The organism is Shimia sp. R9_1, from assembly GCF_017743775.1.
Lineage (GTDB): Bacteria > Pseudomonadota > Alphaproteobacteria > Rhodobacterales > Rhodobacteraceae > Shimia.
In genome coordinates this window covers 1,135,803-1,190,090 of the sequence record NZ_JAGHRN010000001.1, presented here as the reverse complement: position 1 = coordinate 1,190,090, position 54,288 = coordinate 1,135,803, and the positions used below count along the sequence as shown (strand labels likewise).

Genomic DNA, 54,288 nt, shown 5'->3' with positions numbered 1-54,288 from the left:
ATGTCAGGCGTAAGCCGGTCTTCGATCCGTGCGATGATGTCTTTCAGGCGCAGTTTTTGCTTCTTAAAGCGCTGAATGGTCAGTTGGTCGCCGGTACCACGGTCGACAAGTGCGTTGATCGCATCATCAAGATCGCGGTGTTCCTGTTTGAAAACTTCCAATTCGACTCGCAAAACATCGTCTGTCTTCATGGACAAATCGGTCGTGGCATTCATTTGGCTGTCCTCAATCTTGGCGAGAGTCATAGAATACTCTCTTTGTGCGCTGCTGAAAAGCGCAGCAACCACGCGGAATTTATGACAGTTGAGATAGTTGGTGACTTGCGGGATGCCAGAGCCTCCCCCATATTTGTTAGGCAGCCGGTTGCCAGAAAGGGATCGGCGCGCAGACGGTCGCTTTGAAAAGGACGTGTCAATGACCAAACTTACTTTGGGGTCCTATCCCCATCTTCTGGGCTTTGAGCAGCTCGAGCGCCTCTTGGAGAGGACGGCAAAGTCCGGTGGCGAAGGTTATCCTCCGTTCAATATTGAGCAGACCTCGGATTACTCCTATCGCATCACACTCGCGGTTGCAGGCTTCCGGGAACAGGATCTGAGCATCACCGTTGAAGACCGTCAGCTCGTGGTTCGCGGGCGGCAGGCAGAAGACAGCGGCGAGCGTGTTTTTCTGCATCGGGGCATCGCAGCGCGGCAGTTTCAGCGCAGCTTCGTACTCGCGGATGGAGTGGAGGTAGGTGAAGCCATTATGGAGAACGGTCTGCTGCATGTAGACCTGACCCAGGCGCGTCCTGAGACGATTGTTCAAACCATCCAGATCAAGAAAGGATAAGATTATGCAGGCAGAATTTGACACCCAGTCACTGGATGATCGCGTTGTCTATGTTCGGGAGGTTTTGGTTGCGGAGTTGCCCGAAGAGGTTCAGGAGCAAGCTGAAGGTGCGGAAACACTCTTTGCTGTGCACACCACCGACGGCGAACGCCTCGCGCTTGTGAAAGAGCGTAATCTCGCGTTTATCTTGGCGCGGCAGCACAATTACTCACCGGTAACCGTGCACTGACAAAAACCATTCGCGATGAAATCGGCGCGCCTTCGGGCGCGCTTTTGTTTTATGGCAACTCGTAAGCTGTGGTCTGCCCCGCCCAGCCACCGACATTGTCCCTGGCGCGCAGGTAGACAGTGGTTGTTCCTTCAGGTATGGCCACAGAGTTAAGGCTGCGGGTAAAAGGCTGCTCATTCACATGGGGATGGAGCAATTCACGGGTCCCTAAAATAGAGCCGTCAGAAAGCTCTACGCGCCAGCCATCTGCATAATCGTCCCAGCCGGTGTCAGGATGTAGGATGGTGACATCAAAGCGCCAGCCGTTTGTGCTTGAGTTTGCTTTGATGCCTGTAATCTGCGGTGAATCAGCAAGTGCGCTGCTCGCCAAAAAAAAGCTCAGGAATAAAATCAAATGTCTCATGGGGACAAAGTACCATGAGCGCTCTGAACTGTCTTGCAAATGAAAAGCCCGGGCGGCTGCCCGGGCTTCACGATTTCGTTTGTAGTGGCTTTGCTTAGCCTTTGGAGAAGTCCGGATAGGCTTCCATGCCCAGTTCAGACATGTCCAGACCGTTGATCTCGTCTTCCTCAGAGACCCGGATGCCCATCACGGCTTTCAGGATGACCCAGAGGATCAGGGAAGCTACGAAGGTGAACACACCGTAGGCAACGATACCGGTCAGCTGTGCGCCGATGGTTGCGGAGCCGGAGAAGGCCACTGCGATGGTGCCCCAGATGCCTGCGAAGAGGTGAACCGGGATCGCACCAACAACGTCGTCGATCTTCAGCTTGTCCAGCAGCGGAACCGTGATTACCACGATCACGCCACCCACTGCGCCGATCACCAAAGAGCCTGCGAGAGAAGGTGCGAGAGGTTCTGCAGTGATGGAAACGAGGCCTGCCAGTGCGCCGTTCAGGATCATGGTCAGGTCAGGTTTCTTGTAGAGGATCTGCGTCAGGATCAGTGCGGCAACTGCGCCAGCTGCTGCGGCCATATTGGTGTTGGCAAAGATGCGCGATACGTCGGTGACATCACCCACAGTGCCCATCGCCAGCTGAGAGCCGCCGTTGAAGCCGAACCAGCCGAGCCACAGGATGAATGTGCCCAGAGTTGCCAGAGCAAGGTTGGAGCCCGGCATAGGAACGGTGCGGCCGTCTTTGTATTTGCCGATACGTGGGCCAAGTACGATGGCACCGGCGAGAGCAGCCCAGCCGCCCACGGAGTGCACAATGGTGGAGCCTGCGAAGTCGGAGAAGCCGAGTTCAGACAACCAGCCGCCGCCCCACTGCCAGGAGCCGGAGATCGGGTACAGGATGCCGGTCAGGACAACCACGAATGCGAGGAACGGCCACAGTTTGATACGTTCTGCCAGCGCACCGGAAACGATGGATGCGGTTGCAGCAACGAACATCAACTGGAAGAAGAAGTCAGAGCCAACGGACGCGTAGTCCAGCGCTGCATCGGCGGCGTCGAGGCCAACTGGTTCCAGAGACGTTGGAACAAAGTTGAACGCGAAGTAGCCGTTGAAGTCGCCAGGGTACATCAGGTTGAAGCCAACCAGCCAGTACATGATGGCGGCGATCGAAAAGAGCGCCATGTTTTTGGTCAACTGCATGGTCACGTTCTTGGAGCGAACGAGGCCTGCCTCAAGCATCGCAAAACCGGCTGCCATCCAGAAAACAAGGAAACCACCCACCAAGAACAGCAGGGTGGTCATGATGTATGGGCCAATTTCGTCAAAGCCCGGAGCCGCAGCGGCTTCCTGAGCAAAGCTCAGAGTCGGAAGCGCTGTCAGCGCACCGGTCAGAGCAATTTTCGTCAGAGTTTTCATGCGTGTATTCCTTCCTTGCGACGCCTTAGATGGCGTCTGCATCCGTTTCGCCGGTGCGCACGCGGATTGCTTGCTGCACGTCCAATACAAAGATTTTGCCGTCGCCAATTTTGCCGGTCTGGGCGGTCTTAGTGATGGTTTCGACAACTTGGTCTGCCATGTTGGCTGCGACCACGAGCTCGAGTTTGACTTTCGGCACAAAGTTCACAGCGTATTCAGCGCCGCGATAAATTTCAGTGTGTCCGGATTGGGAGCCGAAGCCCTTGATTTCAGTGACCATCATGCCGCGCACGCCGATGTCGGTCAGCGCCTCGCGGACCTCCTCAAGCTTGAACGGTTTGATCGTTGCGATAATCAGTTTCACCTTGTTCCCCTTTTGGCGATGCGGGGGGCGCCCCGCGAATTTTGCGTCTGCAGAAAACCGCAGCAGAGCGCCGAAAACGAAGTCTGAAGCCGCGTCAATTGGCTAATTTCGAAGGCACATGCTCAAAAAAAGTGCTAACAATAGCTGATGCACAAAAAATGAGCTTAATGATAACTGAATCCGACTGTACTTCGGCCTTACAAGCAGTCAGCAACGGGGTAAAATAGGCGAAAAGCGAACTGAGCAGCTGGGTATCCATGAGTGATTCAAGACGAAAAAAGCCTCCGTTGGTGGCAGAGAAGCGCTACGGTCGCACAGCGCCAAAGTCCGCTCGCAAGTCTGCGAAACCCAAAGCAAAGCCAGCAGCGGCAAAAAAGAAACGCGCCACGGCTCGCAAGCCAGCGCGCAAGCAGAATCCGATTGTCGCGTTTTTCCGCCGGATCTTTGGATGGGTGCTGCGCCTTGTCTGGTCGCTGGTTTGGCGCACAAGCTTTGTGGTCGCTCTGATCGTCTCATTCGCTGTCGGCTATGTGTACCTGACTCTGCCCGATGTTGATGAGCTGCTGGATGGACGGGCGCGAGGGTCTGTCACGCTTCTTGACCGTGACGACAGAGTCTTTGCGTGGCGTGGAGACCAATTTGGTGGTGTTGTGACCGCCGATACGGTTTCCAAGCATCTCAAAAATGCGGTGGTGGCGACGGAGGACAAAAGATTCTACCGCCATTTCGGGATCAGCCCGCGTGGTGTGGCGAGTGCCGTTCGGATCAACCTGCGGGAAGGGCGTGGCCCGCTCTCAGGTCACGGTGGCTCCACACTCACTCAACAGACTGCAAAGCTTCTGTGTCTCGGCGTGGCCTACGATCCCGATGACTGGGAAAGTGAAGCTGCCTACGTGCGGGATTGTCGGCGAGGATCGCTGGGGCGGAAAGCCAAGGAAGCAATCTATGCTATGGCGATGGAGGTCAAATATACCAAAGACGAAATCCTGTCGGTCTATTTGAACCGCGCCTACATGGGGGGCGGTGCTTACGGTGCCGAGGCTGCGGCTCAACGTTATTTCGGCAAGCCCGCCGCGAATTTGACGCCAGCAGAGGGGGCCATGCTTGCGGGTCTGCTGACTGCGCCGTCCTCTTTGGCACCAACTGCCAATCTGCAGCGTTCTCAAGATCGCGCGGCGACTGTCCTGCGGCTCATGAGCGAGCAGGATTATCTGTCGGAAAAAGATACGGCCTTTTATCAAGCGAACCCGGCGACATTGTCAGAGGCTGCCAAGGCGAATGCGGGTGGGTATTTCGCGGATTGGGTCATGGCGTCCGGGCCTGAATTCTTTACTCGTAACACCACGGAAGATGTGATCCTAAAAACCACGTTGGATCCGGTTATTCAGGCTGCTGCTGAAGAAGGGCTTCGCTGGGTTTTTGAGAACAAGGTTCGCGAAGGCTCAAAAGCGCAAGCCGCCATTGTTGTTATGTCGGCTGATGGGGCGGTACGCGCTATGGTAGGTGGTCGCGAGACTCAGGTGTCAGGTGCCTTTAACCGTGCGACGCAAGCGAAGCGTCAAACTGGCAGTGCCTTCAAGCCATTTGTCTATGCCACCGCATTGGAGCGCGGCGCTCATTATGACGACAAGGTTCTGGATGAGCCTTATTGCCAGAATATCCACGGATCAGGTCAGTGGTGTCCAAAGAACTACACCGGCAAATATTATGGAGATGTCTCACTGACCTTTGCTCTGCAGAACTCGTTGAACATTCCGGCGGTGAAAGTGTCAGAGCAGGCGGGGCGCGAAAATGTGCGTACCGTGGCAAGTATGTTTGGCATCGAAAGCGATCTGGCGGCGGGTCCCGCGCTCGCGCTCGGAGCGTCTGAAAGCAGCTTGCTAGAAATGACCGGGGCGTATGCCGGTATCCTCAATGGTGGCTCGTCTGTTACGCCTTACGGGCTGGTCGAGCTGCGGCTGCTTGGGGATGAAAGTTCTTTGATGGGCTCAGGTGGCGGCATTGGCGAGCGTGTGATCTCGGATGCTGCGGCGCGCGAACTTATCTGGATGATGGAGAAGGTGGTGAGCGAGGGCACGGGCGCGCGGGCGCAAATGCCACGCTGGCAGGTGGCAGGTAAAACCGGCACCACGCAAGCCGCACGGGATGCGTGGTTCATTGGCTTTACCAGCGAGTACGTTGCTGGGGTGTGGATGGGCTATGATGACAACACACCTTTGACTGGTGTGACGGGCGGTGGCTTACCAGCTGAAATTTGGCGCGAAGCCATGGTTCGCATTCACGAGGGCGTTGAGCCAAAACCCCTGCCTGCCTTTGTGCCCAAGCCGCAGCCCAAAAAGGTTTGGACACCCGACCGACCTAAGCGTTCCGGCATCGAAGATGTGGTGAATGGCATCCTGAGAGACATTTTCGGCGGCAATTGATATCGCCGCCGTCAAAATTGTCTACATGCTAGAAAGCGGAGATCAGCCAGCTTTGTTCAGGTCGCGAATAAGGCCGTCGATGTTGCCATTGTTGCGGTCCAGCAATGCACCGATTTCCGACTTTTCCGACAGACGCAGGCTGATGCCTTCGATGATCATGTCAAAGAAGCGGTTTTGGCCTGATTTGTCAGACACCAGGAAGTTCACCTCAAAAGGTGCCTGACCGCGCAGGGTGACCTGGGTTTTGACTTCATAGAAGCTTTTTACAGGACGACCGCTGACAACATCCACCTTGCCGCCGACAAACTCATTGAAGCGTTTGCCGTACTTGCGGGCGATATAGCCTTGGAATGCCTTGGTGTAGGATTTCAGCTGGCTATTGCTTGCGCTGCGCGCATCAGGGCCAAGCGCAGAGCGCGCGAGGATGTTCACATCCGCATATTTTACAAAGATCCGCTCGAAATCTTTGATCATTGCGTTCACGGGCTTACCCGAAGAAATCACCTTGTTGATGTCCGCGACGGCCTTCTCGATGAGTGCAGTCGCTTGTGCTTCGTTGGTCGCAAGTGCAGGTCCGGCTGCGGCGCCTGCCACGAGGGACGCGCCAACAAAGGACATAAACGAACGGCGGGACAGCTTAGAAATCGGCATACGGATCCTCATAGGGGTCGAATTCGGGATCGACATAAGTGCTTGCATCACCGTTTCCAAGTTCGAAGCGGCGGTTCTGCAGGTAAAGAATACGTGCTTGGGCGTAGCTGTCGGCACTCTCGTAGAGAATGGAATCGATGGTCTCGTCGTAGTCATAACGGTTGCCCATCACATTCACGACATAGGCGCCTGCACCGATGTATCGCGTGGGCTCGCGTGTCACCACAAAGAAGGGGTCCAAGATGATGTCGACAAGCAGGCCGTAGGCGTCGCGGGTTGTTGAAGGACCAAAGAATGGAAGCTCGGTATAGGCGCCTTCGCCTTTGCCCCAAACATGAAGCGTTTCGCCGAAGTCAGTGTCGTGCCTTTCCATTCCACCGGCGCTGGCGACGTCGATAAACCCGAACAGGCCAAACAATGTGTTCACGGTAAAGCGCGCAAGGTTGGTGGTTGCTTCGCCCACATTGCCTTGCAGGGAGTTGTTGATGAAGTCATTTGGCAGCGACAGATGATCTGCAAAATTCGAGAAGCCTCTGCGCGCAACTGGCGGCACGATCGTGCCATAGCCGGTAGCCGCAGGTGAGAGCAGGACTTTATCGACCGATTTGTTGAAGCCGTGGATACGGCGGTTCGCAGCCTCGTTCGGATCATTGATCCCCGAAGGCGGCTGGCTTGAGGTGCTCGCGCAGGCGCTGACGGTCAAGGCCAACAGGAGGCAAAGCAGATTGCGCTGTTTATTAAGCAAGAATTGTGGCAGGAGGGTCACGTCGTATTCTCTTCTACTCACCAACTATGGCACGTTCACATTTAGATATAGTCTACCTAAGCAGCATAAAGACGAATTGAAACCGCTGTTTTGGTTTCGGCCATATTGGTCGCTTAGGTTGATTCTTTAGCGTTCCATATAGCAAACGAAGATGGACTGCGACCCAAGACTAAGTGACAAGAGTAAAGTTGATGGCATCACCTGCTGTAAAACAAGGCGAAGAAGAACTCAGAAGTGTCCGAAAGCGCAGCCGTGCTCTTTATTGGGCAGTTGGCTTATTCAGCTTCTTTGTGAACCTGCTGATGCTCACCGGCCCCCTGTATATGCTGCAGGTCTACGATCGGGTTCTGGGCAGCGGATCTGAAGAGACGTTGATTGCACTGTCGCTGTTGGTCGCATTTCTTTTCACACTCATGGGCGTGCTTGATTTCGTGCGCGGGCGCGTGATGGCGCGCGTGGGGGCGCGGTTCCAAGAGGATTTGGATCAACGCGTTTTTGATGCCGCAATCCGCCGGTCGACAATCGAAAAGTCGCGTGAATCGCAAACCGCACTTTCAGATTTGGAATCCATTCAACGTCTTCTTACGTCGCCGGTGCTGACAGCGGTTTTTGATATTCCTTGGACGCCTGTGTTTCTGATTGGGATCACGCTTTTCCATCCCTGGCTTGGTATGCTGGCCGTTGTTGGTGGTGGCATCCTGATTATTGCGGCGGTGCTTAATCAGCTTGCCTCACGCAGGCCTCTGCAGCGGGTGAATATGTCAACGCATGTGGCCAATCAGATGTCATCTCAGTTGCAAGCTGAGGCGGAGATGGTCAGTGCGCTGGGGATGCGCGAAGCCGCGTTTCGCCGTTGGCGCAAGGCGCGCAGTGAGTCGTTGCAAGCCACAGTTGCTGCTGCCGATGTCGGCGGTCTGTTTTCCACCAGCACCAAAACGTTCCGTCTTTTTCTGCAGTCTGCGATGCTCGGTCTTGGGGCCTATCTCGCGCTGAAGGGTCTGGTCACGCCAGGGGCCATGATCGCAGGGTCCATTCTATTGGGGCGCGCACTGGCGCCAATTGAAATGGCCGTTAACCAATGGGCGGTTGTGCAGCGTGCCCGTAACGGTTGGCAAAACCTGTCCGTGCTCCTTGGCGAAGTGCCGCCGGAAGCGCCTCGCACAAAACTGCCGGTGCCTGCGGCACGCCTCCGTCTGCAGCAAGTGACTGTGGTGCCTCCGGGTGAGAGCCAGGCGTCTTTGCGTATGATCACATTTGACGTGGCACCGGGCGAGGCTGTCGGAGTTATCGGCTCTTCCGGAGCGGGGAAATCGACTTTGGCGAAAGCGATCACGGGAGTGTGGAAGACCGCCGGTGGTAAGGTACGGCTGGATGGCGCGACGCTTGATCAATATGATCCAACGGACCTTGGGCGCTATATCGGCTATCTGCCACAGCGGGTCGAGCTGTTTGACGGCACAATTGCGGACAACATCGCACGTCTCGCAGAAACGCCTGATCCTGAAAAGGTTGTAGAGGCGGCACAAAAAGCCGACGCGCATGAAATGATCCTGAAATTGCCGGAAGGCTACGACACGCAAGTGGCCTCTCATGGCGGACGTCTTTCGGGGGGGCAAATTCAGCGGATTGGGCTTGCGCGCGCGATGTATGACAATCCTGTGCTCCTTGTTTTGGATGAGCCGAACTCCAATTTGGACAATGAAGGATCCAACGCGCTCAATACCGCGATTCGGAACATGAAAGCTTCGGGCAAGGCGGTCTTGATCATGGCGCACCGTCCTGCGGCTATTCAGGAATGCAACAAACTCTTGGTGTTGGAGCAGGGCGCACGCCGGGCGTTTGGGCCTCGCGACGAGGTGCTCAAAGAAGTTCTGCAGAACTACACTGAGGTTAAAGGCGCAACCACTCCAGGAGGGGTACAATGAATACGAACAACCGTTGGACGGCACGTGCGCCCCTCATTTACGGCGGCATTGCACTTCTGATTTTGGTTGGCGGGTTTGGTGCCTGGGCCGTCGGGTCACAAATTGCGGGGGCGATTGTGGCTTCAGGCCGCGTTGAGGTGGATCGCAACCGGCAGGTGGTTCAGCACATCGACGGTGGTGTAATTACCGAAATCGGGGTCGACGAAGGCGATCAGGTGGAACAAGGGCAATTGCTGCTCAGGCTTGATGAAGCGGATCTCATGTCTGAGCTGATTGTGACTGAAGGTGAACTCTGGGAGATCATGGCGCGCCGTGGACGCCTCGAAGCGGAGCGTGATGACGCCGAAGTTGTGGTGTTTGATGGAGAGCTGATCAAGGCAGGTTCTGAAAATCCCGATGTGTCGGGGTTTATGGACGGCCAAGTGCGTCTTTTCATGGCGCGTTCGGAGTCTTTGGATCGCAATACGGAGCAACTTGGAAAACGCATCGCGCAGATTCAGAGCCAAATCGAAGGCATTGACGCCCAGAGAAATGCGCTCAGCCAGCAGCTTGATTTGATCAGGGCCGAATTGGCGGACCAGCAACAGCTTCTGGAAAAAGGGTTGGCGCAGGCCACACGTGTTCTGGCGCTGCAGCGGGAGGAGGCGTCTCTCGCCGGACAAGTCGGAGAGCTGCTGGCGCAACGCGCGCAGGCCGATGGCCGTATTACGGAAATTGAAATCGAACTGCTCAAGTTGCAGACAACACGCCGGGAAGAAGCGATCGCGACGTTGCGCGATTTGAGATACCGGGAGCTTGAATTGGCCGAGCGTCGGCGCCAACTGAGCCAGAAACTTGACCGCCTCGCCATTCGTGCACCGGTGTCGGGTGTGGTCTATGGGCTTAACGTTTTCACGCTCCAATCGGTGATCAGACCCGCAGACCCCTTGATGTTTATCGTGCCGCAGGATCGCCCGCTGGTGGCGGCTGTGCAGGTTCCCACCATTCACGTCGATCAGGTCTATCCGGGGCAAGAGGTTGCCTTGCGCTTCTCCGCGTTTGATCAGCGTACGACGCCAGAGCTTGAGGGCAGTGTGGTGCGCATTTCACCGGATGCGTTTGAAGACGACCAAACGGGCGAGTCCTACTACGAAGCCGAGATTGAGCTGTCGGAAGGCGAAGTGGAAAAACTGCCATCTGATGTGACGCTGATACCGGGCATGCCCGTGGATGCGTTCTTACGCACAACGGATCGTACACCGCTTGCGTATCTGACGAAGCCGCTCACAGACTATTTCGTGAAAGCCTTCCGCGAAAGCTGACCGGAAAGCTGCTTTCCAAATCAGATTGTTGGGTCTAGCGTCGCGGCACCTTGGCTTTTGGGAGCAACTAAAATGAGCAAGATCGAAGCGAAACTGAGCGAGCTTGGTGTCAATTTGCCGGATGTGGCCGCACCGGCGGCAAACTATGTGCCTTATGTGGTTGTTGGGGACATGGTCTATGTTTCCGGCCAGATTTCCATGAATGAAGATGGGCTCATTCTGGGCAAAGTTGGTGCGGATTTGGATACGCAAGCTGGTGCAGATGCCGCCAAGACTTGTGCAATCAGTCTGCTGGCAGCGCTGAAAGCGGCTTGTGGTGGCGATATCGACCGGCTGGTGCGTGTTGTGAAGCTGGTGGGTTTTGTAAACTCCACACCTGATTTCACAGATCAGCCAAAGGTCATCAACGGGGCCTCGGATTTCCTTGTTGAGGCGCTGGGCGACAAAGGCAGTCATGCCCGTTCCGCGGTGTCCGCTGGTGCGCTTCCGCTGGGCGTTGCGGTGGAAATCGAAGCGATTTTCCAGATCGCGTAAACGGTTTGCTTTTTAATGGCGCGGTGCATGGCAAATGCACTGCGCCATTTTCTTGGTAGGCATTTCGGCGAGCACCACCAAAAAGTGACGTCCGGATGTCCCCTTATTGCGTATTGTGATCAAAGCTGGAACGGAGCGTTGCTCCGCACTAAGTGCTGAGTAGCCTTGGGCATTCGGAGAACGGGCATGGACGGCAAGCAAATTGAGATCGAAGTCCACAATACGCTGCGCGACATTCCCGCTGCCGAGTGGGACGCTTGTGCAGATGCTGACCGGCTGGCAGGTCAGAGGTGTGCCAATCCATTTGTTTCGCATCGGTTTTTATCAGCTTTTGAGGAAAGCGGCTCTGTGGGAGCCGGCACAGGGTGGTACCCGCGCTACCTGACGGTCCGCAGTGATGAGGGATTGGCCGCCGCAGCGCCGATGTATGTCAAAGAGCATTCACAGGGCGAGTATGTCTTTGATCACAATTGGGCGCATGCCTATGAGCAGGCAGGCGGGCGCTACTATCCCAAACTGCAGTCAGCGGTGCCGTTTACGCCGGTCACTGGCCCCCGGTTTCTAGGACGTAAAGACTGGGACGGACGTGCACAAGCGGCGCTCACGCAGGCCATGGTCCAGATCGCGGATGACAACGACCTCAGCAGCGCACATATCACGTTTTGCACGCCTGAAGAGGCAGAGATCGGCAAACAGCTGGGCCTGTCCTATCGCACCGGCCAGCAGTTTCACTGGCTGAATGACGGCTATGACAATTTCGATGATTTCCTTGCCAGGCTGTCATCACGCAAACGCAAGAACATCAAGAAAGAGCGTGCCAAGGCCCAGCAGTTTGGCGGTGAAATTGTCGCGCTAACCGGTGCGGATATCCAGCCTGAGCATTGGGATGCAATGTGGCGCTTTTATCAGGATACAGGCGCCCGCAAGTGGGGCTCGCCCTATCTGACCCGCGCTTTCTTTGACATCATTCACGAGACCATGCGGGAGGATGTGCTTCTCGTATTCGCCATGCGCGGAGGGCAAGCGGTCGCTGGGGCTATGAACTTCATCGGCCGCGACGCGCTTTTCGGCCGCTACTGGGGGTGCGTTGAAGACCACCCCTGCCTGCATTTTGAGTTGTGTTATTATCAGGCAATGGACTGGGCCATTTCAAACGGCCTGTCTTCGGTTGAGGCGGGTGCGCAGGGGGAGCACAAACTGGCAAGAGGTTACTTGCCGGTTACTACTCACTCGCTGCATTGGATAAGAGAAGCGGGGTTTCGGGAGGCTGTGGACAAATTTCTGGAGGCTGAACGTCGGGCCGTGTCGCAAGACGTTGAAGTGCTGACGGCTTGGGGGCCGTTTAAGAAGACATCGGAGGAGGACCATCAATGACAGAGCGACTAAGCGAAGCTGCGAGAGACGCCGTATTAGAGCCGCTTCTCGAAAACGGCTGGACCCTAGATGCGGAGCGGGATGCGCTCCAGAAATCATTCAAGTTCGACAATTTTGTCGAGGCATTTGGCTGGATGACACGCGCCGCGATCTGGGCGGAGAAATGGAACCATCACCCTGAGTGGTTCAATGTCTACAACCGTGTGGAAGTGGTGCTCACGACCCATGATGTCGGTGGGATTTCGGCGTTGGATGCCAAGCTCGCACGGAAGATGGATTCGCTTTAAAGTGTGGCGGCCCAATCTGAATTCCGGAAGGGCCGCCAGATCTGGTTGGCTTAGAGGGCCGACAGCATGGTTTCGCCGGCGCTGACCTCGCAAACACCTGGCGACTCTTCAACGTTCAGCACTTTCACCACGCCATCTTCCAACAGTGCGGCGTAACGCTTGGAGCGGTTCACAAAGCCGATCTCTGGGACGGAGAACTCCAGCCCCATCGCCACGGTCAAAGCGCCGCTTGGATCGGCTAGCAATGTCACGCCTGCTTCGGCGGCCTGAGTGTTCTTGTCCCACGCGTCCATTACGAACGGGTCGTTCACCGACAAGCAGATCACTTCCTCAACGCCCTTTTCTTTGAACGCATCCATGTTGCGCATGAAGCTTGGCAGATGAGCTGAAGAACAGGTGCCTGTAAAGGCGCCGGGCAGACCAAACAGAATAACTTTGCGCCCTTTGGTCAGGCTCTCAACGCTGACGGGTTCCGGGCCTTCTGCCCCAACCTTCATCAGTGTGCCCTCTGGGATGTTATCACCTACAGAAATTGTCATTGATTATACTCTTCGTTGCGTTTCCCTGAAATGCGGATATAGGCTTCGATGCGATTGACGCAATGGCCGCAAGGGGAGTGTAACGTGACGCACGTTGTTGTGATAGGCGCTGGTCAGGCCGGTGCGGCCTGTGTGGCGAAACTGCGCGCACTTGGTTTTGATGGGCAAATCACGCTCATAGGAGCGGAAAATGTGCTTCCGTATCAGCGGCCTCCGCTTTCCAAAAAATATTTGCTCGGTGAAATGACGCTGGAGCGTTTGTTCCTGAGGCCTGAGAGCTTTTATGAAGAGCAGAACATCAATCTGCGTCTTGGTACCCGTGTAACGGCAATCGATACAGGTGCGCGAAAGGTTGTCACAGAGGCGGAAGAGCTGACCTACGACCATCTTGTCCTTGCGACGGGCGCTACGCCAAATAGATTGCCCGCCTCCATTGGTGGCGATCTCGGCGGTGTCTATGTCGTGCGGGATCTGGCAGATGTCGATGCGATGGCGCCGGAATTTGTCGAAAATCGCCGTGTTTTGATCGTTGGTGGTGGCTATATCGGCTTGGAGGCTGCAGCGGTGGCGGCCTCCAAGGGATTGAAAGTGACACTTGTTGAGATGTCAGAGCGCATTCTGCAACGTGTGGCAGCACCGGAAACGTCAGATTACTTCCGCGATCTGCATGCAGCTCATGGTGTTGAGGTTCTGGAAAACGTTGGCCTTAAAGGCTTGCAGGGCGAGGGGCGCGTTGTATCTGCTGAGCTGACGGATGGCACCCAGCTTGATGTGGATTTTGTCATTGTCGGTGTCGGCGTGAAACCGAATACGGTACTGGCGGAAGGCGCGGGTATCGCGCTGGACAATGGCATCAAGACGGACACGCTGGGGCGCACAGATATAGATGCCGTATGGTCAGCGGGGGATTGCGCTTCATTCCCCTACAAAGCAGAGCAAATCCGTCTTGAGAGCGTTCCAAACGCTATTGATCAAGCTGAGGTGGTTGCGGAAAACATCATGGGCGCCGAGAAGCCTTATGTCGCGAAGCCTTGGTTCTGGTCAGATCAATACGATGTCAAGCTGCAGATTGCGGGATTGAACGCCGGCTATGATCACGTGGTGACGCGCGACAATGGTGAGGGTACAAAGTCTTTCTGGTATTATCGGGGTGAGACGCTGCTTGCGGTGGACGCGATGAATGCTGCACGCGACTACATGGTTGGGAAGCGGCTGATTGAAAGTGGCAAGTCTCCGAGTGCGGAGGCCATTGCCGACACGCAGATTGCGATCAAAGATTTGATGCGCTTGTGAGGATCATTGCCGGGACATGGCGGGGGACCGCGCTTGCAGCCGTGGGCAAGGGGGATGCAGGCAAGCATCTGCGCCCCACCACGGACCGCGTGCGTGAAAGCCTTTTCAATGTGCTGATGGGTGGCAAGTTCGGCGACCCGATCACCGGCGCGCGGGTGCTTGATCTGTTTGCGGGCACGGGTGCTCTTGGTTTGGAAGCGTTGTCTCGCGGGGCGGAGCATGTGACCCTTGTGGATGATGGGCGCGTCGCCGGCCAACTTATCAAGAGTAATATCCAAAGGCTCAACGCCAAGGCAAATGCACGCCTCGTGAAAATGGATGCGACGCGGCTGCGTGCCAATGAGGCGGCACCCTGTGAACTGGTGTTTCTGGATCCACCATATGGAAAGGCGCTCGGACAAAAGTCGCTGACTGAGGCGGTCAAACATGGTTGGCTGGCTAAGGATGCGCTGATTGTGTGGGAAGAAAACGCACCACAGCTTGCACTCGAGGGCTTTGAGTTGCTGGATGCGCGAAAATACGGCGATACGCATGTCACCATGCTGCGCTGGGCCGGGCGATCGTAAGCGCGGACTTCGCGGGCGGAGCGCCAATCTTGGGGTAGGCGGCAAACCCCAACAAATCCTGCCGTTGCTATAGACAGCCTCTCCCATCCCTGTTACATCGCGCCAGTCGTGTGGCCTCAGATTCGTTCTGGGGCTGCACCCTTTTTGAACCGGGGACCTTCGGGGCCCTATAAATTTGGCCACCTTCGGGGGGCTTTAACATAGCCGGACCAAAGACAAGAACCTAAGGTCTGGCGCGCTATACGGAAGACAGAAAGCATGGCACTCAAGTCGTACAAGCCGACGACGCCGGGCCAGCGTGGGCTGGTGCTGATCGACCGTTCGGAGCTTTGGAAAGGACGTCCTGTCAAAGCCCTCACTGAGGGTCTGACAAAATCGGGCGGCCGGAACAACACCGGACGGATCACCTCGCGTCGTCGTGGTGGTGGGGCGAAACGCCTTTACCGGATCGTTGACTTCAAACGGAACAAATTTGATGTAGCGGCAACCGTTGAGCGGATCGAATACGACCCGAACCGGACCGCGTTCATCGCATTGGTCAAATATGACGACGGCGAGCAGGCATATATCCTCGCGCCTCAGCGTCTGGCAGTTGGCGACAAAGTTGTCGCGTCTGCAAAGGCCGACATCAAGCCGGGCAACGCAATGCCGTTCTCGGGCATGCCGATCGGTACGATCGTTCACAACATCGAACTGAAACCAGGCAAAGGCGGCCAGATCGCCCGTGCAGCTGGTACCTATGCTCAGTTTGTTGGTCGTGACGGTGGTTACGCTCAGATCCGCCTGTCCTCTGGCGAACTGCGCCTCGTACGTCAGGAATGCATGGCCACCGTTGGTGCCGTGTCCAACCCTGACAACTCCAACCAGAACTTCGGTAAAGCCGGCCGTATGCGCCACAAAGGCAAGCGTCCGAGCGTTCGTGGTGTGGTCATGAACCCGATCGATCACCCTCACGGTGGTGGTGAAGGTCGTACCTCCGGTGGTCGTCACCCAGTGACACCATGGGGTAAGCCGACCAAGGGTGCGCGTACCCGCAACAAAAACAAAGCGTCGCAAAAGCTTATCATCCGCTCGCGTCACGCCAAGAAGAAGGGGCGTTAATAGATGTCTCGCTCTGTATGGAAAGGCCCTTTTGTGGATGCTTACGTGCTTAAGAAAGCCGAAGCAGTTCGCGAATCCGGTCGTAATGAAGTGATCAAGATTTGGTCCCGTCGTTCCACCATCCTGCCCCAGTTCGTGGGCCTGACTTTTGGTGTGTACAACGGCAAAAAGCACGTTCCTGTGCTGGTAACCGAAGACATGATCGGTCAGAAATTCGGTGAATATTCGCCTACCCGTACCTACTACGGGCACGCGGCCGACAAAAAAGCGAAACGGAAGTAAGTCATGGGCAAGGCAAAGAACCCCCGCCGCGTGGCTGAAAACGAAGCAATGGCGAAAACTCGCATGCTTCGCACCAGCCCGCAGAAACTGAACCTGGTGGCCGGCATGATCCGCGGCAAGAAAGTTGAGAAGGCTCTGACCGACCTGACTTTCTCCAACAAGCGTATCGCGCAGGACGTGAAGAAATGCCTTCAGTCCGCGATTGCCAACGCCGAGAACAACCACAACCTGGACGTCGACAGCCTGATCGTTGCCGAAGCCTATGTGGGCAAGAACCTGACCATGAAACGCGGTCGTCCGCGCGCCCGTGGTCGTTTCGGCAAGATCATCAAGCCGTTCTCTGAGCTCACCATCAAGGTGCGTCAAGTTGAGGAGCAAGCCTAATGGGTAACAAAGTCAATCCGATTGGCATGCGCCTTCAGGTGAACCGCACCTGGGACAGCCGCTGGTATGCTGACACCAAGGACTACGGTGATCTTCTTCTGGAAGACCTCAAGATCCGTGAGTTCATCAAGAAAGAGTGCAAGCAAGCTGGTGTTGCACGTGTGATCATCGAGCGTCCGCACAAAAAGTGCCGCGTGACCGTTCACACCGCACGTCCTGGCGTGATCATCGGTAAAAAAGGCGCAGACATCGAGACTCTTCGCAAGAAGATCGCAACGATGACTGACTCCGAGCTGCACCTCAACATCGTTGAAGTGCGTAAGCCGGAACTCGACGCTCAGCTGGTTGGCGAGTCCATCGCTCAGCAGCTGGAACGCCGTGTGTCTTTCCGTCGCGCGATGAAGCGTGCCGTTCAGAACGCAATGCGCATGGGCGCCCTGGGTATCCGGGTGAACGTCGCAGGTCGTCTGGGTGGTGCCGAAATCGCACGTACCGAATGGTACCGCGAAGGCCGTGTGCCTCTGCACACCCTGCGTGCTGACATCGATTACGCACATGTGGAAGCGACCACCGCTTACGGGATCATTGGTATCAAAACCTGGATCTTCAAAGGCGAGATCATGGAGCACGATCCACAGGCGCGTGACCGCCGTGCACAAGAAGTCCAGGATGGCCCTGCACCACGTGGTGCCGGTGGTCGTCGCTAAGGGAGACTGATCAATGCTTCAACCAAAGCGTACTAAATTCCGCAAGATGCACAAAGGCCGCATCAAAGGCGAAGCCAAGGGTGGCTCCACCCTGAACTTCGGCTCTTTCGGCCTGAAGGCAACCACACCGGAACGCGTGACCGCTCGCCAGATCGAGGCAGCACGTCGTGCAATGACCCGTCACATGAAACGTCAGGGCCGTGTTTGGATCCGTATCTTCCCAGACACCCCAGTGACCTCGAAGCCTACCGAAGTCCGTATGGGTAAAGGTAAAGGTTCCGTGGACTATTGGGCCTGCAAAGTGAAGCCGGGCCGCGTGATGTTCGAAATCGACGGTGTTGACGAAGACATCGCACGTGAGGCTCTGCGCCTTGCCGCGATGAAACTTCCTGTCAAAACCCGCGTCGTCGTTCGCGAAGACTGGTAAGAGGGTGGTGAGCGACGCTCACCATCTTCAGAGAATTGACCCCTCGCTGGAAACAGCGGGGGGTTTCTTTTTGAGGCATGAAGGATTTTGCGCGACGTCTAACCGCAAAGTGGCTCATAGTTTGTCTTAGAAAAACCGGCTCTGCATGTATTCATTCAGCTATGCACAGCGCCTTAAAGACAGGGCATCTTTTCGCGGAGCCGCCAATGTTGCGCTTAAAGCAAAAAGCCCCACATGAACTGCGGGGCTTTCTGATTTGTTCTGCCATTTATGGGTCAGGCTGCGGCCCATTCCTCATCAAGCGTATCTTCATCGCTTTCTGCGGTGGCTTGGTCTTTGAGCTTGAAGCCGGAGATCGCCCGTACAAGGCTTTCAGCCTCTCCAAGCAGCACTTGCCCGGAGGCTGCCGTTTCCTCAAGCATTGCGGCGCTCTTCTGGCTGTCGTGATCCAGGCTTTCCACCGCCGCGTTGACTTCCGCGAGGCCGGAGGATTGATCGGCGGCGTTTTCCGCGATCTCATTCACTTTGCCGACCACCTGTTCCACTGCTTGAAGGATTTCGCCGAGAGAGTCTCCGGTTTCATCCATCAGCTCAACCCCGTTCACCACCTCAGCCTGCGAGCTGGAGATAAGCGTGTTGATTTCATGTGCCGCATCAGACGAGCGTTGCGCTAGAGCGCGCACCTCGGAGGCCACAACCGCAAAGCCACGTCCTGCGTCGCCTGCGCGGGCGGCCTCAACGCCGGCATTCAACGCCAGCAGGTTGGTCTGGAAGGCCACATCTTCAATCAGACCTGAGATCTGCGAAATAGCATCGGAACTTTCTTTGATGCGCTGAATGGCCGCCACCGTTTGGTCGGCAACGGTGCGTGTGGCTTCTGCCTTCTCTTGGGCGTTGTTGACGTGTGTCCGTGCTTCTTGCGCGCTTTGGGCTGTGCTGTTGACAGTTTGCGCAACGGTTTGAAGTGAAGAGGATGTCTCTTCCAAGGAGGCGGCAGAAATTTCTCCGCGGCGTGAGGCGTCATCGACCGACGATGAGATTTCCTTCGATGTGCGATTGAGGACATTGGACGAAGAGGAAAGCTGGCGCACCATCCCATCAAGATTGCCGACCAGATCATCAAGCGTATCAGAGATATCTTTGAAGATACCCTTCTGTCCGGATGGCATATTGTGAGAAAGATCCCCTGTTCCTAGGATTTCGAGGGCTTCCTTTACGTCTCCAAGGCCTCTTTCAGTCACTTCACCAATCGCGTTCACCCCGCGTCCCAATTCCGCAAAGGCGCCGTCGGAATTACCGATGTCTATCCGACGGGAGAAGTCGCCTTCGCCACAAGCATCAATGACTTTCGATATTTCCCGCGTGAGGTGGATGCGCGTTTTTTCGGAATTTCGGAATACTGCGACAGCCTCTGAAATATCAGCCATCTCGCGAATGCGGGATTTCGGAAGGTCGCTAGAGAAGTCTTCCGCCATAACTTCTTTCAGGACACTGTCAATTTTTCGAAGCGGTCGGGAGATGCCGCGTGCAAGCAGGATCGCCAGAATGGCAAAGAGCCCGCCGCCTATAATGGCAGCCCAACGGGAGCTCATTTGCGCCTGCTGGCTGAGGAGCTCGCTTTCGTGCAGGATATTGTTGGCCGCCCCTCGAACCTCATTAAGCAGTTGATCCATGAGCGGTTCAGCATTTGCAAAATGGGCAGATGCATCGCTGCGTTGGCCGAGCTCAGTCAGAGTTTCCTGCACCAGGGCGGTGAAAGAGGCCTGATACGCATCTAGATGGGGCAGGATGCCTTCTCGCTGTGCCGCGCTGTCATAAAAGAAGACAGGGAAGCCACGGAACTCTTCTATGCGTTTGGACACTTCGCCCAGCCAATGTGCGCTTGGGTCGAGGAGAAAGTCTTTCTCATGTTGGCGCATGGTCAGCACTTTGACCCGAAGGACTGGGATCGCAACGCCTTCGAGGCTTGTCTCCATGGCGGCCACGGCTTCGCTCAGTTCGCCTTTGAGACCGTCAGATTGAGTGAGGCCGAGGCGCTGATTGCTGGCCGCAATTTCTTGGAAACTCTCCTCATAGTGAGAGATATGCTCTTTCAACTGGGAAAGCGGTTCGGAAGCATTTTGGAGCTCTGGCAGTTCTGCCACAAGTGCCTCCAACTCCTCTATATAACCGTTGAGGTCAGTCATCACCGCAGCGTGGCGATCGACATATTTTCTATCCAGTCGCAGAAGGAAATCCTTTTCCGCGCGCCGCGCCATAAGGAATTCGATCTTAATATTCTCGGCGGCAATCATTGCCTCTTCGATATTATGCACCCGATGCTGCATGTCATCGCGCATCTTATGGGAATAGAGCGAGATCCCCGCAAGACCTCCCATTACGGTGAGTGCCATAACGATGATTGTTAGGATCGCGAAATTGACTGTAACCTTGGATTTCATGCTCTCTTCCCCTCACTAGCAAATTGCTAATGGCCAATGTGACTAAAGAGGTAGCAACCACGGGTTAATTTAACGTAGCAGCGAATATGGTGGCGAATTGGCATTCTAATTGCCATTTTAAATCTAATGTTTTCAGAGCGGTAATTCCTTGTTTCACTCAGTGTCTCGCCATTGGTCGCGACGACCGCTAGGAAAGACTCATGTCTACAATCGAATCTCTTTTTGTGACGCGGCTCTATCGGGCGCGTTTGTCTGAACAAGGCCCTGCCGTGGATACCGCAGAGCTTGAAGCCTCTTGTTTCTCGATCGCTGAAGACGATGAAGCGGGGCAGGAATGGTGCGAGAACAATGCCTATCCGGGCTACACCTCTTATGCATCGCTCACCGATTTGCCTTGGCGGTTCCCAATCTTTGCGGATGTGGTCAAAGCGCTGGACCTGCATGTGGCAGCTTTCGCAAAGGACCTGGAATTCAACCTCGATGGGCGTGCGCTGAGGCTGGAAGATATCTGGATCAACATTCTTCCAGAGGGCGGGATGCATGCGTCTCATATTCATCCGCATTCGGTGATCAGTGGCACCACTTATGTCTCCATGCCCGAAGGAGCGAGCGCGTTGAAACTGGAAGATCCACGGTCCGGGCGGATGATGGCCGCGCCAGTGCGTCAGAAGGATGCGCGGCGGGATTTGCAGCCCTTTATCTATGTAAAACCAGAGGTTGGCGATGTCCTCCTGTGGGAAAGCTGGTTGCGCCATGAAGTGCCGATGAACATGTCGGAAGAAGAGCGTGTCAGCGTGAGCTTCAACTACGTTTGGGAGTAGTTGAAGGCGCAAAATCTACGTCTGTATCGCGTCGGTATTGCAGCTGTATCGCGACTGTATCGCGGAGGTGCCTTTGTCGGTCTCCGCGATTTGCTTTTTGAGGTGCAATTCAAGGTGGAATCTAAGTGCGGAATGGCAACAGGTCGCCTTGAGGTTAACTTATGGCGCAGCGTTAACTTGTTCGCCTGCGACGACCCCAATAGTTAAATTTTTACTCAAGCGGCTTGGGTCTTGAACCAGCCCTTTGGGTCATGGGGAATTAAACTGGCAAGACCGACATGAACAAAAATATACAAATGGCGGTGGTTGTTCTTGCAACCGCGGCAGGGGCACCTTTGCACGCAGAGATCACCACATTCAGCGAAGTGGGCGCTGGCGTGGAGGTCTTTGATCAAGGCGGGAGTGCTCTCAATCAGTCGTCCTTTCCGGATGAGCCGGAAGACTTCCGAGCTGGTTTTCTGAATGGCCGATTTGGAGCCACGTTGGACAACGGTTTGACGTTTGGGATCGATGGGGACTACCGCAATACGTCGCTTGAGGATTTTGTGGCGCCCGGACAAGAAACCAATGAGGGCGTGGACACTGCCGCACAACTGACCGCGCAGTTTGGGCATTTGTCTGAAGGTCTCTATGTTGGCGGTATCGCCGGGGTGGGGCAGGTCGACTTTCTGGGCGACAGCACGGATCAGGATGTGACCTATCGCTTGCTGGGGGCTGGGGTTGGCGTCGAGCGGGGCAGCTGGGCTTATGGAGGCTCATTGCTGTTCATGGATGTGAATGCCACCGAAGATCCTGAAACGCTGGATGAGGCTGTGATTGCAAAGCTGCAAGCGGAGTATGCGTTGGCCTCTGGAAAAACATTCTTTGGAGCCTATGCGCTTTATGCTGATGGCAAGAATGATATCGATTCCGGCCTTGGCATTGATGTTGTGAACGGGCCGGGCGCGGGCCTGTACGTGCGCCATAAGATTGGGGCAATTGGCGAAGGGCGTGATGTGATGCTGAATGCCGGCCTCGATTACCTGTCTTTGACAGAGCAGTTTAACGGCAGCGATGTCACCATTGAATCGGTGAAGGCCTATGTCGGCGTTCAAATCACTCTTGGGGGTTCAAAGACACCACGTGCTCTGCGTGTGGCAGCGGCCCCTGACACGACGTTTGCGCAAATGCTTACACCGATTGTTGACTGATCTCACAGCCCCTCGGATGCGCGCCTCTGCGTTTGGTTGGAGGCAAGCGCCGAGGGGCTCAGAGATCACATGTCGAGCCGCGCATGGCGGGCGCTTAGCGCGAGAGCCGCGAAGAGCAGCAAGCCGAGGAACGTGTAGGCGGCGAAAATCACCTGCATTTCCGCATAAGGCAATTGTGCGCCACTTTCCGTTTGGGTTGCGGTAAAGCTGAGCATGACGGCAAATAGGATGCGTCCAGCCAGACTTTGCACCGACAGATAGGTGGCGCGGATGTCATTGCTCAGCAGTGGCTGAATGCGCGCACGTATGAATGGGTCTGACAGCGAGTCCGGCACCATACGAAAGAGCAGCAGGGCGATGACAAACAGGCTGTTGGAGATCGCCAAGGCTGCGGTGAGGGCGAGCTGTATGCCAAAGGCCAGAAGCAGCGTTCTTGCCAACCCCAAGCGTGTGCGGAGCTTCAGCGCGACAAGCGAGGTCAGGACAGAAACCAGCATCGTCGAGAAGGTCACGCCGCCGGAAATCAGCGGCGTTTGAGCGGCGAACCCACGTGCCTCCAAAGCCTCGCGGATAAAGGGTTGCCCGAGCACAAAGGGGATATGACCGAAGGCGTACATCGCGAGCGCGAGGCCGAGCAACCAAAGCAGCGTTGGATGCGATAAGCTGTTGGCCAGAGCGTGCAGACTTTCGCGGTGCGGCGGCGTGGTCAGATGTGGCGTCTCTTTGAACAGGCAGGTGATGCCAAATGTGCCGATGGCTGCACAGGCGGTCGCCACATAGGGGATGATCTCATCCCAGAGCGCAAAAATACCTCCGCTGAGGGCGGAGAGTGCAAGCGCCACGAAACTGAACCGCCATGCCTTAAGTTCATGATATTCAATATCCTTTTCGTGACCCTCTGCCTTTAAGCTTTCAAATAGAAGTGCGCTGTCAGTTCCAGAAGCAAAGGCCCAACCAGCGCCCAGCAATACGTTGGCAATTGCAATGAGCGTGAACCCATCCCCCGACACCAGCAGAATGGTGGCGGCAACGTAACTTAGTGCTGCGGCAAGGAGTGTGCGTTTGCGGCCCAGTCGGTCGGACATATAGCCGGAGGGGACTTCAAACAAAGTTGTGGCCAGATCGTAGACCACATAGAGCAAAATGGCCTCGGGGGCGGACAGTCGACTTTCGAAATAGAGAAACCAAGTGGCCTGCCAGAAAATCAGGGACTGGATAAATTTGTACCACGGAAAAATCTGAACATTGCGAAGCATTCTGAATTGTTAACCCATGGGTTGAGAGTGGGCGAGAACTACTTCTGTTTGAGGCGCTAGGTTCTTTGCAGTTTTTGGACTGAGACGAGAATGCGAAGCCGCGACTCAGCGAGGTTCTGGAGAATGTGTATGCAGAAATGTTAGGGCTCACATCTGGGATGGCTCAGGAGTGACACAGAGTCGTCGCTCTCTAGTTGGTTAACAAAGAGCATGAATAAGGCGTGAGAGCGACGGTTCAACCGTCTGAAGGGTCGGTTTTTGAGGGTTGACGTTCCGTCGCTAAGAGAGGCTTAGGGCAGTTTATCCAGAAAGGGGAGTTTCATGTCAGAACAAGAAACCGACTATGAGGTCGGTCAGGACAATGTGCAGGTATTGGGGTTGGATGTTCACAACCCCGTATTTGCCATTTCAGGTTTAACGATCGTTGCCTTCGTTTTTTTCTCATTGGTGTTTCATGAGCAAGCCTCAGCCTTCTTTGGCTGGTTGCGTCCGGCGCTGACCAGCAATTTTGACTGGGTCTTCATGATCGCCTGTAACCTGTTTGTTGTGTTTTCTCTGTTCTTGGTGGTTTCGCCCTACGGCAAGATCCGCCTCGGGGGCGATGATGCGAAGCCTGATTACAGCTACGCAGGCTGGATCGCGATGCTGTTTGCCGCAGGCATGGGCATTGGTCTGGTTTTCTGGGGGGTGGCTGAGCCGATCTCCCACTACGGATCTTCGTTTGGCGGTATCGCCACTGACGAAAACGGTCTGCGCACCGACTGGGCGCCGCTTGGCGCTGCTGCGGGCGATATCGCGGCTTCCCGTGACCTCGCGATGGCGGCAACTGTGTTCCACTGGGGCCTGCACCCATGGGCGATCTATGCCGTTGTGGCGCTGGCGCTGGCGTTCTTCAGCTTCAACCGCGGCCTTCCGCTGACCATGCGGTCGGTGTTCTATCCGCTGCTGGGTGAGCGCACATGGGGTCCGCTGGGTCATATCATCGATATCCTTGCCGTGTTCGCGACCATCTTTGGTCTGGCCACTTCGCTGGGTCTTGGGGCAAGCCAGGCGCTGGCGGGTCTGAACTATCTGTTTGGCGTGCCGGTAAGCGACGGGATGAAAGTGGTTCTGATCATTGCGATCACCATCTTTGCTTTGATCTCGGTTGTGGCCGGTCTGGACAAAGGCGTGAAGCGTCTGTCCGAAGCCAACATGATCCTGGCCGCTGGCCTCTTGCTGCTGGTTCTTCTGGTGGGGCCAACTGTCGCCATCCTCACTGGTTTCTTCTCCGGTCTGGTTGACTATGTTGTGGCGCTGCCTGCGCTGTCCAACTGGGTTGGTCGTGAAGACACCAACTTCATGCAGGGCTGGACTGCCTTCTATTGGGCTTGGTGGATCTCCTGGTCACCTTTCGTGGGTATGTTCATCGCGCGCATCTCTCGCGGCCGGACCATTCGCGAGTTCATCGTGTGCGTTCTGATCATCCCAACTGTTGTTGGTGCGCTTTGGATGCATGTGTTTGGCGGTGCGGCGCTGGATCAGGTGACCTCCGGTGCCGGTCAGGCGCTGCAGGACGCGGCTCTCGAACTGAAGATGTTCAAGATGTTTGAAGCCTTCCCAATGACCGGGCTGCTGTCTTTCATCGGCATCATTCTGGTGGTGGTCTTCTTTGTGACCTCCTCAGACTCCGGTTCCTTGGTGATTGATACCATCACCGCTGGCGGCAAAACCGATGCACCAACCGCACAACGTGTGTTCTGGTGTGTGCTGGAAGGCGCAATCGCGATTGTGTTGCTGTTGGGTGGCGGCCTTGGTGCGCTCCAGGCGGCATCAATCGCCACGGGCTTCCCCTTCGCCATCGTTCTGATGCTGATGTGTGTGTCCGTGATGATCGGCCTCATCCGTGAGCGCCGTCGCTGAGCGACCATCCTATAAAGCAAAAAGAAAACGCCGCCCGGATGGGCGGCGTTTTTTGTCGGGGACAAGAGAATGACCCCAACAGGGAGCGACTGCTTATTCGGTAATGACCTCGCCAGAGGGGCGCGGTGTGGCCGCTGTTTCTGCTGGCAGCACCGGATAGGTGACAGGTGGCAGCGCACCTGTAAGGCTGTCGAGGAAGGCCACGATCTGCGTGGCGTCTTCATCAGTTAGCTCTTCGCCCAGTTGAGATTCCGCCATGATCTGTACGGCCACTTTCAGATCCCAGACTTTGCCGGAGTGGAAGTATGGAGCTGTTTGCGCCACATTGCGCAGTGGTGCCGCGCGGAACACGTATTCATCGTCCACTGTCGCAGTAACCGCAAAACGCCCTTTGTCCCCGACCGGCAAAACATCTGCACCGGGTTTCTCGATTAGGCCGAATGGATAGTAGCCGCTGCCGCCGACGTTAATACCGGAGTGGCAGGCTGCACAGCCGAGATCCATGAACTGGCTGAGGCCGGCGAGCTGCTCTGGTGTCATGGCGTCATCATCGCCGTTCAGCCACGCATCAAACGGGGCAGGGGTGATCAGAGTTGCCTCAAACGCCTCGATGGCTTTGGCGAAGTTATCGAAGGTGACAGGATCGTCTTCCCCTTCAAAGGCATCGCCAAACCACTCCACATATTGCGGCATGGAGTTCAGGGTTGCTAGAAGGTTTTCCTGCGTGTTGGCCATTTCAACGCCAGCCTGCACCGGACCTTTGGCCTGCTCCGCGAGGTCCGCGGCGCGCCCATCCCAGAACTGCGCTTCGTTGAACACGGAGTTCAGGGCGGTTGGCGAGTTGCGCGGGCCGCGCTGCCAGCCGTGACCGATAGAGGTCTCAAGGTTGTCATCCCCGCCGGTGGCGAGGTTGTGGCAGGAGTTGCATGAGAAAACACCAGATGCCGACATGCGCGGATCAAAGAACAGCGCTTTGCCAAGCGCGATTTTTTCAGGTGTGATCGGGTTGTCTTTTACCGCAGGCACCGTGGAGGGCAGCGGCAGGAAAGTATCAAGAGCTTCTTCGCGCAGCTCATTGGCCTGGGCAGAGGCGGCAACGAGGGCGATGGCTGTGGCTTGGATGAGGCTGGCTTTCAGTTTCATTGTTCGCTCCGTAAACTGGCTCTCTCCCCGAGACTCAATTTGCAGAAAGATAACAAGTGAAGCTTTGACTTAGATCAATTCTAATTCCAGAGTGGGGAAATACTTTGGGTGTGGCGATGGCAGGCGCGCGTCCAACATAGCGCGTTGCGATCGCGGCTATCAGTTCGTGGTGGATAAGGTCGCGCGGAGGCAGCGCCTAAGCGCCGCCTCACAAGGTGTTACCGCTGCGCTGTGACGAGTTTGACAGCCAATGCTACGAACACCACGCTTGCTAGCCGATTGAGCCAAGTCTGCGCCATTGGTGAGTTTTTCAACCAATCTCCCAGCCAGCCAGCAGCCAGCGCCACAGAGCCGAATACCAGCAGTGTCGCAATGATCATCAAAAAACCGAGCTGGTAAAATTGCCAGACCATCGGGCCGTTTGCTGGATCAACGAACTGTGGCAGGAAAGCGAGGAAGAAGATCGTCACCTTTGGGTTGGCGATGTTCATGATCAGGCCACGTGTGTATTGCTTCGCAGATGTCTCCGGCGAGGGCGCGCCTTCTTCGAGGTTGGCCTTTAAGGCGGTAAAAGCCTTGTAGGCAAGATAGATCAGATAGGCGGCGCCAATATACTTTAAGATAGCAAAGGCGACCTGAGAGGTCTGAAAAATCACGGCGACACCAAGCGCGACCGCCGTGGTGTGAAAGATCAGCCCGCTGGCAAGTCCGAGAGTGACGGTAAGTCCGGCGACGCGGCCGTGCAGAGCTGATTGGGTTAATACAAAGATATTGTCCGGGCCTGGCACCAGCGCCAGCGCAATGGCTGCGCCCATGAACAGGACTGCTACGTCTACGGGTATCATGCTCACTCCTCCCAAAGTGTGGCGCGCGGGCGGCTCACCGTTGCGTTGGTTGGAAATGTGTAGGGTAGATGATCAGAGGAGGGAAGTAGGGTGTTGTGCAATCATTCTCCTCTGCTCTAGGAATCCCTTCGGGGATAGGTGAGGGTAACGGGAGTAAGGGATGCTGCGCCTAAAGGTGATTTTGAGCATGGCGTTGATTACAGTTGCGCAAACTGCATCGGCTATGGACAGACCACTTGCTGCAGTACGTTTGTTTGAGGACGTCTGTCTGCCGATTGTTTATGAAACACTTCCGCCTGTACTGAAAGAGACCAAAGGGCAAGAGGAGTTCTCAAAGGGCGTTCTCAAGTCAACGAAGTGGTATTGGCCGGACCTACCATCTGGCTTTTATGTAGAAGTGATCGACTACCCCGACGGGCGAATTAAGTGTGAGATCACTGATAAAGGCCAAGTTTTGTCTCCGGCGGAGCGTCAGGCTTTTGAGAAGCAAGTGGTAGCCTGGATGGGGAGCCGCATGCCAATGCTTGCGCAGGAAACGCCCGAGCCCATTGAGAGCTTCGAGTATTTCAATTCATGGATGACCCCGCAATTTGGTCGCAATGACCTGCGCCGATGGGGCGTTCTGCATTTGCGGTATAGCGCAGAATTCGATCATACGACTTCGCTGATATTGGCGTATCTGCGCAAGCGCCCAACCTCCTAGCTGAACTTTCCCTTGCCTTCATCCTTACACCCCCGTATAGAGCGCCATCTCGCGGATTCCGTGCTTACGGGATTCGTGTGTTTGTCATTTGTCCATCAGGCAAAAGGGTCACCCCGCACATACTCGGGAGCCCTCTGATGTATGAGAAAGGAAAAGGCGATGAACGCCAAAGAACTGCGTGATAAGACGCCGGATCAGCTGCGCGAGGAGCTGTCCAATCTTAAGAAAGAATCGTTCAACCTGCGTTTCCAACAGGCTACCGGCCAGCTGGAAAACTCCGCTCAGATCCGTGCCGCGCGTCGCAACGCAGCACGCGTGAAGACGATCCTGAACGAAAAAGCCAAGTCGGCAGCAGAGTAAGAGGAGCTAGATAGATGCCCAAACGTATCCTGACTGGCACCGTGACCTCCGATGCCAACGCACAAACCATTACCGTGTCTGTAGAGCGCCGCTTCACACACCCGGTTCTGAAGAAGACCATTCGTAAGTCCAAAAAATACCGGGCTCACGATGAGAACAACGCCTACAAAGTAGGTGACTCTGTTCGCATTATCGAATGCGCACCGCGTTCGAAAACCAAACGCTGGGAAGTTCTGGAAGCCTAAGAGTCTCGTTTCGAGACTCCTGGCGACTAGACTTAACAGTTAGTCGAAACCCTGGGGGATACCAGCACGCATCGCTGCCCCATAGGTCGGGAGAAACCACATGATCCAGATGCAAACCAATCTGGATGTTGCTGACAACTCCGGCGCACGCCGAGTTCAGTGCATCAAGGTTCTGGGTGGCTCCAAGCGTAAATACGCATCCGTAGGCGACATCATTGTTGTCTCGGTTAAGGAAGCCATTCCACGTGGTCGCGTTAAAAAAGGTGACGTCCGTAAGGCCGTTGTCGTGCGCACCGCAAAAGAAGTCCGTCGTGAAGATGGCACCGCGATCCGTTTCGATCGCAACGCAGCTGTTATTCTGAACAACAACAACGAGCCAGTTGGTACACGTATCTTCGGCCCAGTTGTTCGTGAGCTGCGTGCCAAGAACTTCATGAAGATCATCTCGCTCGCGCCGGAGGTGCTGTAAGATGGCTGCTAAGCTGAAAAAAGGCGACAAGGTCGTCGTTCTGGCCGGTAAGGACAAAGGCAAAGAGGGCACTATCTCCTCTGTTGACCCCAAAGCCGGTAAAGCCGTCGTGGAAGGCATCAACATCGCCATCCGCCACACCAAACAGAGCCAAACCGCACAGGGCGGCCGCATCCCTCAGGCGATGCCGATCGAACTGTCCAACCTGGCATTCCTGGACGCAAATGGCAAAGCAACCCGCGTTGGCTTCCGCATGGAAGGCGACAAGAAGGTGCGTTTCGCCAAATCCACAGGGGACGTGATCGATGCTTGATTCCGCAGACTACACCCCACGTCTGAAGTCGCTCTATAAGGATTCCATCCGCGCTGCTCTGAAAGAAGAGTTCGGCTACAAGAACGACATGCAGATCCCAAAGCTGGAAAAAATCGTGCTGAACATCGGCTGTGGCCGTGCAGCCGTTAAGGACAGCAAAAAAGCCAAGTCGGCACAGGCAGACCTGACTGCAATCGCAGGCCAGAAAGCTCTGACCACCGTGGCAAAGAACTCTATCGCTGGCTTCCGTGTTCGTGAAGGCATGCCGATGGGTGCCAAGGTGACCCTGCGTGGCGACCGTATGTACGAATTCCTCGATCGTCTGATCACCGTTGCAATGCCACGCATCCGCGACTTCCGTGGTGTGAAGCCGAGCTTTGACGGCCGTGGCAACTTCGCCACCGGTCTGAAAGAGCACATCGTGTTCCCAGAAATCGACTTTGATAAAGTCGACGAAAACTGGGGCATGGATATCGTCATCGCCACCAATGCTGAAACCGACGCCGAAGCGCAGAGCCTGTTGAAGCATTTCAACATGCCGTTCATCGCGTAAGGCTGAGAGGATTACGACATGGCTAAAAAAGCAATGATCGAGCGCGAAAAGAAGCGCGAGCGTCTGGTGGCAAAATACGCCGCTAAGCGCGCCGAGCTCAAAGAGATCGCAAACGATGAGTCCAAGCCAATGGAAGAGCGTTTCAAAGCGCGTCTGAAACTGGCGAAACTGCCGCGCAACAGCTCGGCGACCCGTCTTCACAACCGTTGCCAGCTCACCGGCCGTCCTCACGCTTACTACCGTAAGCTGAAGGTTAGCCGTATTGCGCTGCGCGAGCTGGGTTCTGCAGGTCAGATCCCCGGCATGGTCAAATCCAGCTGGTAAGGAGAGAACGATATGAACGATCCTATCGGTGATATGCTGACCCGTATCCGTAACGGCCAGATGCGTGGCAAGTCCGTGGTTTCCACCCCGGCGTCCAAGCTGCGTGGCTGGGTTCTGGATGTGCTGGCTGATGAAGGCTACATCCGCGGCTACGAAGCATCTGAAGAGAACGGCCACCCGGCGTTCGAAATCAGCCTGAAGTACTACGAAGGCACTCCTGTTATCCGCGAGCTGAAGCGTGTTTCCACGCCAGGCCGTCGCGTTTACATGAGCGTCAATGACATCCCAACCGTCCGTCAGGGCCTGGGTGTGTCGATTGTCTCCACCTCCAAAGGTGTGATGTCGGATGCAAGCGCACGCTCCAACAATGTTGGCGGCGAAGTGCTCTGCACGGTCTTCTAAGGAGAACGCAATGTCTCGTATTGGTAAAAAGCCGGTCGAGCTGCCCAGCGGCGTAACTGCCACTGTCTCCGGCCAGACCATCGAAATCAAAGGTCCGAAGGACACCCAGTCTTTCACTGCAACTGACGATGTCACCCTTGCAGTTGAAGACAACGCTGTGAAAGTGACTCCGCGTGGCATGTCCAAGCGCGCACGTCAGCAGTGGGGCATGTCCCGCACCGTGATCGCCAACATGGTGACCGGCGTGACCACAGGTTTCAAAAAAGAACTCGAAATCAACGGTGTTGGTTATCGTGCGCAAATGCAGGGCACTGTCCTGAAACTGTCTCTCGGTCTCTCTCACGAAGTGAACTTCGAAGTTCCAGCGGGCATCACCGTGACCGCGCCGAAGCCGACACAAATCATCGTTGAAGGTACTGACAGCCAGCTGGTTGGCCAGGTTGCGGCGAACATCCGCGAATGGCGTAAGCCGGAGCCTTACAAAGGCAAGGGCATCAAGTACAAAGACGAATATATCTTCCGCAAGGAAGGTAAGAAGAAGTAAGGACCAGACAGATGGCAAACAGCAAACGGGAACTGTTCCTCAAGCGCCGCCTGCGCGTCCGGAACAAACTTCGCAAGGTCAATGGCGACAGCAAACTGCGCCTGTCCGTTCACCGCAGCAACAAGAACATCAGCGTTCAGCTGATCGACGACCGTGCTGGCGTGACTGTGGCATCCGCATCCAGCCTGGAAAAAGATCTGGGCCTGGTTGGCAAAAACAACATCGAAGCAGCCACCAAGGTTGGTTCTTTGATTGCCGAGCGCGCTGTCAAAGCTGGCGTGACCGAAGCTTATTTCGATCGCGGCGGTTTCCTCTTCCACGGCAAAGTGAAGGCTCTGGCCGAAGCTGCGCGTGAAGGTGGCCTGAAAGTATAAGAACTTGTGGGGGACGTTCGCGTCCCCCCGATGATCCGGGAGGCCAGGCACTTGTGTCAGGTTTCACTGGGATCGGAGTTAACAGGCGCCTCGCGCCAGTAGATAAAGGAATGCCAAATGGCAGAACGTGAAAACCGCCGGGGCCGCGGTCGCAACCGCGAAGAAGAAACCCCGGAATTCGCAGATCGTCTGGTCGCGATCAACCGCGTGTCCAAAACCACCAAAGGCGGTAAGAACTTTGGCTTCGCTGCTCTGGTAGTTGTTGGCGACCAAAAAGGCCGCGTTGGTTTCGGCAAAGGTAAAGCGAAAGAGGTCCCTGAGGCCATCCGCAAAGCCACCGAGCAAGCCAAGCGTCAAATGATCCGCGTGCCTCTGCGCGAAGGTCGTACTCTGCACCACGACATGGAAGGCCGTCACGGCGCCGGTAAAGTGGTTATGCGTACCGCACCTGAAGGTACTGGTATCATCGCCGGTGGTCCAATGCGTGCCGTTTTCGAAATGCTCGGCGTCAAAGACGTTGTTTCGAAATCTATCGGTTCGCAGAACCCATACAACATGATCCGAGCCACCATCGACGGGCTGAAAAAAGAAGCCAGCCCACGTCAGGTTGCAGCACGTCGTGGCAAGAAAGTTGCTGACATCCTGCGCAAGGATGAAGCACCTGCCGAAGCCGCAGACGCGTAAGGAGTAACGAGACATGGCAAAAACCATCGTTGTAAAGCAGGTCGGTTCGCCGATCCGTCGCCCTCAGGACCAGCGCGCTACGCTGATCGGTCTGGGTCTGAACAAGATGAACCGCACACGTGAGCTGGAAGACACTCCCTCTGTGCGCGGCATGATCCGCAAGGTTTCCCACATGGTGGAAATCATCGAAGAGCGCGACTAAGCCCTTTTTGATCTGAAAATTGAAAGCGCCCTCGGCTCATGCCGAGGGCGTTTTTCGTTAAACTTTGGTTTTTTGACCGGTAGAGAAGCCGGCAAGATCTGTGATCTGCCGAGTCCGTCTCAAGATATTGTGGCAGGTGTCTTCGCTGGCACTGAATAACCATCTCAAAATTGAATGGTTAACATCTCATCGATCGATATTCGTAAACTGCATATCTGAAATGCTATCTTGGGCCTACCTCGATTAAATTATGAGCTCTATGTGAAGCGCGTACTTAAACAGAAACGCGCAATGGCCGAAGTGGCGCACCGGCAGTCAAAGGATAAGTTCCATGCAACATGCACCATCCCTGCATATTGAAGCTGTTGATTTCGTTGGCCGTTTCGCCCGTATGGTCGAATCTTGGCGCCTGAACCAGAAGCGTGCGGCGTCTTATAAAAAGACCGTCAAAGAGCTGAACAAGCTGACGGCCCGTGAGCTTGCAGATGTGGGCCTGACCCGCGGCGATATCGAATATGTCGCCCGCCGTGGTGCCGCGACTCTCTAAGCACATACGCTTCCCATTGAGACTGGCCTCGGACCAAACGTCCGGGGCCTTTGTCGTTTTAACACCTCGGTAATGCGCCATGCCAAAGGTGCATATCGGCCAGATCAAACCGTCAATTGTTAGCGTTACCGACGCGATCTATATCGCAGGCACAACCAAAGAAACCAAAACAGCCCGCCGAAAAATACGTTTCGGCATAGATCAAAAGGAGCCACCTCCATGGCAAACGCGAACATTACTCTTACCTCTGGTTCTTCGTTCACTGCGCGCATTCAAGCGGCCGTTGAAGCTTTCAAAGAGGCCCGCATTTTGCGCCAGAAATACCACGCGACTGTACGCGAGCTTTCCGGCATGACCGATCGTGACCTCGCCGATATCGGCATCCTTCGCCACGACATCGCAGAGTTGGCTGAGAAACACGTCTACGGTTAAGGGCGCAAACCCTATCAGATGACGCCCTCGCAATTTGCGGGGGCGTTTTGTTTTTAGGGTCGCGCCTACGCACCACCTATGTCCCAGAAAGCCGATCGAAGATGTTGGCGTCTTCAATCTTGTGCGTAATTGGTACACTAGGATCCTTACGGTCTTGCTCTGTGTGTTTAACCGGCAAATGCGCAAGTACAGCGCCAAAGCGGTGCAAGACTTGCATTGCCGAGATGCAGCGTCTATAGCCGCCCGGTGGCGTATTGCGCGTCATAGAATCAAAACCAAGAAAAGCCGTGTTTGGCCCGATACGCTTCGTGGGTCAGTTCCGGCAAGGAGAAGCGATATGAAACTGCACGAACTGCGCGACAATCCTGGCGCAACTAAGAAACGCATGCGCGTTGGCCGTGGCCCCGGTTCCGGTAAAGGTAAAATGGGTGGCCGTGGTATCAAAGGTCAGAAATCCCGTTCGGGTGTGGCGATCAACGGTTACGAAGGCGGTCAGATGCCATTGTACCAGCGTCTGCCTAAGCGCGGCTTCAACAAGCCAAACCGCAAGGCATTTGCTGTCGTAAACCTGGGCCTGATCCAGAAATTCGTAGACGCCAAGAAACTGGACGCGTCTGCGGCGATCACCGAAGACGCGCTGATCGAATCTGGTTTGGTACGTCGTAAGCTGGACGGCATCCGCGTTCTGGCAAAAGGCGAAGTGACCGCCAAGCTGAACATCGAAGTGACCGGTGCTTCCAAAGCAGCCGTTGAAGCTGTCGAAAAAGCAGGCGGCTCCCTGACGGTCAAAACCGCGCCAGCGGCTGAATAAGAGGTTGTGAGCGGGGCATTACCCGCTTACATAATCTTCCAAGTTTTCCTAACGCCGCCAAACCGGAGAACGGTTCTGGCGGCGTTTCCAGTCTAAGAGAGAACCTAAATGGTATCTGCAGCAGAGCAAATGGCGGCCAACACGAGCTGGGCCGCGCTTGGAAAAGCGACCGATCTGCGCAATCGCATCCTGTTCACGCTGGCATTGCTGATTGTCTATCGTCTTGGCACCTGGATTCCGGTTCCCGGCATCGACGGTGTGGCGCTTCGTGAATTCATGGAGAGCGCAGGCGCAGGGATCGGCGGTATCCTGTCAATGTTCACCGGTGGCGCATTGGGCCGCATGGGGATCTTTGCTCTGGGCATCATGCCTTACATTTCGGCCTCTATCATCGTGCAGCTTCTGGGCTCCATGGTGCCTGCGCTTGAGCAACTCAAGAAAGAGGGCGAGCAGGGCCGCAAAAAGATGAACCAATACACCCGCTACGGCACGGTGGCATTGGCAACTTTGCAAGCCTACGGCCTCGCGGTCAGCCTTGAGGCAGGTGATCTGGCGACCGATCCGGGCCTCTTCTTCCGCTTCAGCTGTCTGATCACGCTGGTGGGCGGCACCATGTTCCTGATGTGGCTGGGTGAGCAGATCACCGCACGCGGCATCGGCAATGGTATTTCTCTGATCATCTTTGTGGGCATCGTGGCAGAGCTGCCAGCCGCGCTGGCGCAGTTCTTTGTGTCCGGCCGCACCGGCGCCATCAGCGAAGCTGTGATCGTGGGCGTGATTGTGATGGTCATCGCGACGATTGCTTTCGTGGTCTTCATGGAGCGCGCACTGCGTAAGATCCACATTCAGTATCCGCGCCGTCAGGTGGGCATGAAAGTCTATGACGGTGGCTCCAGCCACCTGCCTGTCAAGGTGAACCCAGCGGGCGTGATCCCGGCAATCTTTGCAAGCTCTCTGCTGCTGCTGCCGACCACGATCTCGACATTCTCCGGCAGCCAGACTGGCCCGATTATGTCCACGCTCCTGGCCTACTTCGGCCCCGGACAGCCTCTCTATCTGCTGTTCTTCGTCGGCATGATCGTGTTCTTTGCGTATTTCTATACCTTCAACGTCAGCTTCAAACCCGATGATGTGGCCGACAACCTGAAGAATCAGAACGGCTTTGTTCCCGGTATCCGCCCCGGCAAACGCACCGCGGAATATCTGGAATATGTTGTGAACCGTATTTTGGTGCTCGGATCGGCGTATCTTGCGGCAGTTTGTCTCCTTCCTGAGATTCTGCGTGGCCAGTTTGCGATCCCCTTCTATTTTGGCGGCACTTCGGTTCTGATCGTGGTTTCCGTGACCATGGACACTATTCAACAAGTTCAGAACCATCTGCTGGCCCATCAGTACGAAGGGCTGATCGAAAAATCGCAGCTGCGCGGAAAAGGCAAAAAGCGCGGCGCACGTAAGGGAGCTGCTCGTCGATGAACATTATTTTGCTTGGCCCGCCAGGTGCGGGTAAGGGGACACAAGCAAGTCGTCTCGTAGAGAGCCGCGACATGATCCAACTGTCCACCGGGGATATGCTGCGCGCAGCAAAGACCTCCGGAACTGAAATGGGCAAGATCGTTGCCGAAGTGATGGACCGCGGTGAACTCGTGACCGACGAGATCGTGATCGGCCTGATCCGTGAGCAGCTTGAAGGCGACAAAAAGGGTGGTTTCATCTTTGACGGCTTCCCACGCACACTGGCGCAAGCTGACGCTCTGGCAGAGCTGCTGGCGGACGTTGGTGAGAAGCTCGATGCGGTGATCGAGATGCAGGTGGATGATGAGGTGCTGGTGCATCGTATCGTCAACCGTGCGAAGGAAGCTGTCGCTGCTGGCGGCACTGCCCGCGCGGACGACAACGAAGACAGCCTGCGCATCCGTCTGATGGAATACTACAAAAAGACGAGCCCGCTGATCGGCTACTACCATGCCAAAGGTGACCTGAGCTCGATTGATGGCTTGGCATCCATGGATGAAGTCGAAGCGTCGATTGTGAAAGTGCTGGGCTAAAATCTAAGCTCCAGACTGTTGAAGGCCTCCATGCTCATTGGGGGCCTTTTCTTTTTTTGAAATTTTTTCTGAATAGTTTTCCGTCCTCAAGCGTTGACCTTAGGAATGGGCGATTTTGCCCGGCTTGGAGGAACCGATGAAAGCACTTTTGAAAACCGCAGCTGTTGTGATGGCATTTGCAGGACCGGCCTTTGCAGGTGGACACGAAACCTGGAAAACCGTGGACGACGAGAGCCTGATTGCCTTCGGCTCGATCAAGAAAAATACTGTTGGTGAGGTCCACACCTTTGATGGCTTGTCAGGATCGGTGAACGAGAAGGGTGCCGTTTCACTGGCGATCGAACTCTCTTCCGTTGAAACCAACATCGATATCCGCAACGAGCGTATGATCGAGCACGTCTTCAAGGCTGCGGATGCGGTTGCTGAGCTGAAGGGTGAGATCGATTTTGACGAGGTCCATGATCTCGAAATTGGCGCGACAACCGTTGTGGACTTTGAAGGCACCCTTGGCCTTGCAGGCGTGTCTGCGGATGTTGAGGCGGAGCTGTTTGTTGCGCGTCTGTCAGAAGATCGCGTACTCGTTACCACTTCTGACATGATTATGCTGTCCACTGCAGATCTGGGGATCGATGCTGGCGTGGACAAGCTGATGGAGCTTGCAAGTTTGCCGGGCATCACCCGCGTAACGCCTGTGTCTGTGCGCATGGTGTTTGAGAAGTGATCACAATAGCCAGAGATGTGGGGTGTGCCCCACATCTCCAGCAGGGAGATGGAAATGCGCAATACAGCGGTACTGGCGACGGCACTCGCGCTCTTGGCCACCACCACATTGGCGGACGGGGATGTCAAAAAAGGAAAAAAGGTTTTCAAGAAATGTAAGGCCTGTCACAGCCTGAAACCCGAGGACAACCGCGTTGGCCCGACGTTATATGGGGTCTTTGGGGCAACCTCTGGATCGGTGGAAGGGTTTCGCTATTCTGGCCCGATGACACAAGCTGGCATCGTCTGGGACACGGAGACCCTCGCGGCGTTTCTGGCCAAGCCCAAAGACGTGGTGCCGGGCACTACCATGGCCTTCCCTGGCCTGAAAAAGCCAGAGCAGATTGACGATCTGTTGGCCTATTTGCAGAGTGAGCTGACGGAGGAATGATGGCTGAAACTGCGAATAGCGCCCCATGCTGAGCCGTTGGAGAAAACAAAGCGCTGAAGAAGAGGTGGAGGCGGGCCTTCCTGAGGTCTTCCCCCGCATCTGGCGCTATGCGTTTTCGCTGACCGGCTCCAGGGACGGTGCAGATGATCTGGCGCAGGCGGCCTGTCTGCGTGCGATGGAACAGGCCAGCAAGTTCAGGTCTGGAACACATCTGGATCGCTGGCTGTTTCGTATTACGCATAACCTCTGGATCAGTGAGATCCGCAAAGAGCGCGTGCGCAAGAAGGGCGGGATGCCGATGGTGGATGCCGCCGATATCCCGGACCCAAAGCAGGACCCGGAGCGCGACTATGATCGCCAGGAGGTTTTGAAATCTGTGTTGGATTTGCCGGAGGCACAACGCGTGACCGTGTTTTTGGTGTATATTGAGGGTTACTCCTATAAGGCCGCAGCGGAGATCCTGGACATTCCGCTGGCCACCGTGATGAGCCGCCTTGCCACAGCGCGCGCCAATTTGGGGCGCAAATTCAGAGATCAGAAGGACGTGAGCCGTGCAAGATAGACGTTTCTCAGATGAGGAGCTTGTCGCCTATCTCGATGGCGAAAGTGAGTTCGCTGCGGTCGACCAGATCGAGTCAGCGCTTCAGGATGATGCGGCGCTCAACAAGCGGCTGGATGCTCTGCGGATTGATATTGGTGCGCTGCAAGACAGCTTTGAGCTCCTGCAGCCCTCGGCAGAAGCCATTGCAGCGCTTCCAGTGGGGCCAAAGGCGCCTGTGAAGCGGCCTGTCTTTGCCGTTGGCATGGCGGCATGTATTGCGCTGGCCGTTGGATTTGGTCTGGGAAGCTGGAGCACCAATCAGAGCCCCTCGGGGTGGGTGGAATATGTGGCCGCTTACCAAGCGCTCTACACTCATGCGACGCTCGATCATATTTCCCAAAGCCCCGAGCAGCTGCGCGAGGAGCTGGGACGGGTATCTGCCGCGGTGGGCAAAGACATCGCGCTGGAGCAGCTCACGGCCTTGCCTGATGTGGAATACAAGCGCGGGCAGGTTCTCAGCTTTGAGGGGCGGCCGTTGATCCAACTGGCATTTGCGACTCCTAGCGGTGTGCCGATTGCCCTCTGCATCATCCGAAGTGAAGATGTTGCCAAAACCGAAGAGGCGATGGCGACCATGCGGCTTGAAGGATTGAGTTCGGCTGTGTGGTCAGATGGGGTGCATGAATATGTGCTGATCGGCGGCAAAGAAGATGGCCTTGTACGGCGTATGGGACAGGCCTTGCAGTCGATGCAGATTTGAAGGAGAAACGCTGGGACGCAAGGAATTTCCACGCCCCAGCGCCTTTGCTCTGATCCGCTATTGACCGCGGGTCTTTTCCCCCCTATGTCACCTCATCTCTTAACCGAGAATCAATTCTTTGCTTTTGGGTCGCACCCGATATGCAAGATCACCTGATCAGCTGAGGCCCGGCCGCTTATTGCGTCGGGCTTACGTTGTGAAAAAAGGTTCTGGAACCACGGAACCGCAACGAAAAAGGAAAGTGACACGTGGCACGTATCGCCGGCGTTAACATCCCGACCCACAAACGGGTCCCGATCGCCCTGACTTATATCACTGGCATTGGCCCAGCATCCGCCAAAGAAATCTGCGAATCCGTAAACATCGACGTAACCCGTCGTGTGAACGAGCTGTCTGACGCAGAAGTTCTGGCAATCCGTGAGCACATCGATGCGACCTACACCGTTGAAGGTGACCTGCGTCGTGAAGTGCAGATGAACATCAAGCGTCTGATGGACCTTGGCTGCTACCGCGGTCTGCGCCATCGCCGTAACCTCCCGGTCCGCGGTCAGCGTACCCACACCAACGCACGCACCCGTAAAGGTCCTGCGAAGCCGATCGCCGGCAAGAAGAAGTAAGGGAGGGTTTGATCAATGGCACGCGATAAGACTCGTACGAAGAAAAAAGAGCGTAAGAACATCGCCTCCGGCGTTGCGCACGTGAACAGCTCTTTCAACAACACCAAGATCCTGATCTCCGACGTTCAGGGCAACGCGATCTCCTGGTCCTCTGCTGGCACCATGGGCTTCAAGGGCTCCCGTAAGTCCACGCCTTATGCTGCTCAGATGGCTGCAGAAGATGCAGGCAAAAAAGCTCAAGAGCACGGCGTTAAGACGCTGGAAGTGGAAGTTCAGGGCCCAGGTTCTGGCCGTGAATCCGCTCTGCGCGCTCTGGCAGCAATCGGCTTCAACATCACCTCTATCCGTGATGTGACCCCGATCGCTCACAACGGCTGCCGCCCACCAAAGCGTCGCCGCGTCTAAGCGACAGTGAATTACCTTGGGGCCGCGTGTTTCCGCACGGCCCCATTCGTCATTTTTAAACCTCGGGCGTCTGGTTCTTTTTGGAACATGGGAGCTAGACAAGAATGGAGGGACGCATGATCCACAAGAATTGGGCAGAATTGATCAAGCCTACCCAGCTTGAAGTAAAGCCGGGCAACGACCCTGCGCGCCAGGCCACTGTTGTGGCAGAGCCGCTGGAGCGTGGTTTTGGTTTGACACTGGGCAACGCGCTGCGCCGCGTTCTGATGAGCAGCCTGCAAGGCGCCGCCATCACTAGCGTACAGATCGACAATGTTCTGCATGAATTCTCCAGCGTTGCCGGTGTGCGCGAAGACGTGACCGACATCATCCTGAACCTGAAGGGCGTGTCCCTGCGCATGGAAGTGGAAGGCCCTAAGCGTCTGTCCATCAATGCAAAAGGTCCAGGTGTTGTAACGGCCGGCGACATCAGCGACAGCGCTGGCATCGAAGTTCTGAACAAAGACCACGTGATCTGCCACCTCGACGATGGTGCAGACCTCTACGTGGAACTGACTGTGAACACTGGCAAAGGCTATGTGTCTGCGGACAAAAACAAGCCGGAAGACGCGCCAATCGGCCTGATGCCGATCGATGCGATCTATTCCCCGGTCAAAAAAGTGTCCTACGACGTTCAGCCAACCCGTGAAGGTCAGGTTCTGGACTATGACAAGCTGACCATGAAGATCGACACCGATGGGTCGATCACACCGGAAGACGCCGTGGCTTATGCTGCGCGTATCCTTCAGGATCAGCTGTCCATCTTCGTGAACTTTGATGAGCCTGAATCTGCGGGTCGTCAGGAAGAAGATGATGGTCTGGAGTTCAACCCGCTTCTGCTGAAGAAAGTGGACGAGCTGGAACTGTCTGTGCGTTCTGCAAACTGCCTGAAGAACGACAACATCGTTTACATCGGCGATCTGATCCAGAAAACCGAAGCAGAGATGCTGCGCACACCGAACTTCGGTCGCAAGTCTCTGAACGAGATCAAAGAAGTGCTGTCCGGCATGGGGTTGCACCTCGGCATGGACGTCGAGGACTGGCCACCAGACAACATCGAAGATCTGGCCAAGAAGTTCGAAGACAACTTCTAATAGGTGCGCCCTGAGGGCACACCCTACGTAGGGTGCGCATTTATTGCGCACCTTCACACAGACAAATGCCCGGAACTGCCGGGGAAAGCTGGGCCAAAGGCCCCAAGGTGAACCGGTGACACGCATCACTGGTCTGACAAAGCAAAACGCGAATTAGGAGAAATCAAATGCGTCATGCTCGTGGCTATCGCCGCCTGAACCGTACTCACGAACACCGTAAAGCTCTGTTTGCTAACATGGCGGGCTCTTTGATCGAACACGAACAGATCAAAACCACGCTGCCAAAGGCAAAAGAACTGCGCCCGATCGTTGAAAAACTGATCACCCTTGCAAAGCGCGGTGACCTGCACGCGCGTCGTCAGGCAGCTGCTCGTCTGAAAGAAGACCAGTATGTTGCAAAACTGTTCGACGTTCTGGGCCCACGCTACGCAGAGCGTAAAGGTGGTTACATCCGCATCATGAAAGCCGGCTTCCGCTATGGCGACATGGCACCGATGGCGATCATCGAATTCGTGGATCGTGACGTTGATGCAAAAGGCGCGGCCGACAAGGCTCGCGTGGCAGCTGAAGAAGCCGCCGAAGAATAAATCCCATTCGGAACAACCGAATGACTGGACCCCCGCCATTTTGGTGGGGGTCTTTTTTTGTCCGTATGCTGCCGACGCAGGATTTGAATTATGCGATGGTCTTCCGTTGCCTGTGGCGGCATGGTGCGCCAAAGACTGAGTGATCGGATGGAAAGATCACGGAACAGGGAGGGGCGGCGGGATGAGCGCAGATGTGATTGTGGTTGGCGCAGGTCTTTGGGGCAGTGCATGTGCGCGTCATCTGAGTGAAATGGGCCTTGCCACCGTCCTTGTTGGGCCGGATGAGCCGCAGGACGCTTCAAGCCACACCGGCGTCTTTGCCAGCCACTATGATGAGGCACGCATCACCCGCCGTCTGGCGAGTGATACCGATTGGTCCCGATTGGCGCAGGCCTCCATGGCGCGTTATGCAGACATGGAAGCGCGCAGCGGGCATCGGTTTCACGCCTCCGTTGGGGCGCTTATGGTTGGTGCGACCAGCGGTTTCGGATCGGAGTTCATGACCAATACGCTCGACGTGGCGCAGAGCGAAGGTTTTGCCTTTCAGGCTTTCTCCGGTGGGGCTCTCGCAGAGAGGTTTCCCTATTTGTCTTTTCCGGAAGGGACTTCGGCGCTCTATGAAGAGGATGGCGGCGGCTGGATCAATCCGCGCCAACACGTCTTGGCTGAAATCGCGCTTGCAACGCAAAGTGGCGCTCAGCAGATACGCAGCGAAGCTTTGCGTATTTCTGAAAGTGCTAATGCGGTCACCGTTCACTGCGCGGACGGGACGGAAGTCACGGGGCAGAAAGTCGTGGTGGCCTGTGGTGCGTTTTCCAAGGCTGCAGACCTGCTGCCAGGCCCGGTGCCGCTTCGGGTCTATGCGCGTACAGTTGCCTTCCTTGAGCTTGGCTCGGAAGAAGCACAGCGGCTGCAGGATATGCCGTCTTTTGTCTACGTCCCGCCGGGTACGGAACGCGACAGCTATGTTTTGCCACCGGTGCGCTATCCTGATGGCAAAACCTACCTCAAAATTGGGGGGGATCCGGAGGATCATGAGCTTCACACTGTTGACGACATGAAGGCATGGTTCCGCAGCGGGGGGAACACAGATGTTGCTGGGTTGCTTGCCGATCAGCTTCGAGATTTGATGCCGGGCTTGCGGGTTGAAAGCGTGTCGCACGGAAGCTGTGTGACTTGCTTCACGCCAAAGGGCGCTCCGTTGATCTATCCGCAAACAGATCGCGTGTTTGCCCTGATGGGCGGCAACGGTGCGGGGGCGAAATGTGCAGATGAGGTTGGGCGCCTTGGTGCTTTGCTGGTGTCCGGTCAGGGGCTACCAACTGGGCAATATCAAAGCGATTTTCGCCCTTAAAACCGAGGACTTTCGGGAGCTTAGGCCGTCGCATATGCGGCGACCTTCCGGCCTTGCATTTTCAAGAGGCGCTGGCCATATCTTGGGCACATTACAAACAAAGGAAGACGCATGATCCGCGCTGCTTTGATCGCGCTTGCAGTTGGTCTCTCAACCACCGCAGTCGCCGAAACGAAAATTCCGCGAACGCAGAGTGACATCGCCTTCGGATTTGCACCTTTGGTGAAACAGGCGGCACCGGCCGTCGTGAACATTTTTGCCAAGCGGGTCGTGCAGGCACGGCAAAGCCCGTTTTCGGGTGACCCGTTTTTTGATCAGTTTTTCCGCAACTTCAGCAGCCCCCAGCCACGCGTGGAGAACTCGCTTGGCTCTGGTGTGATCCTCTCGGAAGACGGCATCGTGGTGTCCAACTATCATGTGGTCGGCATGTCCACGGATATTCGCGTGCAACTCAATGACCGCAGCGAATACACGGCAGAGGTGTTGCTTGCGGATGAGGAGAGTGACCTTGCGATCCTGAAGTTGAACGACGCTGAAGGCCTGCCGTTCCTGCGCCTTAGAGACAGCGACAGCGTGGATGTCGGCGAGCTTGTCATGGCGATTGGCAACCCCTTTGGTGTCGGGCAGACCGTGACCAGCGGGATTGTGTCGGGCCTTGCGCGCTCTGGCGTGGCAACCGGAAATGCGCGCGGATATTTCATTCAGACCGATGCGGCCATCAACCCGGGCAACTCCGGGGGCGCGTTGATTGATGTGAATGGCGACCTGATTGGCATCAACACCTCCATTCTGACACGTTCTGGCGGTTCCAATGGCATTGGCTTTGCAATTCCCGCGCGCCTAGTTGCGCAGTTTGTGGATCAGGCTCGTGAAGGTTTTGAAAGCTTTCAGCGCCCCTGGGCGGGCATGTTTGGCCAACCTGTTGACGCGGATATGGCCGAAGGGCTTGGTCTGGACCGCGCCGGCGGTATCGTGATCACCGATTTGCACGCCGTCAGCCCGTTTCTGGAGGCCGAGTTCGAGCCGGGAGACGTGATTTTGGAACTGGACGGCCAGCCTGTGAACACGCCTGCTGAAATGATCTTCCGCATGTCGGTCGCTGGATTGGGCAGTGAAGTTGATGTTTTGATGGTTCGGGAAGGGGCTGAGCAGACCCGCAAGGTCAAAATGGCAATCGCCCCGGAAACCCCACCGCGCGATCAACTGACCACAGGGCGTCGGGCTGCGATCCCGGATCTGGTGATTTCCAATATCAACCCAGCGGTTCTAAGTAGCTTTGGTCTGCCGTTGAGCGCAGAAGGGGTGATCGTCGAGAACCCCGGCGAAATTGGTGCACGTTTGGGTTTGCGTCCGGGTGATGTGTTGCGGGTGATTGACGGCAAAGACATTCTCACCACCTCAGATGCCGACAAGGCTTTGCGCGCTGTGCGCAACAGGCTTACGCTGGAAGTTCAACGCGGCACCCAGCGGTTGGTGATGCGGTTCCGACTCTAAAGGCGCAAGGGCATCTGATGGCCGATCTTTTTGACACTCCAGCGGCGGATATTCCCGCCGCACCTGTTGCTGACGCGCCCCGGCCTTTGGCGGACCGGTTGCGTCCGCAAGCGCTCTCTGAGGTGATCGGGCAGGCGCAGGTTTTGGGGGCAGAGGCGCCATTGGGCGTGATGTTGTCCTCTGGCTCTTTGTCATCGCTGGTGTTCTGGGGGCCTCCCGGCGTTGGAAAGACCACGATTGCGCGGCTTCTTGCGGATGAGACGGACCTGCATTTTGTGCAGATCAGCGCAATATTCACGGGTGTTCCGGAGCTGCGCAAAGTCTTTGAGGCCGCCAAGATCCGTCGCCAAAACGGGCAGGGCACGCTGCTGTTTGTTGATGAGATCCATCGCTTCAACAAAGCCCAGCAGGACGGTTTTTTGCCGCATATGGAAGACGGCACAATCCTGCTGGTCGGCGCGACCACGGAAAACCCGTCTTTTGAGCTCAACGCCGCGCTTTTGAGCCGTTCGCAGGTGCTGGTACTGGAGCGTCTGAGTCTCGCGGAACTGGAGCGGCTGGCACAAAGGGCGGAACAAGAGCTCGGCAAAGCACTGCCTCTGGACGGGCTGGCACGTGAAGCGCTGCTTGAGATGGCCGATGGCGACGGTCGCGCGCTTCTCAATCTGGTTGAGCAGGTGGCAGCTTGGACCGTGAATGGTAAGCTGGACAGTGAGGCTTTGGCGACGCGGCTGATGCGGCGCGCTGCAAAATACGACAAGTCCGGTGACGAGCATTACAACCTCATATCCGCGCTGCATAAATCGGTGCGGGGGTCTGATCCTGATGCCGCGCTCTATTGGTTTGCGCGGATGCTGGAGGGGGGCGAAGATCCTCGGTTTCTCGCCCGGCGCATCACACGCATGGCGTGCGAAGACATTGCGTTGGCGGACCCGCAGGCGCAGGGTGTCTGTTTAAGTGCCTGGGAGACTTATGAGCGTTTGGGCAGCCCCGAGGGGGAGCTGGCGCTGGCGCAGGCCGTGATCTATCTGGCCCTCGCGCCCAAAACCAACGCGGGGTATGCGGCCTACAAAGCAGCGCGGGCCTTAGCAAAACAGACGGGCTCTGAGCCGCCACCCAAGCACATTTTAAACGCGCCCACATCGCTGATGGCCGATCAGGGTTATGGAGCGGGTTACCAGTATGATCATGATGCCGAGGATGGCTTCTCCGGGCAGAACTATTTCCCGGAAGGGCTGAAGCGGCCGGTGCTATATACGCCGGTGGAGCGCGGCTATGAACGCGAGTTAAAAAGGCGTCTCGACTATTTTGCGAAGCTGCGCAGCCAGCGAGGCACCTGAAGCGCCATTTGAGCGCGGGATATTTCACGCGGGAAAAAGGCTTGTTTTCTTGACATTGGGCGTGGAAGGGCGGAGAGACGCCGGATGATTTTGAACCTCACATATGTGGCTGTCGGTGGCGCGATTGGTGCCACCCTGCGCTATCTGGTCGGGCTGGGCGTTGTGCGCTTGGTCGGGCAGGGGTTCTGGAATGGCTTTCCGCTGGCGATTATCACGGTAAACGTCATTGGCTCCTTTTTGATGGGTGCTTTTGTCGTGGTGGCGGCACAGCGTGGCCTGACGCATTATTCGCCTCTGGTGATGACGGGGTTGCTGGGCGGTTTCACCACGTTTTCGGCGTTCTCGCTTGAGACCGTGACGCTGGTGGAGCGCGGGGACTATGGCGCGGCCGCAATCTATGTGGCGGTTTCGGTGATCGGCGCGGTGGGCGCGCTGATGCTGGGTATGATTTTGACGAGAGGGCTTTTGGCATGAGCCGGGTGCAGACTGTGACCGTGGAAGCGGGCGAAGGGGATCAACGGCTGGACCGCTGGTTCAAGCGCAAGTTTTCCCATGTTGGGCAGGGGCAGATCGAAAAGATGTGCCGCAAAGGTGAGATCCGCGTTGATGGCGGGCGTGTGAAGGCCAATACCCGTCTGGAAGAGGGGCAGTCCGTGCGCGTGCCGCCGCTGCCAGCTCCGGGGGAGAAACCTGCAGCACCTGCGAAAACGCGCGTGTCGCCGGCTGACGAGAAACTGATCCAGAACTGCGTCATTTACCGTGATGATCAGATCATCGCGCTGAACAAACCGCCAGGGCTGCCAACACAGGGCGGCAGCAAGCAGACCCGCCATGTGGATGGCCTGTCAGAGGCGCTGAAGTTCGGCTTTGAGGAAAAACCACGGCTGGTGCATCGTCTGGACAAAGACACCTCCGGCGTCTTGCTGTTGGCGCGCACCCGCCAAGTGGCGCAGGCTCTGACAGAGGCAATGCGGCACAAACAGACGCGCAAAATCTACTGGGCGGTCGTCGCGGGGGTGCCAACGCCGTATCTCGGTGAAATCAAATATGGTTTGGTCAAAGCCGGTGGTCATGGCGCACGTGGCGAAGGTGAGAAAATGATCGCCGTGCACCCGCGCGAAGTGGAACGCACCCCGGGTGCCAAACGCGCAATCACCCAATACGCCACTTTGTATCGCGTGGCAGGCCGTGCCGCTTGGGTGGCGATGGAGCCCATCACCGGGCGCACACACCAGCTGCGTGCCCATATGGCGGAGATCGGCCATCCTATTGTTGGCGATGGAAAATATGGCGGCTCCGGTCAGGAAAATCTCGGCGATGGCTGGGGCGCAAAGCTTGGCGGGATCATCTCTAACAAACTTCATCTGCACGCGCGCAGCATGACGTTTGAGCATCCTGTGACCCGCAAGCAGCTCACCGTCACGGCTGAGTTGCCGGAGCATATGGCCCACACATGGGACACCTTTGGCTGGTCTGAGGACCTTGCCGCGGATGACCCGTTTGAAAGCCTGCGCTAAGGCGGTTTCATCCTCTCTTTGATATGGTGCGTATCAGCTGACATGGCATGCGTGAGGCATTCCATGACGTTTTTGATACGCATCTATTTGAAAGGAGAGGCCCATGCCGGCTGTTTCGTTTTCCCATATCGGCATCACCGTGCCCGATCTTGACCGCGCCGTTGAGTTTTACACCAAGGCCTTTGATCTCTATCTGCTGATGCCGCCCAGCGAGGTGCTGCAGGACAGTAGCGCGATCGGTGAGATGTGTGATGATGTGTTCGGCCCCGGTTGGGGCCGTTTTCGTATCGCGCATTTGTCGACCGGGGATGGCGTCGGCATCGAGCTGTTTGAATTCCCCAAGACCGACGATACGCCCCCGCCTTTTGACTATTGGAAACCAGGGATATTTCACTTCTGCCTGCAGGACAGCGATTTGGAAGAGCGGGTGAAGCGGATCGAGGCGCTTGGCGGCAAGCAGCGTATGCAGCAGGTGCGGTACTATTATCCCGACCAGAAGCCTTACCGCATGGTCTATTGCGAGGATCCGTTTGGCAATCTGGTTGAGCTCTACAGCCACTCTTACGAGCTGACCTATTCCTCCGGTGCCTATGCGGAGGATGCTTGACCTTCTGCATGGTCCGTGGTGAAGCAAAGGCACCAAGACAGGAGGCTCAGAGCGCTTGAAACTTGTGATTTTTGACGTGGATGGGACGCTGGTGGACAGCCAGGGGCTCATAGTGGCTTCGATGTGCCAAGCCTTTGCGGAGGAGGGGCTGCAAGCACCGGCACGGGAGGCCATACTGGGCATCGTTGGGCTGTCATTGGATGTTGCGGTGTTTAAGCTGGTGCCGGAGTGCGCGCTTGCGCAGCGTGTTCGGCTGGTTGATGGCTATAAGGCGGCTTATATGCAGCTGCGGGCCAGCCAGGGAGCGGCGCAGTCATCGCCTTTTTATCCCGGTGCTTATGAGGCTCTGACACGACTACGCGCCCGCGATGATGTTCTGCTGGGGGTGGCCACCGGAAAGTCCCGTCGAGGTCTCGACAAGCTCATCGCTGGCCATGGTTTGGAAGGATATTTCGTAACGACGCAGGTTGCCGATGATCATCCGTCAAAACCACATCCTACTATGATCGAGACGGCGATGCTGGAAACAGGTGTGGCAGCCGCGGAAACGGTGATGATTGGCGACACCAGTTTTGACATGGATATGGCCGCTGCAGCGGGTGTGACAGGTCTTGGCGCGCGTTGGGGTTACCACGATGTGACCCGGCTTAGCGCAGCAAGTCAGCTGATCGAGGATTTTGGCGCCTTGGATGGCGCCTTGGAACAGGTTTGGGAGCTTCAGTCATGAGCGGATGGGCAAAAAAGCGGTTTTGGAAAGAAACAACTGTTGCGGCAGTCGAGGGCGGCTTCGGGGTGTTTCTGGACGGGCGCGCCGTCAAAACGCCTGCGAAAGCGGCTTTGGTGGTGCCAACGGAGGCGATGGCACAGGCGATGGCTGCCGAATGGGACGCGCAAGACGGCGAGATTGATCCTAACGCCATGCCGGTGACACGTTCGGCCAATGCAGCGATTGACAAAGTGGCCATCCAGCATGCGGAAGTCGCTGATATGTTGGCAGAATATGGCGGCAGTGACCTTTTGTGCTACCGGGCCACGTCGCCTGAGGCATTGATCGCTCGGCAGGCAGAGGCGTGGGACCCGCTGCTTGATTGGGCGGCAGAGATTTTCGGAGCACGCCTGAAGCCTGTGGCAGGGGTCATGTTTGAAGCGCAGGATCCGGCAGCGCTTGCCGCTCTGTCCCAAGAGGTCCACCGCTTTGACAACTTTGAACTGGCTGCTTTCCACGATCTGGTTGGTATCTCTGGTTCACTGATTATCGGATTCGCCGCAACCCGCGATCTGCAGGAAATCGAAGCGCTTTGGAAACTCTCCAGAATCGATGAAATCTGGCAGGAAGAACAATGGGGCCGCGATGAAGACGCAGCCCTGGAAGCAGAGAAGAAATTTCAAGCATTTGAAAATGCTTACCGCTTCTTCAAACTGAGTAATTCCTAGTCAGAAACCCCGGCAAACAGGGCGGAATTAACATTCACGCAAGCATTGATTGTAATGCGTGATGGACCTCTTGACGTTTGGCGATGAATGCGACCACACTAACCCCAGATGTGAGGGGGGTGTTGTCTCAACACATCATTCTAGGCCGGGAGTGGCCAAAACCACCTGTGAAAGGGTGGGTAAACAGGAAGAGGTAAAAATGAAAAAATCCGTAGTTTTTGGTGCGCTGACTGTCGCTGGCCTGGCGGCCGGTGCTGCAGCTGCTGGCACGCTTGACGATGTGAAAGCGCGCGGCAAGCTGAACTGTGGCGTTACCACTGGTCTGGTTGGCTTTGCTGCACCAGATGCAAACGGTGAGTGGAAGGGCTTTGACGTAGGCGTATGCCGTGCGGTTGCTGGTGCTGTTCTGGGCGACCCGACCGCGGTTGAATTCGTGCCAACCACCGGTAAAACCCGTTTCACCGCTCTGGCGTCCGGCGAGATCGACATGCTGGCGCGTAACACCACCTGGACTTTCAGCCGCGACGTCGACCTGAAGTTCACCTTCGTAGGCGTGAACTACTATGACGGTCAGGGCTTCATGGTTCCGAAAGAGCTGGGCGTGTCCTCCGCGAAGGAACTGGACGGCGCAACCGTTTGTATCCAAACCGGCACCACCACCGAGCTGAACCTGGCGGACTTCTTCCGTTCCAACAACATCAGCTACGAGCCGGTTCCAATCGAAACCAACGCAGAAGCACAGCAGCAGTATCTGGCTGGCGCATGTGACGTGTACACCACCGACGCGTCCGGCCTCGCGGCGACTCGTGCAACTTTTGAAGATCCATCTGCGCACGTTCTGCTGCCAGAAATCATTTCCAAAGAGCCTCTCGGCCCGCTGGTTCGTCACGGCGACGACAACTGGGGTGACGTGGTTCGCTGGTCCCTGAACGCTCTGATCACTGCAGAAGAGCTCGGCGTGACCTCCGCAAACATCGCAGAGATGGCGGCAGGCACCAACAACCCTGAAGTGAACCGTCTACTGGGTACCGAAGGTACTCTCGGCGAGATGCTGGGTCTGGACGCTGCGTGGGCCAAGAACGCCATCATGGCGGGCGGCAACTACGGCGAGCTGTTTGAATCCAACATCGGTGAAGCCACTCCGATCGGTCTGGCCCGCGGCCTGAACGCTCAGTGGACCGATGGCGGCCTGATCTACTCCCCGCCATTCCGGTAAGATACCGAACACAGGGGGCGCGGGAGGAATTCCGCGCCCTCCTCACATTATGTGAACCACAACAATAATCGGCCACGGCGCATAGCGACGCCACCTTATAATCGGCCGAGGAACGGGAAGATCCCATATGACCACTTTGACCGACCCTCCCAAGGAGTCGTTCCGGCTGTCGATGTTGATCTACGACACCCGGTATCGCTCTTTGACGATCCAGGCTGTCGCAATGATTGGCTTCATGCTTTTGGCAGCATGGCTGATCAACAACACCATGGTAAACCTGAACACCCTGGGCAAACAGCCCGAGTTCGGTTTCCTCATGGAACCAGCCAGCTACGACATCAACCAACGCCTGCTGGAATACTCCAGCCGCGACACGCATTTGCGCGCGTCTTTTCTGGGCCTGCTGAACACGCTATTGGTGGCGCTGCTTGGCTGTATCACAGCCACGATTATCGGTGTTTTTGTTGGGGTTCTGCGCCTCTCCAAAAACTGGATCGTTGCCAAAATCATGACCGTCTATGTGGAGATGTTCCGCAACGTGCCGGTTCTGCTTTGGATCGTTCTGGCGATGGCCATCCTGATTGAGAGCCTGCCTGCACCACGCGCTTTCCGCGGCGAGAATCCCTCCGCCACAATGAACCTGTTTGACACCGTTGCTGTGACAAACCGGGGCGTTTATGTGCCGGAGCCGCTGTTCTCCAATTCGCTTGGCAACATCCATCTGTTTGGCACCTCCTCGATGCGCTTTGACATCTCGCTGGATTTGATGCTGATCTTGTCGGTCGTTGTGGCCTCTATCTTTGGCATTCGGACTGTGAATGCGCAGGCCAAGCGTATTCAGGAATCCACTGGTGACCGTCCAAATACGCTTTGGAAAAACCTCGCCATCTTCTTCGTCCCGCTCATTGTCGTGCTTTATGCGCTTGGGTTTCACCTTGGCTATCCTGCGCTGAAGGGCTTCAACTTCCAGGGCGGCACCCACCTTCGCAATTCTCTGATTGCTCTGTGGCTGGCGCTAAGCCTTTATACCGCAGCCTTTATCGCCGAGATCGTACGTGGTGGTATCATGGCGATCAGCCATGGTCAGACCGAGGCAGCCAACGCGTTGGGTCTGCGCCCCGGTAAGACGATGCGTCTTGTGATCCTGCCGCAAGCCCTGCGTGTGATCATTCCGCCAATGATTTCCAACTACCTGAACCTCACCAAGAACTCTTCTCTGGCGATTGCGGTGGGTTACATGGACATCACCGGCACGCTGGGTGGCATCACTATGAACCAGACCGGCCGCGAGCTGGAATGTGTTCTGATGCTGATGGCCTGTTACCTCATCATCTCGCTAAGCATTTCCGCCGTGATGAACTGGTACAACAACCGCGTGAAATTGGTGGAGAGATAAAATGAGTGACATGTCTTTTGTCCGCACCGAAATGCTCCCGGAAAAGGAGCCTCCAGCAAACTCTGTTGGGGTCATTGGATGGGCGCGCGCGAATCTTTTTGACGGTGTCGTCAACAGCGCCCTGACACTGCTGTCTCTGGCGTTCATCTACTACGTGCTGTCCGGGCTACTGCCGTGGGTATTCCAATCCGTTTGGAATGCTTCCTCGCTGACCGAATGCCGTGAGATCATGGAAGCCACCTGGGCGTCGACCCACGGGCATGCCTGCTGGGCGGTGATCAATGACCGCTGGCTCCAGCTTCTGTATGGTTTCTACCCACCTTATCCGGCGACACCGGATGTGGTGTTTGGCGCCACAGAGGGAGCACTGCCAGCATACTTCCGTCCAAACCTTGCGTTTGTGCTGTTGCTTCTGGCTATTGCGCCTGTGCTGTTCACCAAAGTTCCACGCCAGCTGTTGATCGTGACAGCAGCGTACCCCTTCCTGATGCCTTGGCTGATGTGGGGTGGATCGATTTGGGGTCCTCTGATGGCCGCAGCCGGTTTCGGTATTGGCTATCTGGCTTACCGTATCCTCGCACCTATTGCAGGGGAATTGGTGGCGATCATCGCGGCGATTGCCGTGCCGGTGATCTGGTGGCTGTTCCTGGCTGGCAGTGTTGCGGCAGGTCTGGAATCTGTGATTTCGATTTCCATCCCGGAAGTGGAAAGCCGTAAGTTTGGTGGCTTCATGCTGTCGATCCTGATCGGTGTTGTGGCAATTGGTGCCTCGTTGCCAATTGGTATCTTCCTAGCGCTGGGGCGGCAGTCGGATCTGATGATCCTGAAGGCGCTTTGCGTCGGCTTTATCGAGTTCATCCGTGGCGTTCCGCTGATCACTCTGCTGTTCGTGGCCTCTGTGTTGCTCAACATCTTCCTGCCGCCGGGCACGGAGTTTGACATCATCCTACGGGTGCTGATCATGGTGACCCTGTTTGCCGCAGCCTATATGGCTGAGGTGATCCGTGGTGGCCTTGCGGCATTGCCGAAAGGTCAGTACGAAGGGGCTGACTCTTTGGGGCTGAACTATTGGCAGGCGCAGCGACTGATCATCATGCCGCAGGCACTGAAGATCTCGATCCCAGGTATCGTGAGCACCTTCATTGGCATCTTCAAAGATACCACGCTGGTGTCGATCATCGGCCTGCTTGATCCTTTGGGGCTGTCCAACGCCATTCGTGCCGACTCTGCGTGGAACGGTATCTATTGGGAGCTCTTTGCTTTCATTGCATTCCTGTTCTTCATCTTCTGCTTCGGCATGTCCCGCTATTCCATGTATCTGGAGCGTAAGCTTCATACTGGGCACAAATAAGGAGTTCACCCATGTCTGAACTTATGACCGACCGCGCGATCGACCGCTCCAAGATGCATGTGAGTGATCAGGTTGCGATTCAAATCTCCAACATGAACAAGTGGTACGGCAGTTTCCACGTGTTGCGGGACATCAACCTGACCGTCAACGAAGGTGAGCGGATCGTGATTGCGGGGCCTTCGGGCTCCGGTAAATCGACCCTGATCCGCTGTATCAACCGTCTGGAAGAGCACCAGTCTGGCGACATCGTCGTGGATGGAATCGAGCTGACCAACGATCTGAAAAACATCGACAAAATCCGCTCGGAAGTTGGCATGTGCTTTCAGCACTTCAACCTGTTCCCGCATCTGACCATTCTGGAGAACTGCACGCTGGCGCCAATCTGGGTTCGCAAGACACCCAAGAAAGAAGCCGAAGAGATCGCGATGCACTTCCTTGAGAAGGTGAAGATTCCGGATCAGGCACTGAAGTATCCGGGCCAGCTGTCCGGTGGTCAGCAGCAGCGTGTTGCGATTGCCCGCTCGCTCTGCATGAAGCCACGCATCATGCTGTTTGACGAACCGACCTCAGCCCTTGACCCTGAGATGATCAAAGAGGTGCTCGACACCATGATCGAGCTCGCGGAAGAAGGCATGACCATGCTGTGTGTGACCCACGAGATGGGCTTTGCCCGTCAGGTGGCGAACCGCGTGATCTTCATGGACCAGGGTCAGATCGTGGAGCAGAACGAGCCGGAAGAGTTCTTCAACAACCCGAAGAGCGAACGGACCAAACTGTTCCTGAGCCAGATTCTCGGTCACTGATTTCTGCGCAAACGACAGATTGGAAAGGCGGGGTCATCCCCGCCTTTTTCTATGCCTAGAGGTCTGAATCGCGGGCCATCAACTCGCGGGGAATGACGAAGTCGACCACATCCCCGGTCCCGTATTGCACGTCTTTCCAGCCGTTTAGATCAAAATGAAAGATCGTTGTCGCCGCTGTGGGA

The 54,288-nt window shown here is 56.1% G+C and carries 67 protein-coding genes (2 of these 67 running past the window's edge); 55 read left to right on the top strand and 12 right to left on the bottom strand.

Going from position 1 to position 54,288, the window contains the following annotated elements; all coding sequences use genetic code 11:
* A protein-coding gene (locus J7399_RS05765; RefSeq protein WP_209065011.1) for a DUF465 domain-containing protein crosses the window boundary here: on the bottom strand, positions 1-215 show its 5' portion. Its footprint begins 10 nt before the window's first position; the window shows 215 of its 225 coding nt (coding positions 1-215); its start codon is at positions 213-215; its stop codon lies beyond the left edge, outside the window.
* Positions 216-414: 199 nt separating this feature from the next.
* Here J7399_RS05765 and J7399_RS05760 point away from each other — a divergent pair, with 199 nt between their 5' ends.
* Entirely contained in the window at positions 415-828 is a 414-nt protein-coding gene (locus J7399_RS05760) for an Hsp20 family protein (RefSeq protein ID WP_209064786.1), read from the top strand.
* A 4-nt stretch (positions 829-832) separates the two neighbouring features.
* The gene (locus J7399_RS05755; protein WP_209064788.1) at positions 833-1,057 is read left to right on the top strand and encodes a DUF1150 family protein; all 225 of its coding nucleotides are present in this window, start codon (positions 833-835) and stop codon (positions 1,055-1,057) included.
* A 49-nt stretch (positions 1,058-1,106) separates the two neighbouring features.
* Here the strand turns inward: J7399_RS05755 and J7399_RS05750 are convergent, their stop codons facing one another.
* The 3 genes from J7399_RS05750 to J7399_RS05740 form a co-directional block, all read right to left on the bottom strand.
* Complete coding sequence (locus J7399_RS05750) at positions 1,107-1,460, bottom strand: hypothetical protein (protein ID WP_209084581.1); 354 nt, start codon at positions 1,458-1,460, stop codon at positions 1,107-1,109.
* Between the two features lie 94 nt (positions 1,461-1,554).
* Positions 1,555-2,871, bottom strand: a complete 1,317-nt coding sequence (gene amt / locus J7399_RS05745; protein WP_209064792.1) for an ammonium transporter — start codon at positions 2,869-2,871, stop codon at positions 1,555-1,557.
* Positions 2,872-2,896: 25 nt separating this feature from the next.
* Positions 2,897-3,235: a P-II family nitrogen regulator gene (locus J7399_RS05740; protein ID WP_058238401.1), complete on the bottom strand. Its 339-nt coding sequence runs from the start codon at positions 3,233-3,235 to the stop codon at positions 2,897-2,899.
* A 257-nt stretch (positions 3,236-3,492) separates the two neighbouring features.
* Here J7399_RS05740 and J7399_RS05735 point away from each other — a divergent pair, with 257 nt between their 5' ends.
* Positions 3,493-5,658 (top strand): transglycosylase domain-containing protein, encoded by a 2,166-nt coding sequence (locus J7399_RS05735; protein WP_209084580.1) that lies wholly within the window; start codon positions 3,493-3,495, stop codon positions 5,656-5,658.
* A gap of 42 nt (positions 5,659-5,700) precedes the next feature.
* Here J7399_RS05735 and J7399_RS05730 read toward each other — a convergent pair whose 3' ends face one another.
* Positions 5,701-6,309, bottom strand: coding sequence for an ABC transporter substrate-binding protein (locus tag J7399_RS05730; protein ID WP_209084578.1), 609 nt, complete (start codon positions 6,307-6,309; stop codon positions 5,701-5,703).
* Complete coding sequence (locus J7399_RS05725; RefSeq protein WP_348539433.1) at positions 6,296-7,075, bottom strand: VacJ family lipoprotein; 780 nt, start codon at positions 7,073-7,075, stop codon at positions 6,296-6,298. Before J7399_RS05725 ends, J7399_RS05730 begins: the two co-directional genes overlap by 14 nt.
* A 191-nt stretch (positions 7,076-7,266) precedes the next feature.
* Between J7399_RS05725 and J7399_RS05720 the strand changes: the two genes are divergently transcribed.
* From J7399_RS05720 to J7399_RS05700, 5 genes are all read left to right on the top strand, one after another.
* Entirely contained in the window at positions 7,267-9,000 is a 1,734-nt protein-coding gene (locus J7399_RS05720; protein ID WP_209084576.1) for a type I secretion system permease/ATPase, read from the top strand.
* Positions 8,997-10,301: an HlyD family type I secretion periplasmic adaptor subunit gene (locus J7399_RS05715; RefSeq protein WP_209084574.1), complete on the top strand. Its 1,305-nt coding sequence runs from the start codon at positions 8,997-8,999 to the stop codon at positions 10,299-10,301. The genes J7399_RS05720 and J7399_RS05715 overlap by 4 nt, the downstream gene beginning before the upstream one ends.
* A 72-nt stretch (positions 10,302-10,373) precedes the next feature.
* Positions 10,374-10,835, top strand: a complete 462-nt coding sequence (locus J7399_RS05710) for a RidA family protein (RefSeq protein ID WP_209084573.1) — start codon at positions 10,374-10,376, stop codon at positions 10,833-10,835.
* A gap of 186 nt (positions 10,836-11,021) precedes the next feature.
* On the top strand, positions 11,022-12,209 hold the full coding sequence (locus J7399_RS05705; protein WP_209084572.1) for a GNAT family N-acetyltransferase: 1,188 nt from the start codon (positions 11,022-11,024) through the stop codon (positions 12,207-12,209).
* Positions 12,206-12,496: a 4a-hydroxytetrahydrobiopterin dehydratase gene (locus tag J7399_RS05700; RefSeq protein ID WP_209084571.1), complete on the top strand. Its 291-nt coding sequence runs from the start codon at positions 12,206-12,208 to the stop codon at positions 12,494-12,496. Before J7399_RS05705 ends, J7399_RS05700 begins: the two co-directional genes overlap by 4 nt.
* A 50-nt stretch (positions 12,497-12,546) precedes the next feature.
* On the opposite strand, the gene J7399_RS05695 is transcribed toward J7399_RS05700, so the two are convergent.
* Positions 12,547-13,035, bottom strand: a complete 489-nt coding sequence (locus J7399_RS05695) for a peroxiredoxin (protein WP_209064807.1) — start codon at positions 13,033-13,035, stop codon at positions 12,547-12,549.
* 84 nt (positions 13,036-13,119) lie between these two features.
* On the opposite strand from J7399_RS05695, the gene J7399_RS05690 reads away from it, so the two are divergent.
* From J7399_RS05690 to rplP, 7 genes are all read left to right on the top strand, one after another.
* Positions 13,120-14,328, top strand: a complete 1,209-nt coding sequence (locus J7399_RS05690; protein WP_209084570.1) for an FAD-dependent oxidoreductase — start codon at positions 13,120-13,122, stop codon at positions 14,326-14,328.
* Complete coding sequence (rsmD, locus tag J7399_RS05685; protein ID WP_209084569.1) at positions 14,325-14,894, top strand: 16S rRNA (guanine(966)-N(2))-methyltransferase RsmD; 570 nt, start codon at positions 14,325-14,327, stop codon at positions 14,892-14,894. Before J7399_RS05690 ends, rsmD begins: the two co-directional genes overlap by 4 nt.
* Before the next feature lie 258 nt (positions 14,895-15,152).
* Positions 15,153-15,995, top strand: coding sequence for a 50S ribosomal protein L2 (gene rplB, locus J7399_RS05680; protein ID WP_209084568.1), 843 nt, complete (start codon positions 15,153-15,155; stop codon positions 15,993-15,995).
* A gap of 3 nt (positions 15,996-15,998) precedes the next feature.
* Positions 15,999-16,277 carry a 30S ribosomal protein S19 gene (gene rpsS, locus J7399_RS05675; protein WP_209064814.1) on the top strand — a complete coding sequence of 93 codons (279 nt, stop codon included), beginning with the start codon at positions 15,999-16,001 and terminating at the stop codon, positions 16,275-16,277.
* Positions 16,278-16,280: 3 nt separating this feature from the next.
* On the top strand, positions 16,281-16,661 hold the full coding sequence (gene rplV, locus J7399_RS05670; protein WP_209064816.1) for a 50S ribosomal protein L22: 381 nt from the start codon (positions 16,281-16,283) through the stop codon (positions 16,659-16,661).
* Positions 16,661-17,368 (top strand): 30S ribosomal protein S3, encoded by a 708-nt coding sequence (gene rpsC, locus J7399_RS05665; protein ID WP_209064818.1) that lies wholly within the window; start codon positions 16,661-16,663, stop codon positions 17,366-17,368. The genes rplV and rpsC overlap by 1 nt, the downstream gene beginning before the upstream one ends.
* 13 nt (positions 17,369-17,381) lie before the next feature.
* Complete coding sequence (rplP, locus tag J7399_RS05660) at positions 17,382-17,795, top strand: 50S ribosomal protein L16 (RefSeq protein ID WP_209064820.1); 414 nt, start codon at positions 17,382-17,384, stop codon at positions 17,793-17,795.
* 275 nt (positions 17,796-18,070) lie between these two features.
* Here rplP and J7399_RS05655 read toward each other — a convergent pair whose 3' ends face one another.
* Positions 18,071-20,236 (bottom strand): methyl-accepting chemotaxis protein, encoded by a 2,166-nt coding sequence (locus J7399_RS05655; protein ID WP_209084567.1) that lies wholly within the window; start codon positions 20,234-20,236, stop codon positions 18,071-18,073.
* A gap of 200 nt (positions 20,237-20,436) precedes the next feature.
* Here J7399_RS05655 and J7399_RS05650 point away from each other — a divergent pair, with 200 nt between their 5' ends.
* Together J7399_RS05650 and J7399_RS05645 are read left to right on the top strand one after the other, a co-directional pair.
* Entirely contained in the window at positions 20,437-21,057 is a 621-nt protein-coding gene (locus J7399_RS05650; RefSeq protein WP_209078477.1) for a 2OG-Fe(II) oxygenase family protein, read from the top strand.
* Between the two features lie 278 nt (positions 21,058-21,335).
* Entirely contained in the window at positions 21,336-22,247 is a 912-nt protein-coding gene (locus J7399_RS05645; protein ID WP_209084565.1) for a hypothetical protein, read from the top strand.
* 65 nt (positions 22,248-22,312) lie between these two features.
* On the opposite strand, the gene J7399_RS05640 is transcribed toward J7399_RS05645, so the two are convergent.
* On the bottom strand, positions 22,313-23,503 hold the full coding sequence (locus J7399_RS05640) for an MFS transporter (protein WP_209084563.1): 1,191 nt from the start codon (positions 23,501-23,503) through the stop codon (positions 22,313-22,315).
* Between the two features lie 321 nt (positions 23,504-23,824).
* Here J7399_RS05640 and J7399_RS05635 point away from each other — a divergent pair, with 321 nt between their 5' ends.
* Complete coding sequence (locus J7399_RS05635) at positions 23,825-25,405, top strand: BCCT family transporter (RefSeq protein WP_209084562.1); 1,581 nt, start codon at positions 23,825-23,827, stop codon at positions 25,403-25,405.
* A 93-nt stretch (positions 25,406-25,498) separates the two neighbouring features.
* Here J7399_RS05635 and J7399_RS05630 read toward each other — a convergent pair whose 3' ends face one another.
* Positions 25,499-26,548, bottom strand: a complete 1,050-nt coding sequence (locus J7399_RS05630; RefSeq protein ID WP_209084561.1) for a cytochrome-c peroxidase — start codon at positions 26,546-26,548, stop codon at positions 25,499-25,501.
* 218 nt (positions 26,549-26,766) lie between these two features.
* Positions 26,767-27,363, bottom strand: a complete 597-nt coding sequence (locus tag J7399_RS05625; RefSeq protein WP_247742731.1) for a LysE family translocator — start codon at positions 27,361-27,363, stop codon at positions 26,767-26,769.
* A gap of 190 nt (positions 27,364-27,553) precedes the next feature.
* On the opposite strand from J7399_RS05625, the gene J7399_RS05620 reads away from it, so the two are divergent.
* The 37 genes from J7399_RS05620 (at position 27,554) to J7399_RS05440 (ending at position 54,106) form a co-directional block, all read left to right on the top strand.
* Positions 27,554-28,096 (top strand): hypothetical protein, encoded by a 543-nt coding sequence (locus J7399_RS05620; RefSeq protein WP_209084559.1) that lies wholly within the window; start codon positions 27,554-27,556, stop codon positions 28,094-28,096.
* 159 nt (positions 28,097-28,255) lie between these two features.
* Positions 28,256-28,456 carry a 50S ribosomal protein L29 gene (gene rpmC, locus J7399_RS05615; protein WP_209064839.1) on the top strand — a complete coding sequence of 67 codons (201 nt, stop codon included), beginning with the start codon at positions 28,256-28,258 and terminating at the stop codon, positions 28,454-28,456.
* 14 nt (positions 28,457-28,470) lie between these two features.
* On the top strand, positions 28,471-28,701 hold the full coding sequence (rpsQ, locus tag J7399_RS05610) for a 30S ribosomal protein S17 (protein WP_209064841.1): 231 nt from the start codon (positions 28,471-28,473) through the stop codon (positions 28,699-28,701).
* Between the two features lie 100 nt (positions 28,702-28,801).
* The gene (gene rplN / locus J7399_RS05605) at positions 28,802-29,170 is read left to right on the top strand and encodes a 50S ribosomal protein L14 (RefSeq protein ID WP_005621870.1); all 369 of its coding nucleotides are present in this window, start codon (positions 28,802-28,804) and stop codon (positions 29,168-29,170) included.
* A gap of 1 nt (position 29,171) precedes the next feature.
* Complete coding sequence (gene rplX / locus J7399_RS05600; RefSeq protein ID WP_209064843.1) at positions 29,172-29,483, top strand: 50S ribosomal protein L24; 312 nt, start codon at positions 29,172-29,174, stop codon at positions 29,481-29,483.
* Positions 29,476-30,036: a 50S ribosomal protein L5 gene (gene rplE / locus J7399_RS05595; protein ID WP_209064845.1), complete on the top strand. Its 561-nt coding sequence runs from the start codon at positions 29,476-29,478 to the stop codon at positions 30,034-30,036. Before rplX ends, rplE begins: the two co-directional genes overlap by 8 nt.
* An 18-nt stretch (positions 30,037-30,054) precedes the next feature.
* Positions 30,055-30,360 (top strand): 30S ribosomal protein S14, encoded by a 306-nt coding sequence (rpsN, locus tag J7399_RS05590; RefSeq protein WP_010437098.1) that lies wholly within the window; start codon positions 30,055-30,057, stop codon positions 30,358-30,360.
* A gap of 12 nt (positions 30,361-30,372) precedes the next feature.
* The gene (gene rpsH / locus J7399_RS05585) at positions 30,373-30,762 is read left to right on the top strand and encodes a 30S ribosomal protein S8 (RefSeq protein WP_209064847.1); all 390 of its coding nucleotides are present in this window, start codon (positions 30,373-30,375) and stop codon (positions 30,760-30,762) included.
* Between the two features lie 10 nt (positions 30,763-30,772).
* Positions 30,773-31,306 carry a 50S ribosomal protein L6 gene (gene rplF / locus J7399_RS05580; RefSeq protein WP_209064849.1) on the top strand — a complete coding sequence of 178 codons (534 nt, stop codon included), beginning with the start codon at positions 30,773-30,775 and terminating at the stop codon, positions 31,304-31,306.
* Between the two features lie 11 nt (positions 31,307-31,317).
* Positions 31,318-31,680, top strand: a complete 363-nt coding sequence (gene rplR, locus J7399_RS05575; protein WP_209064851.1) for a 50S ribosomal protein L18 — start codon at positions 31,318-31,320, stop codon at positions 31,678-31,680.
* Positions 31,681-31,797: 117 nt separating this feature from the next.
* Positions 31,798-32,364, top strand: a complete 567-nt coding sequence (gene rpsE / locus J7399_RS05570; RefSeq protein ID WP_209064853.1) for a 30S ribosomal protein S5 — start codon at positions 31,798-31,800, stop codon at positions 32,362-32,364.
* 13 nt (positions 32,365-32,377) lie between these two features.
* Positions 32,378-32,566, top strand: coding sequence for a 50S ribosomal protein L30 (gene rpmD / locus J7399_RS05565; RefSeq protein WP_209064855.1), 189 nt, complete (start codon positions 32,378-32,380; stop codon positions 32,564-32,566).
* A 331-nt stretch (positions 32,567-32,897) separates the two neighbouring features.
* On the top strand, positions 32,898-33,113 hold the full coding sequence (locus J7399_RS05560) for a DUF1127 domain-containing protein (protein WP_247738831.1): 216 nt from the start codon (positions 32,898-32,900) through the stop codon (positions 33,111-33,113).
* A gap of 219 nt (positions 33,114-33,332) precedes the next feature.
* Positions 33,333-33,545, top strand: coding sequence for a DUF1127 domain-containing protein (locus tag J7399_RS05555; RefSeq protein ID WP_209064857.1), 213 nt, complete (start codon positions 33,333-33,335; stop codon positions 33,543-33,545).
* Positions 33,546-33,882: 337 nt separating this feature from the next.
* Positions 33,883-34,356: a 50S ribosomal protein L15 gene (rplO, locus tag J7399_RS05550; protein WP_209064859.1), complete on the top strand. Its 474-nt coding sequence runs from the start codon at positions 33,883-33,885 to the stop codon at positions 34,354-34,356.
* 108 nt (positions 34,357-34,464) lie between these two features.
* Positions 34,465-35,829: a preprotein translocase subunit SecY gene (secY, locus tag J7399_RS05545; RefSeq protein ID WP_209064861.1), complete on the top strand. Its 1,365-nt coding sequence runs from the start codon at positions 34,465-34,467 to the stop codon at positions 35,827-35,829.
* Entirely contained in the window at positions 35,826-36,401 is a 576-nt protein-coding gene (locus J7399_RS05540; RefSeq protein WP_209084558.1) for an adenylate kinase, read from the top strand. Before secY ends, J7399_RS05540 begins: the two co-directional genes overlap by 4 nt.
* A gap of 136 nt (positions 36,402-36,537) precedes the next feature.
* On the top strand, positions 36,538-37,122 hold the full coding sequence (locus J7399_RS05535) for a YceI family protein (RefSeq protein ID WP_209084557.1): 585 nt from the start codon (positions 36,538-36,540) through the stop codon (positions 37,120-37,122).
* A gap of 54 nt (positions 37,123-37,176) precedes the next feature.
* Entirely contained in the window at positions 37,177-37,551 is a 375-nt protein-coding gene (locus J7399_RS05530) for a c-type cytochrome (RefSeq protein ID WP_209084555.1), read from the top strand.
* Positions 37,552-37,576: 25 nt separating this feature from the next.
* A complete protein-coding gene (locus J7399_RS05525) occupies positions 37,577-38,113 on the top strand; it encodes an RNA polymerase sigma factor (protein WP_209064869.1) in 537 nt (178 codons plus the stop codon).
* Positions 38,103-38,852 carry a hypothetical protein gene (locus J7399_RS05520; RefSeq protein ID WP_209084554.1) on the top strand — a complete coding sequence of 250 codons (750 nt, stop codon included), beginning with the start codon at positions 38,103-38,105 and terminating at the stop codon, positions 38,850-38,852. The genes J7399_RS05525 and J7399_RS05520 overlap by 11 nt, the downstream gene beginning before the upstream one ends.
* A gap of 248 nt (positions 38,853-39,100) precedes the next feature.
* A complete protein-coding gene (gene rpsM, locus J7399_RS05515; RefSeq protein ID WP_209064873.1) occupies positions 39,101-39,469 on the top strand; it encodes a 30S ribosomal protein S13 in 369 nt (122 codons plus the stop codon).
* 15 nt (positions 39,470-39,484) lie between these two features.
* On the top strand, positions 39,485-39,874 hold the full coding sequence (rpsK, locus tag J7399_RS05510; RefSeq protein ID WP_209064875.1) for a 30S ribosomal protein S11: 390 nt from the start codon (positions 39,485-39,487) through the stop codon (positions 39,872-39,874).
* A gap of 116 nt (positions 39,875-39,990) precedes the next feature.
* A complete protein-coding gene (locus J7399_RS05505) occupies positions 39,991-41,007 on the top strand; it encodes a DNA-directed RNA polymerase subunit alpha (protein WP_209078491.1) in 1,017 nt (338 codons plus the stop codon).
* Between the two features lie 167 nt (positions 41,008-41,174).
* A complete protein-coding gene (gene rplQ / locus J7399_RS05500; protein ID WP_209064880.1) occupies positions 41,175-41,594 on the top strand; it encodes a 50S ribosomal protein L17 in 420 nt (139 codons plus the stop codon).
* Between the two features lie 181 nt (positions 41,595-41,775).
* On the top strand, positions 41,776-42,948 hold the full coding sequence (locus J7399_RS05495; RefSeq protein ID WP_209084553.1) for an FAD-binding oxidoreductase: 1,173 nt from the start codon (positions 41,776-41,778) through the stop codon (positions 42,946-42,948).
* 111 nt (positions 42,949-43,059) lie between these two features.
* Positions 43,060-44,442: a trypsin-like peptidase domain-containing protein gene (locus tag J7399_RS05490; RefSeq protein ID WP_209084552.1), complete on the top strand. Its 1,383-nt coding sequence runs from the start codon at positions 43,060-43,062 to the stop codon at positions 44,440-44,442.
* 17 nt (positions 44,443-44,459) lie between these two features.
* The gene (locus tag J7399_RS05485) at positions 44,460-45,782 is read left to right on the top strand and encodes a replication-associated recombination protein A (protein ID WP_209084551.1); all 1,323 of its coding nucleotides are present in this window, start codon (positions 44,460-44,462) and stop codon (positions 45,780-45,782) included.
* 84 nt (positions 45,783-45,866) lie between these two features.
* Complete coding sequence (gene crcB / locus J7399_RS05480) at positions 45,867-46,256, top strand: fluoride efflux transporter CrcB (protein ID WP_209084550.1); 390 nt, start codon at positions 45,867-45,869, stop codon at positions 46,254-46,256.
* A complete protein-coding gene (locus tag J7399_RS05475; RefSeq protein ID WP_209084549.1) occupies positions 46,253-47,299 on the top strand; it encodes an RluA family pseudouridine synthase in 1,047 nt (348 codons plus the stop codon). The genes crcB and J7399_RS05475 overlap by 4 nt, the downstream gene beginning before the upstream one ends.
* 103 nt (positions 47,300-47,402) lie before the next feature.
* On the top strand, positions 47,403-47,906 hold the full coding sequence (locus J7399_RS05470) for a lactoylglutathione lyase family protein (RefSeq protein WP_209084547.1): 504 nt from the start codon (positions 47,403-47,405) through the stop codon (positions 47,904-47,906).
* Between the two features lie 55 nt (positions 47,907-47,961).
* On the top strand, positions 47,962-48,633 hold the full coding sequence (locus J7399_RS05465) for an HAD-IA family hydrolase (protein WP_209084545.1): 672 nt from the start codon (positions 47,962-47,964) through the stop codon (positions 48,631-48,633).
* Positions 48,630-49,340 (top strand): ATP12 family protein, encoded by a 711-nt coding sequence (locus J7399_RS05460; protein ID WP_209084543.1) that lies wholly within the window; start codon positions 48,630-48,632, stop codon positions 49,338-49,340. The genes J7399_RS05465 and J7399_RS05460 overlap by 4 nt, the downstream gene beginning before the upstream one ends.
* A gap of 199 nt (positions 49,341-49,539) precedes the next feature.
* Positions 49,540-50,556, top strand: coding sequence for an amino acid ABC transporter substrate-binding protein (locus J7399_RS05455; RefSeq protein WP_209064896.1), 1,017 nt, complete (start codon positions 49,540-49,542; stop codon positions 50,554-50,556).
* A gap of 127 nt (positions 50,557-50,683) precedes the next feature.
* Positions 50,684-51,952, top strand: a complete 1,269-nt coding sequence (locus J7399_RS05450) for an ABC transporter permease subunit (RefSeq protein WP_209084541.1) — start codon at positions 50,684-50,686, stop codon at positions 51,950-51,952.
* A gap of 1 nt (position 51,953) precedes the next feature.
* Positions 51,954-53,303, top strand: coding sequence for an amino acid ABC transporter permease (locus J7399_RS05445; protein WP_209064900.1), 1,350 nt, complete (start codon positions 51,954-51,956; stop codon positions 53,301-53,303).
* A gap of 11 nt (positions 53,304-53,314) precedes the next feature.
* Positions 53,315-54,106, top strand: coding sequence for an amino acid ABC transporter ATP-binding protein (locus J7399_RS05440; protein ID WP_280637730.1), 792 nt, complete (start codon positions 53,315-53,317; stop codon positions 54,104-54,106).
* Between the two features lie 55 nt (positions 54,107-54,161).
* Here the strand turns inward: J7399_RS05440 and J7399_RS05435 are convergent, their stop codons facing one another.
* On the bottom strand, positions 54,162-54,288 hold the 3' portion of the coding sequence (locus tag J7399_RS05435; RefSeq protein WP_209084539.1) for a histidine phosphatase family protein. Its footprint extends 389 nt past the window's final position; 127 of the gene's 516 nt are visible here — the last part of the coding sequence; the start codon falls outside the window, past its right edge; its stop codon occupies positions 54,162-54,164.

Excerpts from the sequence above, each read along its gene's own strand:
- J7399_RS05760 (WP_209064786.1), top strand. The coding sequence starts at position 415 with ATGACCAAACTTACTTTGGGGTCCTATCCCCATCTTCTGGGCTTTGAG.
- J7399_RS05755 (WP_209064788.1), top strand. The coding sequence starts at position 833 with ATGCAGGCAGAATTTGACACCCAGTCACTGGATGATCGCGTTGTCTAT.
- J7399_RS05750 (WP_209084581.1), bottom strand. The coding sequence starts at position 1,460 with ATGAGACATTTGATTTTATTCCTGAGCTTTTTTTTGGCGAGCAGCGCA.
- amt (WP_209064792.1), bottom strand. The coding sequence starts at position 2,871 with ATGAAAACTCTGACGAAAATTGCTCTGACCGGTGCGCTGACAGCGCTT.
- J7399_RS05735 (WP_209084580.1), top strand. The coding sequence starts at position 3,493 with ATGAGTGATTCAAGACGAAAAAAGCCTCCGTTGGTGGCAGAGAAGCGC.
- J7399_RS05730 (WP_209084578.1), bottom strand. The coding sequence starts at position 6,309 with ATGCCGATTTCTAAGCTGTCCCGCCGTTCGTTTATGTCCTTTGTTGGC.
- J7399_RS05720 (WP_209084576.1), top strand. The coding sequence starts at position 7,267 with ATGGCATCACCTGCTGTAAAACAAGGCGAAGAAGAACTCAGAAGTGTC.
- J7399_RS05715 (WP_209084574.1), top strand. The coding sequence starts at position 8,997 with ATGAATACGAACAACCGTTGGACGGCACGTGCGCCCCTCATTTACGGC.
- J7399_RS05710 (WP_209084573.1), top strand. The coding sequence starts at position 10,374 with ATGAGCAAGATCGAAGCGAAACTGAGCGAGCTTGGTGTCAATTTGCCG.
- J7399_RS05705 (WP_209084572.1), top strand. The coding sequence starts at position 11,022 with ATGGACGGCAAGCAAATTGAGATCGAAGTCCACAATACGCTGCGCGAC.
- J7399_RS05700 (WP_209084571.1), top strand. The coding sequence starts at position 12,206 with ATGACAGAGCGACTAAGCGAAGCTGCGAGAGACGCCGTATTAGAGCCG.
- J7399_RS05695 (WP_209064807.1), bottom strand. The coding sequence starts at position 13,035 with ATGACAATTTCTGTAGGTGATAACATCCCAGAGGGCACACTGATGAAG.
- rplB (WP_209084568.1), top strand. The coding sequence starts at position 15,153 with ATGGCACTCAAGTCGTACAAGCCGACGACGCCGGGCCAGCGTGGGCTG.
- rpsS (WP_209064814.1), top strand. The coding sequence starts at position 15,999 with ATGTCTCGCTCTGTATGGAAAGGCCCTTTTGTGGATGCTTACGTGCTT.
- rplV (WP_209064816.1), top strand. The coding sequence starts at position 16,281 with ATGGGCAAGGCAAAGAACCCCCGCCGCGTGGCTGAAAACGAAGCAATG.
- rpsC (WP_209064818.1), top strand. The coding sequence starts at position 16,661 with ATGGGTAACAAAGTCAATCCGATTGGCATGCGCCTTCAGGTGAACCGC.
- rplP (WP_209064820.1), top strand. The coding sequence starts at position 17,382 with ATGCTTCAACCAAAGCGTACTAAATTCCGCAAGATGCACAAAGGCCGC.
- J7399_RS05655 (WP_209084567.1), bottom strand. The coding sequence starts at position 20,236 with ATGAAATCCAAGGTTACAGTCAATTTCGCGATCCTAACAATCATCGTT.
- J7399_RS05650 (WP_209078477.1), top strand. The coding sequence starts at position 20,437 with ATGTCTACAATCGAATCTCTTTTTGTGACGCGGCTCTATCGGGCGCGT.
- J7399_RS05645 (WP_209084565.1), top strand. The coding sequence starts at position 21,336 with ATGAACAAAAATATACAAATGGCGGTGGTTGTTCTTGCAACCGCGGCA.
- J7399_RS05640 (WP_209084563.1), bottom strand. The coding sequence starts at position 23,503 with ATGCTTCGCAATGTTCAGATTTTTCCGTGGTACAAATTTATCCAGTCC.
- J7399_RS05635 (WP_209084562.1), top strand. The coding sequence starts at position 23,825 with ATGTCAGAACAAGAAACCGACTATGAGGTCGGTCAGGACAATGTGCAG.
- J7399_RS05630 (WP_209084561.1), bottom strand. The coding sequence starts at position 26,548 with ATGAAACTGAAAGCCAGCCTCATCCAAGCCACAGCCATCGCCCTCGTT.
- J7399_RS05625 (WP_247742731.1), bottom strand. The coding sequence starts at position 27,363 with ATGGGCGCAGCCATTGCGCTGGCGCTGGTGCCAGGCCCGGACAATATC.
- J7399_RS05620 (WP_209084559.1), top strand. The coding sequence starts at position 27,554 with ATGCTGCGCCTAAAGGTGATTTTGAGCATGGCGTTGATTACAGTTGCG.
- rpmC (WP_209064839.1), top strand. The coding sequence starts at position 28,256 with ATGAACGCCAAAGAACTGCGTGATAAGACGCCGGATCAGCTGCGCGAG.
- rpsQ (WP_209064841.1), top strand. The coding sequence starts at position 28,471 with ATGCCCAAACGTATCCTGACTGGCACCGTGACCTCCGATGCCAACGCA.
- rplN (WP_005621870.1), top strand. The coding sequence starts at position 28,802 with ATGATCCAGATGCAAACCAATCTGGATGTTGCTGACAACTCCGGCGCA.
- rplX (WP_209064843.1), top strand. The coding sequence starts at position 29,172 with ATGGCTGCTAAGCTGAAAAAAGGCGACAAGGTCGTCGTTCTGGCCGGT.
- rplE (WP_209064845.1), top strand. The coding sequence starts at position 29,476 with ATGCTTGATTCCGCAGACTACACCCCACGTCTGAAGTCGCTCTATAAG.
- rpsN (WP_010437098.1), top strand. The coding sequence starts at position 30,055 with ATGGCTAAAAAAGCAATGATCGAGCGCGAAAAGAAGCGCGAGCGTCTG.
- rpsH (WP_209064847.1), top strand. The coding sequence starts at position 30,373 with ATGAACGATCCTATCGGTGATATGCTGACCCGTATCCGTAACGGCCAG.
- rplF (WP_209064849.1), top strand. The coding sequence starts at position 30,773 with ATGTCTCGTATTGGTAAAAAGCCGGTCGAGCTGCCCAGCGGCGTAACT.
- rplR (WP_209064851.1), top strand. The coding sequence starts at position 31,318 with ATGGCAAACAGCAAACGGGAACTGTTCCTCAAGCGCCGCCTGCGCGTC.
- rpsE (WP_209064853.1), top strand. The coding sequence starts at position 31,798 with ATGGCAGAACGTGAAAACCGCCGGGGCCGCGGTCGCAACCGCGAAGAA.
- rpmD (WP_209064855.1), top strand. The coding sequence starts at position 32,378 with ATGGCAAAAACCATCGTTGTAAAGCAGGTCGGTTCGCCGATCCGTCGC.
- J7399_RS05560 (WP_247738831.1), top strand. The coding sequence starts at position 32,898 with ATGCAACATGCACCATCCCTGCATATTGAAGCTGTTGATTTCGTTGGC.
- J7399_RS05555 (WP_209064857.1), top strand. The coding sequence starts at position 33,333 with ATGGCAAACGCGAACATTACTCTTACCTCTGGTTCTTCGTTCACTGCG.
- rplO (WP_209064859.1), top strand. The coding sequence starts at position 33,883 with ATGAAACTGCACGAACTGCGCGACAATCCTGGCGCAACTAAGAAACGC.
- secY (WP_209064861.1), top strand. The coding sequence starts at position 34,465 with ATGGTATCTGCAGCAGAGCAAATGGCGGCCAACACGAGCTGGGCCGCG.
- J7399_RS05540 (WP_209084558.1), top strand. The coding sequence starts at position 35,826 with ATGAACATTATTTTGCTTGGCCCGCCAGGTGCGGGTAAGGGGACACAA.
- J7399_RS05535 (WP_209084557.1), top strand. The coding sequence starts at position 36,538 with ATGAAAGCACTTTTGAAAACCGCAGCTGTTGTGATGGCATTTGCAGGA.
- J7399_RS05530 (WP_209084555.1), top strand. The coding sequence starts at position 37,177 with ATGCGCAATACAGCGGTACTGGCGACGGCACTCGCGCTCTTGGCCACC.
- J7399_RS05525 (WP_209064869.1), top strand. The coding sequence starts at position 37,577 with ATGCTGAGCCGTTGGAGAAAACAAAGCGCTGAAGAAGAGGTGGAGGCG.
- rpsK (WP_209064875.1), top strand. The coding sequence starts at position 39,485 with ATGGCACGCGATAAGACTCGTACGAAGAAAAAAGAGCGTAAGAACATC.
- J7399_RS05505 (WP_209078491.1), top strand. The coding sequence starts at position 39,991 with ATGATCCACAAGAATTGGGCAGAATTGATCAAGCCTACCCAGCTTGAA.
- rplQ (WP_209064880.1), top strand. The coding sequence starts at position 41,175 with ATGCGTCATGCTCGTGGCTATCGCCGCCTGAACCGTACTCACGAACAC.
- J7399_RS05495 (WP_209084553.1), top strand. The coding sequence starts at position 41,776 with ATGAGCGCAGATGTGATTGTGGTTGGCGCAGGTCTTTGGGGCAGTGCA.
- J7399_RS05490 (WP_209084552.1), top strand. The coding sequence starts at position 43,060 with ATGATCCGCGCTGCTTTGATCGCGCTTGCAGTTGGTCTCTCAACCACC.
- J7399_RS05485 (WP_209084551.1), top strand. The coding sequence starts at position 44,460 with ATGGCCGATCTTTTTGACACTCCAGCGGCGGATATTCCCGCCGCACCT.
- crcB (WP_209084550.1), top strand. The coding sequence starts at position 45,867 with ATGATTTTGAACCTCACATATGTGGCTGTCGGTGGCGCGATTGGTGCC.
- J7399_RS05475 (WP_209084549.1), top strand. The coding sequence starts at position 46,253 with ATGAGCCGGGTGCAGACTGTGACCGTGGAAGCGGGCGAAGGGGATCAA.
- J7399_RS05470 (WP_209084547.1), top strand. The coding sequence starts at position 47,403 with ATGCCGGCTGTTTCGTTTTCCCATATCGGCATCACCGTGCCCGATCTT.
- J7399_RS05460 (WP_209084543.1), top strand. The coding sequence starts at position 48,630 with ATGAGCGGATGGGCAAAAAAGCGGTTTTGGAAAGAAACAACTGTTGCG.
- J7399_RS05455 (WP_209064896.1), top strand. The coding sequence starts at position 49,540 with ATGAAAAAATCCGTAGTTTTTGGTGCGCTGACTGTCGCTGGCCTGGCG.
- J7399_RS05450 (WP_209084541.1), top strand. The coding sequence starts at position 50,684 with ATGACCACTTTGACCGACCCTCCCAAGGAGTCGTTCCGGCTGTCGATG.
- J7399_RS05445 (WP_209064900.1), top strand. The coding sequence starts at position 51,954 with ATGAGTGACATGTCTTTTGTCCGCACCGAAATGCTCCCGGAAAAGGAG.
- J7399_RS05440 (WP_280637730.1), top strand. The coding sequence starts at position 53,315 with ATGTCTGAACTTATGACCGACCGCGCGATCGACCGCTCCAAGATGCAT.